The 54480-nt window shown below is 63.4% G+C and carries 62 protein-coding genes and 2 tRNA genes (2 of these 64 running past the window's edge); 36 read left to right on the plus strand and 28 right to left on the minus strand.

Going from position 1 to position 54480, the window contains the following annotated elements; all coding sequences use genetic code 11:
• Positions 1-401: the final stretch of an ATP-dependent nuclease gene (locus ATE67_RS09905; protein WP_058816548.1), read on the plus strand. It extends 1582 nt beyond the left edge of the window; the window shows 401 of its 1983 coding nt (coding positions 1583-1983); its start codon lies beyond the left edge, outside the window; the stop codon is at positions 399-401.
• A 2-nt stretch (positions 402-403) separates the two neighbouring features.
• Positions 404-2308: a UvrD-helicase domain-containing protein gene (locus tag ATE67_RS09910; RefSeq protein ID WP_058816549.1), complete on the plus strand. Its 1905-nt coding sequence runs from the start codon at positions 404-406 to the stop codon at positions 2306-2308.
• An 80-nt stretch (positions 2309-2388) separates the two neighbouring features.
• Here ATE67_RS09910 and ATE67_RS09915 read toward each other — a convergent pair whose 3' ends face one another.
• Entirely contained in the window at positions 2389-2712 is a 324-nt protein-coding gene (locus ATE67_RS09915) for a helix-turn-helix domain-containing protein (protein ID WP_058816550.1), read from the minus strand.
• 14 nt (positions 2713-2726) lie between these two features.
• Between ATE67_RS09915 and ATE67_RS09920 the strand changes: the two genes are divergently transcribed.
• From ATE67_RS09920 to ATE67_RS21380, 5 genes are all read left to right on the plus strand, one after another.
• Positions 2727-3584, plus strand: a complete 858-nt coding sequence (locus ATE67_RS09920; RefSeq protein ID WP_058816551.1) for an 8-oxoguanine DNA glycosylase — start codon at positions 2727-2729, stop codon at positions 3582-3584.
• A gap of 113 nt (positions 3585-3697) precedes the next feature.
• Positions 3698-4081 carry a hypothetical protein gene (locus ATE67_RS09925; protein WP_058816552.1) on the plus strand — a complete coding sequence of 128 codons (384 nt, stop codon included), beginning with the start codon at positions 3698-3700 and terminating at the stop codon, positions 4079-4081.
• The gene (locus tag ATE67_RS09930) at positions 4078-5268 is read left to right on the plus strand and encodes a PfkB family carbohydrate kinase (protein WP_058816553.1); all 1191 of its coding nucleotides are present in this window, start codon (positions 4078-4080) and stop codon (positions 5266-5268) included. The genes ATE67_RS09925 and ATE67_RS09930 overlap by 4 nt, the downstream gene beginning before the upstream one ends.
• Positions 5265-5858: a 7-cyano-7-deazaguanine synthase gene (locus ATE67_RS09935; protein WP_058816554.1), complete on the plus strand. Its 594-nt coding sequence runs from the start codon at positions 5265-5267 to the stop codon at positions 5856-5858. The genes ATE67_RS09930 and ATE67_RS09935 overlap by 4 nt, the downstream gene beginning before the upstream one ends.
• Positions 5842-6528, plus strand: coding sequence for a hypothetical protein (locus ATE67_RS21380; RefSeq protein ID WP_156416971.1), 687 nt, complete (start codon positions 5842-5844; stop codon positions 6526-6528). The genes ATE67_RS09935 and ATE67_RS21380 overlap by 17 nt, the downstream gene beginning before the upstream one ends.
• A gap of 266 nt (positions 6529-6794) precedes the next feature.
• Here ATE67_RS21380 and ATE67_RS09950 read toward each other — a convergent pair.
• The 4 genes from ATE67_RS09950 to ATE67_RS09965 all read right to left on the minus strand — a co-directional run bounded on the left by ATE67_RS09950 (position 6795) and on the right by ATE67_RS09965 (position 10727).
• Positions 6795-6879: transfer RNA gene (locus tag ATE67_RS09950), tRNA-Leu, on the minus strand.
• Positions 6880-6940: 61 nt separating this feature from the next.
• Entirely contained in the window at positions 6941-8227 is a 1287-nt protein-coding gene (locus ATE67_RS09955) for a site-specific integrase (protein WP_058816557.1), read from the minus strand.
• Between the two features lie 197 nt (positions 8228-8424).
• Positions 8425-9879 (minus strand): coniferyl aldehyde dehydrogenase, encoded by a 1455-nt coding sequence (locus ATE67_RS09960; RefSeq protein WP_058816558.1) that lies wholly within the window; start codon positions 9877-9879, stop codon positions 8425-8427.
• A 119-nt stretch (positions 9880-9998) separates the two neighbouring features.
• Positions 9999-10727 (minus strand): toll/interleukin-1 receptor domain-containing protein, encoded by a 729-nt coding sequence (locus tag ATE67_RS09965; RefSeq protein ID WP_197411918.1) that lies wholly within the window; start codon positions 10725-10727, stop codon positions 9999-10001.
• Positions 10728-11043: 316 nt separating this feature from the next.
• Here ATE67_RS09965 and ATE67_RS09970 point away from each other — a divergent pair, with 316 nt between their 5' ends.
• The 3 genes from ATE67_RS09970 to ATE67_RS09980 all read left to right on the plus strand — a co-directional run bounded on the left by ATE67_RS09970 (position 11044) and on the right by ATE67_RS09980 (position 13404).
• Positions 11044-12231: an acetyl-CoA C-acyltransferase gene (locus tag ATE67_RS09970; RefSeq protein WP_058816560.1), complete on the plus strand. Its 1188-nt coding sequence runs from the start codon at positions 11044-11046 to the stop codon at positions 12229-12231.
• Positions 12232-12423: 192 nt separating this feature from the next.
• Positions 12424-12891 carry a hypothetical protein gene (locus ATE67_RS09975; protein WP_058816561.1) on the plus strand — a complete coding sequence of 156 codons (468 nt, stop codon included), beginning with the start codon at positions 12424-12426 and terminating at the stop codon, positions 12889-12891.
• A gap of 117 nt (positions 12892-13008) precedes the next feature.
• Positions 13009-13404, plus strand: a complete 396-nt coding sequence (locus tag ATE67_RS09980) for a hypothetical protein (protein WP_058816562.1) — start codon at positions 13009-13011, stop codon at positions 13402-13404.
• 22 nt (positions 13405-13426) lie between these two features.
• On the opposite strand, the gene ATE67_RS09985 is transcribed toward ATE67_RS09980, so the two are convergent.
• The gene (locus ATE67_RS09985; protein ID WP_058816563.1) at positions 13427-13885 is read right to left on the minus strand and encodes an SH3 domain-containing protein; all 459 of its coding nucleotides are present in this window, start codon (positions 13883-13885) and stop codon (positions 13427-13429) included.
• 126 nt (positions 13886-14011) lie between these two features.
• Here ATE67_RS09985 and ATE67_RS09990 point away from each other — a divergent pair, with 126 nt between their 5' ends.
• The gene (locus ATE67_RS09990) at positions 14012-15010 is read left to right on the plus strand and encodes a 2-hydroxyacid dehydrogenase (protein ID WP_058816564.1); all 999 of its coding nucleotides are present in this window, start codon (positions 14012-14014) and stop codon (positions 15008-15010) included.
• 88 nt (positions 15011-15098) lie between these two features.
• Here the strand turns inward: ATE67_RS09990 and ATE67_RS09995 are convergent, their stop codons facing one another.
• The 3 genes from ATE67_RS09995 to ATE67_RS10005 all read right to left on the minus strand — a co-directional run bounded on the left by ATE67_RS09995 (position 15099) and on the right by ATE67_RS10005 (position 18639).
• Complete coding sequence (locus ATE67_RS09995) at positions 15099-16502, minus strand: NAD(P)H-dependent flavin oxidoreductase (protein WP_058816565.1); 1404 nt, start codon at positions 16500-16502, stop codon at positions 15099-15101.
• Positions 16503-16600: 98 nt separating this feature from the next.
• The gene (locus ATE67_RS10000; RefSeq protein WP_058816566.1) at positions 16601-17746 is read right to left on the minus strand and encodes a glycosyltransferase; all 1146 of its coding nucleotides are present in this window, start codon (positions 17744-17746) and stop codon (positions 16601-16603) included.
• The gene (locus ATE67_RS10005; RefSeq protein ID WP_197411929.1) at positions 17743-18639 is read right to left on the minus strand and encodes an alpha/beta fold hydrolase; all 897 of its coding nucleotides are present in this window, start codon (positions 18637-18639) and stop codon (positions 17743-17745) included. Before ATE67_RS10005 ends, ATE67_RS10000 begins: the two co-directional genes overlap by 4 nt.
• Positions 18640-18768: 129 nt before the next feature.
• Between ATE67_RS10005 and astD the strand changes: the two genes are divergently transcribed.
• The 7 genes from astD to ATE67_RS10040 all read left to right on the plus strand — a co-directional run bounded on the left by astD (position 18769) and on the right by ATE67_RS10040 (position 24683).
• Positions 18769-20214 (plus strand): succinylglutamate-semialdehyde dehydrogenase, encoded by a 1446-nt coding sequence (astD, locus tag ATE67_RS10010; protein ID WP_058816568.1) that lies wholly within the window; start codon positions 18769-18771, stop codon positions 20212-20214.
• A 179-nt stretch (positions 20215-20393) separates the two neighbouring features.
• The gene (gene cobA / locus ATE67_RS10015; RefSeq protein WP_058816569.1) at positions 20394-21191 is read left to right on the plus strand and encodes a uroporphyrinogen-III C-methyltransferase; all 798 of its coding nucleotides are present in this window, start codon (positions 20394-20396) and stop codon (positions 21189-21191) included.
• Positions 21188-21484 carry a DUF2849 domain-containing protein gene (locus tag ATE67_RS10020; RefSeq protein WP_058816570.1) on the plus strand — a complete coding sequence of 99 codons (297 nt, stop codon included), beginning with the start codon at positions 21188-21190 and terminating at the stop codon, positions 21482-21484. The genes cobA and ATE67_RS10020 overlap by 4 nt, the downstream gene beginning before the upstream one ends.
• Position 21485: 1 nt before the next feature.
• The gene (locus ATE67_RS10025; RefSeq protein ID WP_058816571.1) at positions 21486-23117 is read left to right on the plus strand and encodes a nitrite/sulfite reductase; all 1632 of its coding nucleotides are present in this window, start codon (positions 21486-21488) and stop codon (positions 23115-23117) included.
• Complete coding sequence (locus tag ATE67_RS10030; RefSeq protein ID WP_058816572.1) at positions 23110-23523, plus strand: DUF934 domain-containing protein; 414 nt, start codon at positions 23110-23112, stop codon at positions 23521-23523. The genes ATE67_RS10025 and ATE67_RS10030 overlap by 8 nt, the downstream gene beginning before the upstream one ends.
• Positions 23516-24316 (plus strand): phosphoadenylyl-sulfate reductase, encoded by an 801-nt coding sequence (locus ATE67_RS10035; protein ID WP_058816573.1) that lies wholly within the window; start codon positions 23516-23518, stop codon positions 24314-24316. The genes ATE67_RS10030 and ATE67_RS10035 overlap by 8 nt, the downstream gene beginning before the upstream one ends.
• Before the next feature lie 103 nt (positions 24317-24419).
• Positions 24420-24683 (plus strand): GIY-YIG nuclease family protein, encoded by a 264-nt coding sequence (locus ATE67_RS10040; RefSeq protein WP_231728109.1) that lies wholly within the window; start codon positions 24420-24422, stop codon positions 24681-24683.
• A 93-nt stretch (positions 24684-24776) separates the two neighbouring features.
• On the opposite strand, the gene ATE67_RS10045 is transcribed toward ATE67_RS10040, so the two are convergent.
• Complete coding sequence (locus ATE67_RS10045) at positions 24777-26288, minus strand: replicative DNA helicase (protein ID WP_058816743.1); 1512 nt, start codon at positions 26286-26288, stop codon at positions 24777-24779.
• Positions 26289-26418: 130 nt separating this feature from the next.
• Here ATE67_RS10045 and ATE67_RS10050 point away from each other — a divergent pair, with 130 nt between their 5' ends.
• The 9 genes from ATE67_RS10050 to ATE67_RS10085 all read left to right on the plus strand — a co-directional run bounded on the left by ATE67_RS10050 (position 26419) and on the right by ATE67_RS10085 (position 33239).
• Complete coding sequence (locus ATE67_RS10050; RefSeq protein WP_058816575.1) at positions 26419-26916, plus strand: UPF0262 family protein; 498 nt, start codon at positions 26419-26421, stop codon at positions 26914-26916.
• A gap of 2 nt (positions 26917-26918) precedes the next feature.
• Positions 26919-27668, plus strand: a complete 750-nt coding sequence (locus tag ATE67_RS10055) for a glycoside hydrolase family 25 protein (protein WP_058816576.1) — start codon at positions 26919-26921, stop codon at positions 27666-27668.
• Positions 27665-28114, plus strand: a complete 450-nt coding sequence (locus tag ATE67_RS10060; RefSeq protein WP_058816577.1) for a cytidine deaminase — start codon at positions 27665-27667, stop codon at positions 28112-28114. The genes ATE67_RS10055 and ATE67_RS10060 overlap by 4 nt, the downstream gene beginning before the upstream one ends.
• A gap of 39 nt (positions 28115-28153) precedes the next feature.
• The gene (dcd, locus tag ATE67_RS10065; protein WP_058816578.1) at positions 28154-28708 is read left to right on the plus strand and encodes a dCTP deaminase; all 555 of its coding nucleotides are present in this window, start codon (positions 28154-28156) and stop codon (positions 28706-28708) included.
• 83 nt (positions 28709-28791) lie between these two features.
• Positions 28792-29436 (plus strand): glycoside hydrolase family 5 protein, encoded by a 645-nt coding sequence (locus tag ATE67_RS22000; protein WP_197411919.1) that lies wholly within the window; start codon positions 28792-28794, stop codon positions 29434-29436.
• Positions 29337-30512 carry a cellulase family glycosylhydrolase gene (locus ATE67_RS21675; protein ID WP_269433450.1) on the plus strand — a complete coding sequence of 392 codons (1176 nt, stop codon included), beginning with the start codon at positions 29337-29339 and terminating at the stop codon, positions 30510-30512. The genes ATE67_RS22000 and ATE67_RS21675 overlap by 100 nt, the downstream gene beginning before the upstream one ends.
• Before the next feature lie 83 nt (positions 30513-30595).
• Entirely contained in the window at positions 30596-31084 is a 489-nt protein-coding gene (locus ATE67_RS10075) for a DoxX family protein (RefSeq protein WP_058816579.1), read from the plus strand.
• 72 nt (positions 31085-31156) lie between these two features.
• Complete coding sequence (locus ATE67_RS10080) at positions 31157-32323, plus strand: saccharopine dehydrogenase family protein (RefSeq protein WP_058816580.1); 1167 nt, start codon at positions 31157-31159, stop codon at positions 32321-32323.
• 112 nt (positions 32324-32435) lie between these two features.
• The gene (locus ATE67_RS10085) at positions 32436-33239 is read left to right on the plus strand and encodes an acyl-CoA thioesterase (protein WP_058816744.1); all 804 of its coding nucleotides are present in this window, start codon (positions 32436-32438) and stop codon (positions 33237-33239) included.
• Here ATE67_RS10085 and ATE67_RS10090 read toward each other — a convergent pair.
• The 3 genes from ATE67_RS10090 to ATE67_RS10100 form a co-directional block, all read right to left on the minus strand.
• Positions 33230-34585: an ATP-binding protein gene (locus ATE67_RS10090; RefSeq protein WP_058816581.1), complete on the minus strand. Its 1356-nt coding sequence runs from the start codon at positions 34583-34585 to the stop codon at positions 33230-33232. The two genes, ATE67_RS10085 and ATE67_RS10090, sit on opposite strands and share 10 nt — an antisense overlap.
• Positions 34582-35310, minus strand: coding sequence for a response regulator (locus tag ATE67_RS10095; protein ID WP_058816582.1), 729 nt, complete (start codon positions 35308-35310; stop codon positions 34582-34584). The genes ATE67_RS10090 and ATE67_RS10095 overlap by 4 nt, the downstream gene beginning before the upstream one ends.
• 136 nt (positions 35311-35446) lie before the next feature.
• A complete protein-coding gene (locus ATE67_RS10100; protein WP_058816583.1) occupies positions 35447-36055 on the minus strand; it encodes a hypothetical protein in 609 nt (202 codons plus the stop codon).
• A 446-nt stretch (positions 36056-36501) separates the two neighbouring features.
• Here ATE67_RS10100 and ATE67_RS10105 point away from each other — a divergent pair, with 446 nt between their 5' ends.
• The 4 genes from ATE67_RS10105 (at position 36502) to ATE67_RS10120 (ending at position 38892) form a co-directional block, all read left to right on the plus strand.
• A complete protein-coding gene (locus tag ATE67_RS10105; protein ID WP_231728110.1) occupies positions 36502-37689 on the plus strand; it encodes a bifunctional alpha/beta hydrolase/OsmC family protein in 1188 nt (395 codons plus the stop codon).
• A gap of 162 nt (positions 37690-37851) precedes the next feature.
• A complete protein-coding gene (locus tag ATE67_RS10110; protein WP_058816585.1) occupies positions 37852-38304 on the plus strand; it encodes a hypothetical protein in 453 nt (150 codons plus the stop codon).
• 23 nt (positions 38305-38327) lie between these two features.
• A complete protein-coding gene (locus tag ATE67_RS10115; protein ID WP_156416972.1) occupies positions 38328-38591 on the plus strand; it encodes a hypothetical protein in 264 nt (87 codons plus the stop codon).
• Complete coding sequence (locus tag ATE67_RS10120) at positions 38584-38892, plus strand: hypothetical protein (protein ID WP_156416973.1); 309 nt, start codon at positions 38584-38586, stop codon at positions 38890-38892. Before ATE67_RS10115 ends, ATE67_RS10120 begins: the two co-directional genes overlap by 8 nt.
• On the opposite strand, the gene ATE67_RS10125 is transcribed toward ATE67_RS10120, so the two are convergent.
• The 8 genes from ATE67_RS10125 to ATE67_RS10160 all read right to left on the minus strand — a co-directional run bounded on the left by ATE67_RS10125 (position 38876) and on the right by ATE67_RS10160 (position 44309).
• Positions 38876-39265 carry a hypothetical protein gene (locus ATE67_RS10125; protein ID WP_058816588.1) on the minus strand — a complete coding sequence of 130 codons (390 nt, stop codon included), beginning with the start codon at positions 39263-39265 and terminating at the stop codon, positions 38876-38878. The two genes, ATE67_RS10120 and ATE67_RS10125, sit on opposite strands and share 17 nt — an antisense overlap.
• A gap of 64 nt (positions 39266-39329) precedes the next feature.
• Positions 39330-39614, minus strand: coding sequence for a hypothetical protein (locus ATE67_RS10130; protein ID WP_058816589.1), 285 nt, complete (start codon positions 39612-39614; stop codon positions 39330-39332).
• A 20-nt stretch (positions 39615-39634) separates the two neighbouring features.
• Positions 39635-41932, minus strand: a complete 2298-nt coding sequence (locus tag ATE67_RS10135; RefSeq protein ID WP_058816590.1) for a phage tail tape measure C-terminal domain-containing protein — start codon at positions 41930-41932, stop codon at positions 39635-39637.
• Positions 41907-42494 carry a DUF2213 domain-containing protein gene (locus ATE67_RS10140; RefSeq protein ID WP_156416974.1) on the minus strand — a complete coding sequence of 196 codons (588 nt, stop codon included), beginning with the start codon at positions 42492-42494 and terminating at the stop codon, positions 41907-41909. Before ATE67_RS10140 ends, ATE67_RS10135 begins: the two co-directional genes overlap by 26 nt.
• Before the next feature lie 11 nt (positions 42495-42505).
• Positions 42506-42799 (minus strand): hypothetical protein, encoded by a 294-nt coding sequence (locus ATE67_RS10145; RefSeq protein WP_058816592.1) that lies wholly within the window; start codon positions 42797-42799, stop codon positions 42506-42508.
• 199 nt (positions 42800-42998) lie between these two features.
• Complete coding sequence (locus ATE67_RS21385) at positions 42999-43445, minus strand: hypothetical protein (RefSeq protein WP_156416975.1); 447 nt, start codon at positions 43443-43445, stop codon at positions 42999-43001.
• Positions 43446-43587: 142 nt separating this feature from the next.
• Positions 43588-43911: a hypothetical protein gene (locus tag ATE67_RS10155; protein WP_058816594.1), complete on the minus strand. Its 324-nt coding sequence runs from the start codon at positions 43909-43911 to the stop codon at positions 43588-43590.
• Positions 43908-44309 (minus strand): hypothetical protein, encoded by a 402-nt coding sequence (locus tag ATE67_RS10160; RefSeq protein ID WP_058816595.1) that lies wholly within the window; start codon positions 44307-44309, stop codon positions 43908-43910. Before ATE67_RS10160 ends, ATE67_RS10155 begins: the two co-directional genes overlap by 4 nt.
• 92 nt (positions 44310-44401) lie before the next feature.
• Here ATE67_RS10160 and ATE67_RS21390 point away from each other — a divergent pair, with 92 nt between their 5' ends.
• Together ATE67_RS21390 and ATE67_RS10165 are read left to right on the plus strand one after the other, a co-directional pair.
• Entirely contained in the window at positions 44402-44644 is a 243-nt protein-coding gene (locus ATE67_RS21390; RefSeq protein WP_156416976.1) for a hypothetical protein, read from the plus strand.
• Positions 44645-44814: 170 nt separating this feature from the next.
• A complete protein-coding gene (locus ATE67_RS10165) occupies positions 44815-45633 on the plus strand; it encodes a DUF3800 domain-containing protein (protein ID WP_058816596.1) in 819 nt (272 codons plus the stop codon).
• A gap of 100 nt (positions 45634-45733) precedes the next feature.
• Here the strand turns inward: ATE67_RS10165 and ATE67_RS10170 are convergent, their stop codons facing one another.
• A complete protein-coding gene (locus ATE67_RS10170; protein ID WP_058816597.1) occupies positions 45734-46978 on the minus strand; it encodes a tyrosine-type recombinase/integrase in 1245 nt (414 codons plus the stop codon).
• Positions 46979-47165: 187 nt separating this feature from the next.
• A tRNA-Gly gene (locus ATE67_RS10175) sits at positions 47166-47239 on the minus strand.
• 100 nt (positions 47240-47339) lie between these two features.
• Here ATE67_RS10175 and dinB point away from each other — a divergent pair.
• Positions 47340-48470: a DNA polymerase IV gene (gene dinB / locus ATE67_RS10180; protein ID WP_058816598.1), complete on the plus strand. Its 1131-nt coding sequence runs from the start codon at positions 47340-47342 to the stop codon at positions 48468-48470.
• On the opposite strand, the gene ATE67_RS10185 is transcribed toward dinB, so the two are convergent.
• Positions 48463-48921, minus strand: a complete 459-nt coding sequence (locus ATE67_RS10185; protein WP_058816599.1) for a hypothetical protein — start codon at positions 48919-48921, stop codon at positions 48463-48465. The genes dinB and ATE67_RS10185 overlap by 8 nt on opposite strands.
• 56 nt (positions 48922-48977) lie before the next feature.
• On the minus strand, positions 48978-50585 hold the full coding sequence (locus tag ATE67_RS10190; protein ID WP_058816600.1) for a peptide chain release factor 3: 1608 nt from the start codon (positions 50583-50585) through the stop codon (positions 48978-48980).
• Positions 50586-50662: 77 nt separating this feature from the next.
• Between ATE67_RS10190 and ATE67_RS10195 the strand changes: the two genes are divergently transcribed.
• Both ATE67_RS10195 and ATE67_RS10200 read left to right on the plus strand, forming a co-directional pair.
• Positions 50663-51301, plus strand: a complete 639-nt coding sequence (locus ATE67_RS10195; protein ID WP_156416977.1) for a hypothetical protein — start codon at positions 50663-50665, stop codon at positions 51299-51301.
• Positions 51302-51726: 425 nt separating this feature from the next.
• On the plus strand, positions 51727-52530 hold the full coding sequence (locus ATE67_RS10200; protein WP_058816602.1) for an enoyl-CoA hydratase-related protein: 804 nt from the start codon (positions 51727-51729) through the stop codon (positions 52528-52530).
• Between the two features lie 89 nt (positions 52531-52619).
• Here the strand turns inward: ATE67_RS10200 and ATE67_RS10205 are convergent, their stop codons facing one another.
• The 3 genes in view from ATE67_RS10205 to ATE67_RS10215 are tightly spaced (at most 35 nt apart) and all read right to left on the minus strand, a layout consistent with a single transcriptional unit that may run on beyond the window.
• The gene (locus tag ATE67_RS10205; protein ID WP_058816603.1) at positions 52620-53222 is read right to left on the minus strand and encodes an HD domain-containing protein; all 603 of its coding nucleotides are present in this window, start codon (positions 53220-53222) and stop codon (positions 52620-52622) included.
• A 35-nt stretch (positions 53223-53257) separates the two neighbouring features.
• Complete coding sequence (locus ATE67_RS10210) at positions 53258-53974, minus strand: hypothetical protein (RefSeq protein ID WP_058816604.1); 717 nt, start codon at positions 53972-53974, stop codon at positions 53258-53260.
• A protein-coding gene (locus ATE67_RS10215; RefSeq protein WP_058816605.1) for a hypothetical protein crosses the window boundary here: on the minus strand, positions 53958-54480 show its 3' portion. 35 nt of this gene lie beyond the right edge of the window; 523 of the gene's 558 nt are visible here — the last part of the coding sequence; the start codon falls outside the window, past its right edge — the gene reads right to left on this strand; its stop codon occupies positions 53958-53960. The genes ATE67_RS10210 and ATE67_RS10215 overlap by 17 nt, the downstream gene beginning before the upstream one ends.

The following is a 54480-nucleotide window of genomic DNA, read 5'->3' on the forward strand; positions in this document are numbered from 1 at the left end:
ATACCGAAGACCGCAAAATCCTTAAAGGATGGGTCGACTGCCTGAAGCCGCATGGCGTGTACTTTTCCGCGCCGCTTGATCTCGATTTGGCTATGCTCAAGGCATTCCCGGACGCCTTTGAAGCCACCGTCCCTGCCGGCGGTGGGCCGAAGTTGGCAGCCGACAAAGCGGCCGAAGCTGTTCTTGGCACGGCGGGACCGGGATTGGCCCTCTATACCGGCGCGTTCAAGGACTACCCCGATCTTCTGCCGGCTTACCGCTATCATTTCCTGACGCGGAGCAAGCCGGCGACGCATCTGGCGGCACTCACCCACATCAAGACCAAGGCGTTGCGCGACGGCATGCCCACGATTCTCAGCGACGTCTTGCAGCACGTCGCCAAGAATCTTCGGAGAGACTAGCCGTGGCGGTATTGGCGCGGCGTGTGCGCGCCGATCAATGGGCACCGATCGGAGTCGACGCGCTCGAATCCAATGCGATGGCGGTCGTGAAATCTACCGACAATCGCTCGGTGATCGCCGGCCCGGGCGCGGGCAAGACGGAACTTCTCGCACAGCGCGCTGCTTTCTTGCTGCAAACCGGGACATCGCCGCCGCCGCGCCGCATTCTGGCGATCAGCTTCAAGCGCGATGCGGCGACCAATCTGGCCGCGCGTGTCGGCAAGCGATGCCACCGCAGCCACGCCGGTCGTCTGGATTCCATGACGTTCGATGCGTTTGCAAAGGGGCTAGTTGATCGGTTCGGCCAAGCGCTGCCCGAGCGCTGGCGGCCCCGACCGGACTATGAAATCATGTTTCCGACCGAAGCACTGTATCGTGGCTTCCTCTCCCAGGACGTCGGTGCCCCACCGCCAATCATCGGCTCCTATGCCGATCTTCAGGCCATTGCGTCCAAGACGTTCGAGCGCTCGATGTTGCTGGGTAAACCGATTCCCGAAGACGGCTGGCCGATACCGGCGGTAGGGCAATGGGCCGCCGACCGGTTCTGGCAATCCTCGTTGCACGAGGGAATGAAGACCCGACTGTCGTTTCCGATGATCGGGCGGCTCGCCGAACTCCTGCTGCGCGTCAATCCGATGGCCCGCGACGCGCTGAGACTGACCTACTCGCATCTATTCATGGACGAATTTCAAGACACGACGCAGGTTCAATACGATCTTGTCCGCACGATCTTCAAGGACACCGGCACGGTGATCACGGCCGTCGGCGACAACAAGCAGCAGATCATGCGCTGGGCGATGGCGATGGACGACCCGTTTGCGGCGTTCGACGCGGACTTCGGCGCGCAATGCACACCGCTCTATAACAATTACCGCTCATCACCTGAACTGGTGCGAATTCAGCACATTCTCGCGCAGGCGCTGGACGCGCATGCCGTCGAGCCGGTCTCGAAGACGACCGGAACGATCTCGGGCGAAAGCTGCGCCATCTGGGATTTCTCGACGCCCGAGGTCGAAGCCAGCCGTCTCGCGGCCTTTGTTACAAGCGAGATGAAAACGCACGGGCTCGGCCCGCGCGATTTTGCGATTTTGGTGCGGCAGAAGGCAGCCGAATATGCAGCCGTTCTGGAGCCTGCATTTGAAGCGGCCAAGATACCGCTACGCAATGAAGATGGGGCCGTTGGCGCGGTGAAGTTGCAGGAACTGCTGACAGAGGAAGCGTCGCAACTGGCCGTCCAGCTTTTGCGGTTGTCGACGACCAAGCGGGCCGGGCGGTATTGGTCGGCAGGTCTGAATGCACTTGCTGCGCTACAGGGAATTTCCATCGAGGATGAGGCTGGGCACGCAAGGCTTGCGCGCGACCTCGATACCTTCGCACTAAAGATTGCCGCTACCTATCCGGCGCCACCAGCTTCAACGTCGGAAAGCCTTACGATCGCAAAAAAGTTGATCGACTTCATCGGGCGGGAAAGGCTCGTTGCTGTCCATCCAGCCTACGCACAGGGCGGCTGGCTGGAAAAAGTGATTGAGGCAATCGCGTTACACCTGGCGTCATCCGGAAAGGATGCAGCCGATTGGGGCGAAGCACTCGACGTATATGAGGGCATTGATGCCATCCCGTTGATGACAATCCACAAGAGCAAGGGGCTGGAATACCATAGCGTCATGTTCGTCGGGCTTGACGACGGCGCATGGTGGAGCTTTGCCGGCGACCAGATCGAGGCGACTGCCGGCTTTTTCGTGGGTTTCACCCGCGCAAAGCAGCGGGTAGCGTTCACATATTGCTCAAAACGTGGGCGACGGACGAAGATCGCCACACTCTATGGCCTTCTTGAAAAGGCCGGTGTGCAGATCGTGCAGGTCGCGTAGCGCAATTTCCAAAACCACCTGGGCGAGGTGGACTCACGCCCGATCATTTCCATGCTTGCATAATGAAGCTGCAATCGAGTTCATCTCGATCGCGTTCGGGCAACGCGGCGCTTGGTAGGTGCCCGGCCTTGGGCCGCGAGCAACGTAGCCAGCCTTTTGCTCTGGCGCTCGATTGATCGGGTCAATTCGAGCATTTCGCGGTCCCCGCTCTTCGCAGGCGTCTCAAACGCTTGGTCTTTCGTCCATTGCGCCATGCGCTGCGCAAGGTCGTCCGGCAGAGCGGCGGCTCTGCCAACGACCTTACTATAATGGGGCTGCGTAATCCCGAGCGGGCGAGCGACAGCCAATTGCGTCAACCCAAGGCGCAGCCGGACATCTTCGATATCGTCGAGAATTTTACTCATTGCCAGTCCGCAACATGCATATTATGAATGCATATATGCATGTCTCAAGAGCGTCAACGCAGACGATCACCGCCCTGAAGGCGGGCAAGATCGTCACGTGCACGATGCCGGGCGTGGATGAGCGCCTGAGCGAAGGCCGGCTGCGTTGGGGTTCCGCGGAAATGCCTATGACCCCAGCCTACTGGGCCGCCCAATCGTGGATGTGGGCGCTGGAAGAGCCGGAGCATTTCCGTCTCGGGCGCAGCCTGGCCGAGGAATTGATTGCATGCATATTGGGCGGATACGGCATACCGGCAGAGGTGGGCCTCGCGGCATATGATCGACTTAGACCTAAGCTGAGCGACCCTGTCGCGTTAACTGACGAAGGGCGGGTACACGAGCTCCTGAGCGAACCGCTGGCGGTTGGGAACCGGCAGGTGCGCTATCGTTTTGCGCGGCAGAAGGCGGGATATGTTGCGGCAGCTTGTCGCGAACTTCCCGACATCGATGACGCCCTCCCCGATCGCTTGTTGCGCGATCGATTGATGGGGCTGCGCGGCTTTGGTCCGAAGACAGCATCGTGGGTCGTGCGCAATTGGCGGGCAAGTGATGAAGTTGCGATCCTAGACATCCATATCCTCCGAGCAGGCGTCGACCTGGGAATTTTCCGTGCAGACTGGCGAGTCGAGCGCCATTACGACCTGTTGGAAAGAGCCTATCTGGACTTCGCCGAAGCACTCGGCGTGAAGGCGTCTATTCTTGACTCGGTTATGTGGATGACGATGCGGCAGTTGCCCCGGGCGCGGTCGATACGTGCTCATCAGGCTCGACAAACCGGCCCAAAGCCGCGCAGGCTATCGGCACAGGCAGACCGTCTCGCCATCGCAGGATAAGTAGCTGAGCAACGCCCACGCAACCAGATTGCTTTCTTTGCTAATCTTGGTGAAATCGCGCTGAGTTGCGGCTATTAGCTGTTGCCCATCAATATAACGGAGTTGTGGCAGCTATGTCGGGAAGTGGCGGCGATCGGGACGACTATCGAACATCTACAGCGATCGGATCGACGGGTGCGCCCAAGGGCGGCGGCGGAGGAGCTGGCGGCGGCGGCGGCGATGATCCTTGCGCCATCGTTCAGACAGCGCCGATCAATAGTCCCAATCCTGCCGCCGTCGCGGGCTTGTCAGTCGGCGACCGTCTCGATGTCGCCCTGACGGGAACCGCCCCGCGCCATATTCTAAGGGTTCAAACCCTGGCAGGCGTGACGGTCGGTTCGCTGACGCACCGGGGACATCTCGCGCTGATCAACTGCATCGTGGCGGGCAACGCCTACCAGGCCGAGGTGATCCAAATGACCGGCGGTGCGGTCGTCGTCCGCATCGAGAGGGTATGACCACCGTTGTTGGCGGCGTTTACGCCGAACGATGCTTGGAACCTTTTTGGGATGACGTTTACGGTTCCGCTGGCCGAGCCGCGGCGGCGATGAGCGCCGCAGTGATCGATGTAAAACTGGTGACCTATAGGAGTCCCGATATCGCCGATGGGCTCGACAACCTCGCCGCAGTCTATGGCCTGAGCATTTCGGGTAACGATGCACCACAAGGTGTCACCTTCGATTACATGCATTCGCTCGCCGATCCGCGGATTACACCGCGGCCCGACGCCATATTCAAGCAGAGTGATCTGACAGTCACCGATGATGTTGTGCTTCGCTTCGGGATGCTCGAGGGCACGGCACGGGTGAAGGCGCGGCGAGCAGTATACGATCCGCAGTCTGCATTCGACCCACGTCCATTCCAAGAGAATGGCTCGGCTGCGGATGAGGTCGCGTTGATCCTCAACAGGCTTGAAGGACGTAAGCTGACGGGTGAAGTCGAGCCCCATCAAATAATCGACGCTCTGATCGGTTCGCAGAACGCAGCAGTCGTGGTTCTCAAGCTCGGCGGTCAAGGTGCCATGGTCGCCACCAAGAGTGCCCGCACGGTGATACCGGCCTACAGAAGCGAAACGGTCTGGAAGATCGGCTCGGGCGACGTCTTCTCAGCCGCGTTCACGTTGTTTTGGGGGATTGAAGGACGGCAGCCGGATGAAGCGGCGAACCTCGCTTCTCGGGCGGTCGCCCAATATTCTGGAACCCGCGCGCTGCCAATTCCAAATGCGGCTGAGCTGCTGGCGCTGGACGCCAAGCCGGTGAGCCCAGGCAATGGCCGCGTTTACATCGCCGCGCCCTTCTTCAACCTCGGCGAACTCTGGATGGTCGAGGAAGTCCGCAAGCGGCTGTTGGACATGGGGGTTGCCGTGTTCTCACCGCTTCACGATGTCGGGCGCGGGTCGGCCAGCGAAGTTGCCCGCAAAGACCTGGAGGGGTTGGACGCTTGCGACGCTGTCCTTGCCGTTCTGAACGGTGGTGACACCGGCACAATTTTCGAGATCGGCTACGCCATTGCACGCTCAAAGCCGGTGGTCGCGTTGGCGCAAAATGTAAGGCCGGAAGATCTGAAAATGCCGGAGGGCACGGGCTGCCACATAGCCGGAGACTTCGTCACCGCGATCTATCAGGCGGTCTGGTCACTGCCATGAGGGCGTTGCTTCTGTCGGGCGGTATGGACTCGATCGCGCTCGCCTATTGGCAGCGGCCGGAATTGGCTTTCACGATCGACTACGGACAAGCGCCCGCTTCCGCAGAGATTGCAGCAGCACGACAGGTTTGTGACGAGCTGGGCATTGACCATCATGTCGTCCGGGCGGACTGCTCCTCGCTCGGTTCCGGCGACATGGCGAACAAGACTCCTCTCGATATTGCGCCGGTGCCCGAATGGTGGCCCTTCAGAAATCAATTGCTACTGACGTTGGCGGGAATGCGGGCGGTTTCGCTTGGTGTGCGGACCTTAATGGTCGGATCCGTTGCATCGGACGGCGTACATACCGATGGCCGCAAGGAGTTCTATACGGCGATCGACGCACTGATGGGGCTGCAAGAAGGGACTATGCGGGTTGAAGCACCAGCACTCGGCATGACAACAGCCGAGCTGGTCGAACGGTCAGGCGTTCCTCGTTCACTGCTGGCCTGGGCTCATTCATGTCATATCGGCCCCCTCGCTTGCGGTGCATGCCGCGGTTGCGTGAAACACTACGAAGTCACGATGCAGGTCTATGGCGATCCATACTGATCAAGAGCCTATGCCGCGGTTAGAACCTGCGCCCGTAGCGCGGCGTGTCCCCGATTGGCCGATGGTCTCGAATTGGCCGCGCCAGGTGCGCGCTCCCGCTCACGACTTTCTTTCGACGCTTCATGCGCGGCGCTCCCGCACCGGCGGAAGTGTAGAGGAGGAAGACCTCGCTTCGTTGCTGCGCCACTCTACGCTGCTGCGGCAACGCCGCTTCGACGGAAGATTTGGAGCTTGGGAAAGTCGGTCTGCTCCGGCGGCGGGAGGTCTTCACGCCCTTCATCTGCTTTGCCTGCCGTTCGACAAACACGACGCCTGCGGACTCTATGACGCCGAAGCGCACGGTCTGCGGGCACCCAATTCCCTCGAAGACGCTCGTGCGCTCAACAGGCAAAGCGTCGCAAAGATCGCGGACGCCGGAAAGGGGACAACCCTGCAAATCGTCGCTGATCGGTACCGATACGAAGGTTGCTATGACCATTGCGATAGCTTGATGTGGAGAGACGCGGGCGCGCTGACCGCCGTCGTGTCGTTGGTCGCGACGCTTCTGGGCCTAGTTTCGGTGCCGCTCGGGAGGCATGGCGATGACATCGTCCTTGCCACACAGCTTGGCGCCGGCTTTGTCGGAGTCGGCGGGATTCATATCTGCTCTAAGCCAACTCGGCAGGTTTAGTCCTAAACGAAGAGTGGTCGCTCGAATATCCAGCGCTTAAACCCCAAAAAGTTGCCCTGGGCCTGCTGAAATAGGATCAGTGGCCGCTTCGCGGCGTCTTTTGCGGCGATGGCCGAATCCAGTCCGGGATTCCAATGGCCAGCATGACAATGCCGTTCGATCGTCATTTCGCCGACGCGGGGCGCGGCCCGTATGGGCCGCTCTGCCCCGCTTGGGCATGATCCCGCCACCGTGCGGCGGCGTAACCGGATCATGCCAAAGGGGGCTGGTGCGGGTGGTCGGGCTCGAACCGACACTCCTTGCGGAACGGGATTTTGAATCCCGCGCGTCTACCAGTTTCACCACACCCGCGCAGGGCCTCGCCTATAGCGCCACGATCAAATTGCGCAACGGAGAATCCAAACAAAGCATCCTATTTCGTTGACTTCACGACCTTCTTTCCGGCCGAATCCGTTCCGAGCCGCGCCTTGCGAACATTGACGGCGGATGCGTCGATGTTGTTCTTCAAATGCCGCCCGTAATATTTCTCGATCATCTCGACGCTGGTGCGACAGTTCTTGGCAACTTGGTAGATGTCCGCCCCTTCGAGCAAGCGAAGGCAGATGTAGGTATGCCGCAGACTGTAACAGGTGCGGATATGACCATCGCGGTCGAATTTCAGGTTCAGCTCGTCGAGGACGGTGTTCATCAATTCGCGCGGCGATTTGCCGAACACTCGGTCGGTCGGCTTCAAGCCCTTGCGCTTGCGAATCCGCTCGAACGGCAGGATCGCACCAGGCATCGACTTGCAGAAGCCGACGCCGCGCTTGCCGCGCACCTCGATCTCCAGGATGCGCTCGCCGGTCGATTCGTCTTTCACGATCTTGACGTCGCGCAGCTCGAGCCGGGCTGACTCGTCGGGACGAAGGCCGGTGTTGCCCATGAACAGAACATAGTCGTGAAAATTCTCGCAGACCTCGCGCCAGCGCGGCTTGGGCGGGTTCTTCGCCCGCTCGCGCGTCGCCTCGTAGAGCAGCTTGTATTCCTCGGGCGAGAACCAGGCGCGATGCTCCAGCTTGCCGGACGTCTTGTAGGGCGCGGACATATCCGGGATCGCCGCGATCCAGCCCTTGCGATTGGCGGTCTTTAAGATCTGACGCAACGTGACGATCTCGTGATGCAAGGTCGCGCGGGCCGGTTTTTTCACCTTGCCGGTCTTGGCATCGACCCGCGATGTCTGGCGGTGCGCGCGATATTCCTGAACCTTGCCCGCCGTGATGTCCTCAAGCGCGGTATCGCCGAAGAACGGCAGGAGGTGAACGCGAATGATGTCGGACTTCGATTTCACATAGCCGGCGTTGCGCTCGCCCATTGTGATGACTTCGAACTCGCTGGTGAAGGCCGCTGCCGCATCCTCGAAGCTGGGGCCGGTTGGCCTTGGCCGACGGCGGCCATCGACAACAGGGCCGAGTTCGGCAACGACAGGCTGGACGGAGCTGTTGATCAGGGGGACGCCGCCGCGACGGCGCTGACGATCCTCGACGCACCGTTCCATATACCAGTCGCGGGCAAAATCCTTGGCGGCGGCAAGGCTCTCCTCCTTGGTCGTCTGCCGGTGATTGCGGCTGCCGAGGTAGGTCGCGCATTGCCAGAAGCGGCTGCCCTCGCGCTTATAAACGTGCAGCGCGCCATCCATCAAAACATGGCTCTCTACGGGCATGTGTAAAACTCCAAAGTGTGTAAGACTTGTGTAAGTCTTTTTCGGAGTCTCGACCTTGCTCAAACCATTGGTTTTGCGTGGTTTTTGGCTTAGAAAAATAGGTAGAAGGCGATTTTGAGTCGAGCGCGTCTACCAATTTCACCACAGGGGCATCCGGGCGGTGGCCCCGATAAGGCCCCCTTCCCTGGTTTGCCAAGCTATTTCTTCAGCTCTTTTGCAAGCGTCTTTGCCGTCGCTTTGCCATAGGGCGGCTTGAATCCCGCCAGACCCGCCACATCCAGCTTCGGCTGACGATAGACCGCGCGCGCATGACTGAAGGTCTTGAAGCCATCCAATCCATGATAATTGCCCATTCCCGAGGGACCCACCCCGCCGAAGGGCAGGTCCTCCATCGCGTTGTGGAACAGCACGTCGTTGACCGTAACACCGCCCGAGATCGTCCGCGTCAGCACCCGCTCCTCCTCGCTCTTGTCCTGCCCGAAATAGTAAAGGCCGAGCGGGCGGTCATGCTCGTTCACATAGTCGATCGCCTGGTCGATCGTCTTGTACGTCTTCACGGGAAGGATCGGGCCGAAAATTTCCTCCTGCATCACCTTCATGTCATCGGTCGGGTTGCGCACGATGTGGAGCGGCATCTTGTGGCCGTTAGCGCTCGCGAAATCCTCACCGGCGGGATTGACTTCGATCACCTCGGCGCCCTTTTCGCGCGCGTCGGCGAGGTAGCCCTGCAGGCGGTCATAGTTCCGGCCGTTCACCACCGATGTATAGTCGTCGTTCGCCAGCAGCGTCGGATAGAGCGCGGTCGCGCCCTTGGTGACGCTGTCGATCACCTCGCCCTCCTGGTCCTCGGCGACGAGCAGATAGTCGGGGGCGAGGCAGATTTGTCCCGCGTTCATCATCTTGCCGAGCGCGACGCGCTGGCCGACCAGATCCTTGTTCGCGCTGCGCCCGATGAAGGTCGGAGACTTGCCGCCGAGTTCGAGCGTCACGGGCACGAGGTTATCCGCGGCGGCGCGCATGATGTGCCGCCCGACGCCCGTCGCTCCGGTGAAGATCAGATGGTCGAACGCAAGCTTCGAGAAGGAGATCCCAACCTCGGCGTCGCCGGTGAACACCGCCATCTCGGTCTCGTCGAAATAGTCGGGAACGAGCCGCGCCATCAGCGCCGAGACATGCTCGGTAAACTCGCTCGGTTTGATCATCGCCCGGTTGCCCGCAGCGAGGATACCCGCCATCGGCACGAAGACCATGCCGACGGGGAAGTTCCACGGGGCAACGACGCCGACGACGCCTTTGGGCTGATAGACGACCTCGGCCTTCGCGCCGAGCAGGCCGAGCGGGAAGGTCGGCTTCCTTTTCTCGCCCTTCGACCAGGCCGCCAGATGCTTCTTCGCATGCTTCAAGGCGCTGACCGAGGGCATGATGTCGGTCATCAGCGTCTGCTCGCGGCTGCGGTGGCCGAAATCCTCGCTCACCGCTTTCGCGAACTCCTCGGCATGATCGACGAGCATCGCGACCGCGCGGTCGATGCGGTCGGTGCGGACGGCGAGGCTTTCGGGCATGGCCGCGGTGAAGCTTGCTCTCTGCGCCGCGAGCACTGCGTGCATACGCGCGGTTTCGCCGGCAATATCCGGCTTGATCGCGGTGGCCATGACCCGTCTCCCCTATAGTTTGCAGGCGATGTTTGATCACGCCGCGCGTCGAGTTGCAAGATGAAACCGGCTAGTTGCCCCTCGTGACATCGCTCAAAGACATCGTCCCGTCAGTATGACTAAGCGGAGGCTTTTGCTTCTAACAGCCGAGCTTCCGTTCGCGGGTCTGCAGCGAGGAGTTTGTCGATCTCCTCTGCTATCTCTTCAGCGGAGCGGTCACGATGCGGCAGCGCCTGATGTTTGCCTATAAAGCCGGTGGGATCTTCGCCCATCTTAAACGAAATGACCATGGCGCCTCTTCCCAAAGCATACCCGATTTCTTGTTGCGTCCATATTGATGCGGAAAATCCGGGTGTGCGGACCGCGACAAGGGCATCCATAGTTTGGAGTGCGCGCTCAATCTCGTCCTGCCAAGATAGCGTGGGCTGGATATCTTCGTGGGCCACGAAGCCCGAGATACCGTAGCGGGCAAGCGCCTGCTTGAGCTTAGTCGCTCGCGCTTTGTGTTTGCTAATATGCGAGATAAAGAGGCGAAAATCTTTCGTCCCTTCCCAGTTCTTGGGAAGGCCGATTGGAGCAACAATGGGTGTGTGTGGGATAATGTCCAGTTCGCTAGCGACCTGCAATAAGACCGCCTCGGTTACACACGACAGAACAGCTTTGGCGTAGACCCGTTTGCTGTTGGTGTTGGTGCTGTCCACATTGATCGTGGATATGTCGAGCGCCGCAAAGAACGCATCGATGTCGGCATACGTGTATCGGCTCTGAAGTTCGCTGCCGACCTTCTCTAGCAAATCCATTCGTTCTGAAGCTCTCATGCCAACCTGATACTGTGCGACCAACTTCATGTGAAGGCGCTTGGTAGTTACGGTAACGCCTTACTTAACACTACCCGTGAACCGCGGTTGCAGAGACCGCTTTCCTAATAATTCCCGCTATGCTTCAAGATCGAGGATGAACCACAACCCTCCCGCTCCGGCCCGCGACTCCGCCGTCTATCGCCGCGGGCGGATAGGCCCATGGGTTCGCCATAGGGCTGGACTTTACTGAACTTTGACACCGCGCCGCGGGGTTTGGCGGCCTTTGGCTTTCCTCCCCCTTTCGCAGTTGCAGCATTTGGGCTAATCGGGCGACCGATCCAGTTTCCCCACGGAGTCTCTCGATATGACCGCCACCGATCCCGTCGTCTTCCTTTCCTATGCCCGCACGCCGATGGGCGGCATGCAGGGAGCCCTTTCGGACGCGAGCGCGACCGATCTTGGTGCGACCGCGGTCAAGGCGGCGGTCGAACGCGCGGGCGTGTCGGGCGACGATATCGAGCGCATCTATATGGGCTGCGTGCTGCCCGCCGGGCTCGGTCAAGCGCCCGCGCGTCAGGCCGCGATCAAGGCGGGCTTGCCAAAATCGGTGCAGGCGACGACCGTGAACAAGGTGTGTGGCTCGGGTATGCAGACCGTGATCATGGGCGCCGAAGCGCTCGCCGCGGGCAGCGTGGATGTCGTTGTCGCGGGCGGCATGGAATCGATGACCAACGCGCCGTACCTGCTCAAGAAGCACCGTTCGGGCGCGCGCATCGGGCACGACACCGCTTATGACCATATGTTCCTCGACGGCCTCGAAGACGCCTATGAGGCTGGCCGCGCGATGGGCACCTTTGCGCAGGATACGGCCGACGCCTACCAGCTCAGCCGCCAGGCGCAGGACGAATATACCCTCGAATCGCTGAGCCGCGCCAAGGCCGCGATCGCCGACGGCGCCTTTGCTGCGGAAATCGCACCGGTGACGATCGCCGGCCGCAAGGGTGATGTCATCGTCGACACCGACGAAGCGCCCGGCAAGGCGATGCCCGACAAGATCCCGACGCTGAAGCCCGCCTTCGCCAAGGACGGCACGATCACCGCCGCGACCAGCAGCTCGATCTCCGACGGCGCCGCCGCGGTGGTGCTGACGCGCCAGTCGGTAGCCGACGCCAAGGGCGCGAAGCCGGTCGCGCGCCTCGTCGCGCATGCTGCGCACGCGCAGGAGCCGAAGGATTTCACCGTCGCTCCCGTGGGCGCGATCAACAAATTGCTCGCCAAAACCGGCTGGTCGATCGGCGACGTCGACCTGTTCGAGGTCAACGAAGCCTTTGCGTGCGTAGCGATGTTTGCGATGCACGACCTCGGCATCCCGCGCGAAAAGATCAACGTCCATGGCGGCGCGACCGCGCTCGGCCATCCGATCGGCGCCAGCGGCACGCGTATCATCACGACGCTGATCGCCGCGCTCCAGCGCCATGGCAAGACCCGCGGCATTGCGAGCCTGTGCATCGGCGGCGGCGAGGCAACGGCGGTGGCGGTCGAACTCGTCTGACACAATGTTCAAAACGTTCCACGGCGCCGTCGCAAGACGGCGCCGTTTCGTCGTTTTGACCGCGACAAATTGCGACACTAATGACCTGAAAATAAACGACCCATTCGGGAACAATTCAAATCGACTCGCGTAGACCAATCCTCGTCATCGGGCAGATCCTCTCCCCCTGACCGATTGAAAAGGAATGGCACAATGAAGAAGATGCAATTTCTCACCGCCGGCCTGATCGCCGCGATGATGGTTCCAGCGGCCGCGCAGGCACAGACTCGCGATATTCGCGAAGACCGCCGCGATGTCCGCGAGGAACGTCGTGAACTTCGCGATGCCCAGCGCTATGGTGACCGCAAGGACGTCCGCGAGGAACGCCGGGAGTATAATGATGCGCGCCGTGACCTTCGCGAAAGCCAGCGCGACTGGCGCCGCGACACGCGCTATTCGAATTATCGCGCCCCGTTCCGATATCAGCAATTCAGTGTCGGCGCGACGCTGCGCCCGAACTATTATGCGCCCAGCTATCGCCCGACATGGGATAGCCGTTGGGGCGTACCGCGGGCTGGCCGCAACCTGACCTACGTCCGTCACTATAACGACCTGCTGCTCGTCAACGAGCGCAACGGCCGGGTGGTGAAGGTCTATCGTAACCACTTCCGCTGGCGCTAAGCCAGGGGGATGGTGAAGGGCCGGGCGGAAACGCCCGGCCCTTTTTCGTGCGCCTTTTCCTTTGCCGCCCCTCCTCGATCGGCGTAACTTTGCCTTTCTTTGATGGGGAGGGAAGTCATGAAAAAGCTTGCGTTGATTGCGGCCTTGTCGCTGCTGGCGGCCTGTTCGCAAAAGGCTGAAGAGAAAAAGGAAGTTGCGGCCGAGCCCGCCGCGGAGGCAGCCCCGGCGCCAGCCGCCGACTCGGGCACTCAGCCGGGCACTTACGACGTCAAAATGGCCGATGGCACGATGGCGACGACCACGATCAACGCCGACGGCACCTATGTCGACACCGATCCCAAGGGCAAAGAGGTTAAAGGCCTTTACGCCAGCCACGATGGCAAGGATTGCTTTGATCCCGAGGGTGATGCGCCGGGCATGTGCTGGGCGGTGGGCAAAGCCGGTGCCGACGGCAGTTTCACTGCCACGGCTGACGACGGCACTGTTGTGACGGTCACCCCGAAGAAGAAATAATTCCGCCGGCGCTGGGGCGACGTCAGTCGCCCCAGATATGGTCGGTCTGGATCCAACCCTTGCGACCCTTGACGTCGAACAGGCACCAGCCGTCCTTGCAGTCGGTGATGCGGCCGACGACGCCCGGCTGGGCGCGATAGGCGACAGCGGATGACAGGCTGGGCTCTTCGCGCATCGGCTGGATGCCGCCGGTGACGATCGCGGTGCGCGTGCGGCTGAGGAGCCGCGCCGCCATCCAGCCCGTCGTCCCGTCGGGATCCTCGATCTTGCGCCAGGTTTCGAAGCGCGCGACGACCTTTACCGGCAGATCCTTGCGGCGATATTCCCATGTCACGGGCACGTCGGGCGACGGCCCTTTACGCATGCGGGCTTCATCGACGTTGATCGACGCCCAATAGGGCAGCTCGACGTCGGATTGCGCGACGGCCGGTCCCATGGCGGCCATCAGCGCTATCCCCAATAGAATCTGGCGGCTGGTCATCGCTCTGCCTTGTCAAACTCGCACCGGCTTTACAACCGCTCGCCGCGCAAAAGGCTGCGTTCGTCCCCAGCCTTTTCGGCGCCCGCCCCCTTGACCCTTCGCCGTGGGCGCGCTCTATCGGCGGCCATGCCCGATTCATCCCGCCCGAAGCGCCCGCGCGTCATCGTCACCCGCCAGTTGATGCCGCATGTCGAGGCGCGCATGGCCGAACTGTTCGACGTGGCGCTGTCGGCGCAGGATCATGCCTTTACCAAGGACGAACTGAAGGCCGCAGTCGCTGATTGCGACGTCTTCGTGCCGACGGTGACCGACGAGATCGACGCGGAGGTCCTTGCGGCGGCGGGCGACCGGCTGAAGCTGATCGCCAATTTCGGCGCCGGGGTCGATCATATCGACCTCGCCGCCGCACGCGCGAAGGGCATCATGGTGTCGAACACGCCGGGCGTCTTCACCGAAGACACCGCCGACATGACGATGGCGCTGATCCTCAGCGTCCCGCGTCGCCTCGCGGAAGGCGAAAAGCTGATGCGGTCGGGCCAATGGGCAGGCTGGGCGCCGAGCGCGATGCTCGGCCACCGCGTCGGCGGCAAGCTGCTCGGCATCATCGGCATGGGGCGCATTGGGCTGGCGGTCGCACGCCGCGCGCGGGCGTTCGGTCTGTCAATCCACTACCACAACCGCCGCCGCCTGCCCGAAGCGATCGAGGAGGAGCTGGGCGCTAGCTATCACGCGAGCGTCGACACGCTGCTGCGCATCAGCGACATCGTCTCGATCCACTGCCCGCATACGGCGGAAACGCACGAAATGGTCAACGCCGCGCGGATCGGGGCGATGAAGCCGACCGCCTATCTGATCAACACCGCGCGCGGCGAAATCGTCGACGAAAAGGCGCTGATCGCGGCGCTGCAGACCGGCCGCATCGCGGGCGCAGGCCTCGACGTATATACGCACGAGCCCGCGGTCGACCCCGTGCTGCTCGCGCTCGACAATGTCGTGCTGCTCCCGCACCTCGGCTCGGCGACGATCGAGGGGCGCGAAGCCTCGGGCGAGAAGGTCATCGCCAACATCCGCGCTTGGTGCGACGGGCACAGGCCGCCCGATCAGGTGCTGGAGGGGTGGGCCTGACCAATCCGTCGCCCCCGCGAAGGCGGGGGCCGTTGTCGGTATAGCGCCAAGCTGCCAGCGGCCCCCGCCTTCGCGGGGGCGACGCTGTTCAATCCCCCGTCAGAATCCGATCCACCAGCTGCTTCACCGTCGGGGTGAAGTTGTTCGAATAAAAGGGATCGGTCTTGAAGTTGAACGCTGCGTGGCCCGCGAACATCAGATTCTGTTCGACGTCGCCGCCGTGCGCGATGTCCTGCAGCGTCTTCTGGATGCAGAAGCTGCGCGGATCGGCGAGGTAGCCGGTCGAATAATCGTCATGGTCTTTCCATGCCGAAAAGCCGCAGTGCGACAGGCAGCCCATGCAGTCGGCCTGATCCTTGCGGATCACGGCCTTGTCGGTGTCGGTGACGAAGACGACGGTGTTGTCGGGCGTCTTGAGCGCTTCGGTATAGCCTTCGGCCACCCAGTCGCGCGCGCGGTCGCGGTCGTGCGGGGTGACCCAGAAATTCTTGCCCTTCACGCCGACGTCGAGCTGGACCACATGATCGCCCGCTTCCTGCTTCGAATAGGGAATCTGGCGTTCCGAGCGCGCTTCGAGGTCGCGGAGAAACGGGTTGCGCACCGCGCTCGAATAAAAACCCGTCGGCGAGAAGCGGTGAAGCAGCACGTCGCCCTCGTCGAGGGTCCGGAGGCGGTCTTTCCACTCCTGCGGAATCGGGCTTTCCTCGGTCAGCAGCGGACGCGTGCCGTACTGGAAGACAATCTGGCCGAGCTCGGGATTGTCGATCCAATGCTCCCAGTCGCGCAGATACCAGACGCCGCCCGCCATCACGATCGGCACATCGTCCGAGATACCCTCAGCGCGCATCGTGTCGCGCAGCGCCTTGACGCGCGGATAGGGGTCTTCGGGCTTCAGCGGATCTTCAGCGTTCGACAGACCGTTGTGGCCGCCAGCGAGCCAGGGATCTTCATAGACCACCGCGCCCATCAGGTCGGCGACCTTCGAATAGGCGCGCTTCCACAGCGCGCGAAAAGCACGCGCCGACGAGATGATCGGCAGATAATTGACGTTGTGGCGCGCCGCGATCTCACTAAGCTTATACGGCATGCCGGCGCCGCACGTGACGCCAGTGACAAGGCCTTTGGTGCGTTCGAGCACGCCCTCCAGCACCTGCTGAGCGCCACCCATTTCCCAAAGCACGTTGATGTTGATCGCGCCCTTGCCGCTCGCGACGTCATAGGCGCGCTTGACCTGCTCGACCGCGCCGTCGATCGCGTACTGGATCAGCTCCTCGTGGCGTTCCTTGCGCGTCAGCGCGCGGTATATTTGCGGAATGATCTTGCCATCGGCGTCGTAGCTGTCGGCGTTGACCGCCGACACGGTGCCGATCCCGCCCGCCGCGGCCCAAGCGCCGCTCGACATATGGTTGGTCGCCGACACGCCCTTGCCGCCCTCGACCAGCGGCCACACTTCCCGGCCGCCGTAAACGATGGGCTTCAAACCTTTGAACACGTTAAACCTCTTTCTCTCCAGCCGCGGCTCTTTGCCAGCAGGCCCCCGTTTGCCGCTTCCGTAAGCGGAAGCATGCCGTGAAAGTCAATGGCCGCGCGCTATTCCCCGCAGAAGAGGCGGCGACCCTTAAGCGCGCGACCATAGAGATTTTCGTAAGCGGCGACCATGGTTGATTCGTCGAAGCGGGCAGCGGCCACTTCGCGGTTTGCGTGGCCGATGCGGGCGCGGAGTTCGGCGTCTTCGGCCAGCGACGCCAAGGCCTTGCGGAACGCCGCGTCGTCGCTGGCGATGAAGGGACAGTTCCGCCCCGACACCATCGCGGCGACGTCGCCGACGTCGGGGCTGACGACCGGGAGACCAGCCGCCATCGCCTCGATCACAGCGATCGGCGCCTGCTCGCTTTGCGATGACAGCGCGAGCAGATCAAAGTGGCCGATCCACTTGTGCGGCTGGGCCATGAAGCCGGGCATGACGAGCCGGTCGGCGATGCCGCAAGCCGCGGCTTCGGCCGTGATCGCCTCACGCTCGGGCCCCTCCCCCACGATCACCAGCCGGACGTTGGGCGGCAACGTCGCGACCGCGCGCACCAGCCGCGGCATATCCTTGACCTTGCGGAGCCCTGCGACGGTCCCGACGACGACCTCGCCCTCGCGCCGCTCGAAGCCGGGGATCGGAACCGCCGGCCCCTTTGCATAGGAAGCGACGTCGATACCGTTGCGGATCAGCTGAACGCGCCGCCGCTTGCCCCATTCGTCGGCGGCGATCCGTTCGAGCAAAGTCGACGGCACCACCAGCGCCTCGGTCGTAGGCAGCGCGAGGCGGCGAAAGCTGCTCCGCTTCCAGTTACGCCGAACGCTCTCATCCTCGTTGAAGCCATCTTCATGATGGATCATCGGCGGCAGGTTCCGGAAGGGCGAGAACAGGCGATGCGCCATCACCCCGTCCATCGAACCCCAATTATAACTGAGCACAAGGTCGAAGCGGCGCATGTAGCGCGCCAGCGCGCGATAGCGCCCTAGGCCCGGCTTGCCGTGGAGCGGCGGCGCGTCGGCGGGAAAGCGCACGTCGATGCCCCGATCGATCGCATCGCGTGCGCCCGTCGCCTGGGGCACCGCCGATATAATGACGTGCCGCGCTCGCGGCCCCATGAGATTCATCAGGCGGACAGCGCGCGCTTCTTTGCCGCCCAGCGAAAAGCTGGAATGAAGGTGCAGGATACGCACGGGAGTGCGGGCGCCGGTCACGCGGCGGGCAGCTCCGCGATCCAGGCGCCGATCGCCGTGCGCGCCTTGGCCTCGTCCATCGTCGGCGCATGGCCGACGCCGGGAATCTCGACTAGCCGGGCGTTTGGCAGCGCTTTCGCCATTTTCTTGCCCGCCGCCCCCGACAGGATGTCGGACAGCGCCCCCCGCAACACCAGCACCGGCACGTCGCCGAGCGCCCGGTAGGCGGGCCACAGATCGACGCCTGCATCGCCGCCGTTCGGCACCCGCAGCGGCGCCGCGATCTGCTTGTCGTAATCGGTGACGATCCGCCCCTCCTGCGTCAGGCGGTGCGTGCGCTTGGTGATGCGCAGCCAGTCGTGGATGTCGTAGCCGGGATAGACGGCGGCATTAAGGTCGGCATAGGCGCGCGCTGCGTGGATCCAGGTGGGCTGGCTGCCCCCAGCGCCGATATAGTCGCGAATGCGTTCGAGCCCCGCCGCTTCCAGCTCCGGCCCGACGTCATTGAGCACAGCACCGACGATGCGACCCGGTTGGGTCGCGGCGAGCAGCATCGAGACGAGCCCGCCGAGCGAGGTGCCTACGGTCGCAAAGCGCTTGATCTTCATCTCGTCCAACAACGCGACGATGTCCTGCACATAGGTCAGCGGGACATAGGTCATCGGGTCCTTGGCATAAGCGCTTTCGCCGCGTCCGCGAAATTCTGCGACGATCACCCGGCGCTTTGCCGCCATGACGGGCGCCAATCCCTCGAAATCCCGCGCGTTGCGCGCAAGACCGGGCATGCAGAGGATCGGCGGCAGGGCGTCGCCGCCCTTTGGACCAGCATAGATGCGCGCATGCAGGCGGACGCCATCGTGCGACCACCAATAATGGTCGTCCCAATCGCGCTTGATATCCTGCCTCGCCGAAATCGCGCGTCCCCTTCATTACGGCCCCCGCCCGTCTATCGCCAACCTGCGCGCGCGGTGCAAGACATGCTTCGCCGAAATGGGGTGGAGCGGTTGCCGCCATCGGCTTTCGCCGATATGAGGCGGAAGACCATGAGCGACGAGCTGATTTCCTTCGAACCCGCGACCGGCAACGAGCTGTGGCGCGGCCGGGTGAGCGACGTCGATCAGGAGGTCGAGGTGGCGCGGCGCGCCTGGCCCGAATGGGCCGCGAAAGCTGTCACCTTCCGCTCCGAGACGCTCCGTCGCTTCGCCGACCGGGTGAAGGCCGAGAGCGAAACACTCGCCGACCTCATCGCGCGGGAGACCGGCAAGCCGCTTTGGGAAGCGCGTACCGAGGTCGAATCGGTTGCCAACAAGGTCGATATTTCGATCAAATCCTATGGCGAGCGCACACCCAACCGGCGGATCGAAGGCGCGATGGGCCTTCGCAACGCCGTGCGCCACAAGCCGCACGGCGCGCTGGCCGTGCTGGGTCCCTATAATTTCCCGGCCCACCTGCCGAACGGCCATATCGTCCCCGCATTGCTCGCTGGCAATTCGGTGGTGTTCAAGCCGTCCGAAAAGACGCCGGCGGTTGGCGCTAAGCTGGTCGAACTGTTCCACAGCGCAGGCGTTCCGCAAGAGGTGCTGCGCCTGGTCATCGGCGGGCCCGAAGTGGGCAAGGCGTTGGCCGCGCACGATGGCCTCGACGGGCTGCTCTTCACCGGCTCGGCGCGCACGGGGCTCGCGCTCAATCGGCAATTCGCCGACAAGCCCGGCAAAATCCTCGCGCTAGAGATGGGCGGTAACAATCCGATCGTCGTGTGGGACACGGCCGACATCGCGACCGCTGCGATCCTGGTCGTTCAGTCGGCGTTTCTTAGCGCCGGGCAACGGTGCAGCAATGCGCGCCGCCTGATCGTCAAGGATGCGATGGCCGACGCGTTGATCGAAGAGGTCAGAACCCTTGCGAGTAGGCTGATCGTCGACCATCCGCATGCCGACCCCGCGCCCTATATGGGGCCGGTAATCGACAATGAGGCGGCCGATCATCTGACCGAGAGCTTCCTGATCCTGATGTCGAACGGCGGCCAGGTGATCCGTCATATGTCGCGGCCGGTAACGGGGCGGCCTTTCCTGACCCCCGGCATCATAGATGTGACGTCGATGCCCGAACGTCCCGACATTGAGCTGTTCGGGCCGCTGTTGCAGGTCGTCCGTGTCGAAACCTTCGAGGCGGCGATCGCCGAGGCGAACAACACCAGCTTTGGCCTGTCGGCCTCGCTGATTGGGGCTACACCGAAGCTTTACGACCAGTTCTGGGCAAATGCCCGCGCGGGCGTTATCAACTGGAACCGGCCGACCAATGGCGCCTCCTCAGCTGCGCCCTTCGGCGGTATCGGCCTGTCGGGCAACCACCGCCCCAGCGCCTTCTATGCCGCCGATTATTGCGCTTACCCCGTGGCAAGCGCCGAGAGCGACGCGATCCGCGCCTCGATCGGGGTGGGGTTGCGCGATCCCGAGGGATCGCAGCTGATCACGAAAAAGTATCTGTAATTTTCGGCATTGCGAGGAGCCGAAGGCGACGCGCCAGTCCAGAGTCGCCTAAACCGCTCTGGATCGCGTCGCTCCGCTCGCGATGAAGAGCGAGAAGAAATCAGCGCCCAAATTTACCTTCATCAGCGTCAATAAAGCCTGCTTTGCCATTCGCGGCATGCGGGGCCACCTATGCTCCGATGGAAAAGTCCCTCCCCTCCGCGGGCAAATTATGGCTCGTCGGTGCCGGTCCCGGCGATCCCGACCTACTGACGGTGCGCGCCGCGCGGTTGCTGTCGATGGCCGACCTCGTCGTTCACGACGGGCTGGTCGGTGACGGCGTGCTCGCGCTGATTCCGGACGGCGTCGAACGCATCTCGGTCGCCAAGCAGCGCAGTCGTCACACGATGAGGCAGGAGTTGATCAACGAGCTCCTCGTCCGCGAAACGCTCGCGGGCAAGCAGGTTGTGCGGCTGAAGGGCGGCGATCCGTTCATTTTCGGCCGCGGCGGCGAGGAACTCGAGGCTGCACGCGAAGCGGGTGTCGCGTGCGAAGTCGTGCCAGGCATCACAGCGGCAGCGGGCTGCGCCGCGCAGGCGGGCCTTCCGCTGACCCACCGCGAAGATGCGAGCGCTGTCAGCTTCGTCGCCGGCCAGTGCAAGGATCTGAGCGATCAGGACTGGTCGGGCCTCGCAGGGCATGGCCGCACTTTGGTGATCTACATGGGCCTCGCGACGGCCGGCGCGATCACCGATAAGCTGATTGCCGACGGCGTTTCGCCCGATCTGCCGGTCGCGGTCGTCGAGCGCGGCACGACTGCGGACTCGCGCGTCCTTCGCACGCTGCTTACCGACCTCGGCGACCTCGTCGCGCGCGAGCAGGTCGCCAGCCCCGCGCTGATCATCGTCGGCAAGGTCGCGGCGCGCGCCGATGCGCTCGACTGCCTCGGCGCGCCGGGCGCAGCCAAAAACATGCAAAAAATTGGGGACTTCACATGAAACTGCTCACGGGCAACGACCTGAAGACAGGATTTGTCACTTGGTGGACCGGCGCCGACTGGTCGCTGCACATCGAGGATGCGGCCGACGTCGGCGAACATGGCGAGGCAATCCTGGCCGTCGAGGAAGCCGCGCGGCGGGTCAACGCGCCCTATATCATCGCGGGCGAGCAGACGGCCGACGGCCCGCGCCCCGCGCATATCAAGGACCGCATCCGCGCGTTGGGTCCGACCGTGCGCCCCGACCTGACACTGAAACCCGCCGATCCTGCGGCCGGCGACTGGGTGATCTGACATGTATAAATATGACGAATATGACCATGCGATGGTCGCCGCCCGCGTTGCCGAGTTCAGCGATCAGGTGAAGCGCCGCCTCGCCGGCGAAATCACTGAGGACCAGTTCAAGCCGCTGCGGTTGATGAACGGCCTCTATCTCCAGCTTCACGCCTATATGCTGCGCGTGGCGGTGCCCTATGGCACGCTCGACAGCCGCCAGATGCGCATGCTCGCGCATATCGCGCGCAAATATGACCGCGATTACGGCCATTTCACCACGCGCCAGAACATCCAGTATAACTGGATCAAGCTGGAGGATGCGCCCGCGATCCTCGAGGATCTGGCATCGGTCGAGATGCATGCAATCCAGACGAGCGGCAATTGCATCCGCAACATCAGCTCGGACCAGTGGGCCGGCGCCGCCGCGGACGAGATTACCGATCCGCGCCCTTGGGCCGAACTGCTCCGCCAATGGTCGAGTTTCCACCCCGAATTCAGCTATTTGCCGCGCAAGTTCAAGATCGCCGTCATCGCCGCTAACGAAGACCGCGCCGCGATGCGCCTGCACGACATCGGCATCCAGATCGTCGAGAAGGACGGAGAGCATGGCGCCGCTTTCTACGTCGGTGGCGGTATGGGCCGCACCCCGATGATCGCGCCGCTGATCAAGGATTTCGTGCCGCTGGGCGACATGTTGAGCTACGCCGAGGCGTGCCTGCGCGTCTACAACCGCTATGGCCGCCGCGACAATATCTACAAGGCGCGGATCAAGATCCTGATCCACGAACTCGGCGCGGACGAATACCGCCGCCAGGTCGAGGAAGAATTCGCGCATGTGAAGTCGCTGGGCATCGACCCGCCCAAGGCCGAGTTCGACCGCATCGCCGAGCAGTTCGCACCGCCTGCGCTCGACGCATCGGCGCCCGACGCCATCGACCGCAGCGATCCCGATTTCGCGGTCTGGGTCGACCAGAATGTCGCCGCGCACAAGGTGCCGGGCCATGCCATCGTCAACATCAGCCTGAAACCCATCGGCGGCATTCCCGGCGACGCCAGCTCGGCGCAGATCGACCTGATGGCCGACTTGGCCGAAAAATACAGCCACGACGAACTCCGCGTCACCCATGCGCAGAACATCGTGCTGCCGCATGTTCGCAAGGCCGACCTTTACGCCGTCTGGCAGGCGCTCGACGGTGCGGGGCTCGCGACGCCAAACCTCGACCTGATCAGCGATATCATCGCCTGCCCGGGGCTCGATTATTGCAGCCTTGCCAATGCGCGCTCGATCCCGGTCGCGCAGAAGATTGCGACGCGCTTCTCGGACCTTGGCCGCCAGAAGGAACTGGGTGAGCTGAAGCTCAAGATTTCGGGCTGCATCAACGCCTGCGGGCATCACCATGCCGGCCACATCGGCATCCTCGGCGTCGACCGCAAGGGCACGGAGAATTACCAGCTGCTGCTTGGCGGGTCGGGCGCGGAGGACGTGTCGCTCGGTACGATCACCGGCCCCGGCTTCGACGAAGACGGCGTCGTCGACGCGATCGAACGCGTCACCGACAAATATCTAGCCGAGCGCAGCGAAGGCGAGCGTTTCGTCGACACCTTCCGCCGCGTCGGCATGGCCCCCTTCAAGGAGGCGATCTATGGTTGAATATCTGCAAACGGGCGGCGAAGAACCCGCGGTCACCCTCGACGCCTTTCTTGAGCAGTCGAACGCGACCGCGGTGCGGCTTGAACCCGATGAGGATGCGCGCGCGCTGATCCCCTTTCTCGACCGGCTCGCGCTGATCGAGGTGGCGTTCCCGAAGTTCCGCGACGGCCGCGGCTATTCGTCGGCGCGCATCCTGCGCGAGGCGGGCTACACCGGCGAGCTGCGCGCGCAGGGCGACGTGCTCGTCGATCAGATCGCCTATATGAAGCGGTGCGGCTTCGACAGCTTCGCGCCCGAAAAGCCCCTCAATCCCGACGATGTCGAGGCGGCGCTGACCCGCTGGCCCGCACATTATCAGGGCGCCGCCGACGGCGCGGTGCCGATATGGAAGTTAAGGCATGGCTGACGTGAAAACCTCTCCCCCTGAAGCCGCCGACCGCACCCGCGACCGGATCGACGTCGCGCCGCGCTTCACGCAGGCCGATGTCATTCGCCTCAACAACCTCTTCCGAGGCCAGGACGCCGCCGAGGTGGTCGCGAGCGTGATCGGCGCAGGGCTGCTCGGCGAAACCGCGATCGTCTCCAGCTTCGGCGCCGAAAGCGCGGTGCTGCTCCATCTGGTCAGCCGCGTTGCGCCCGACATGCCCGTGCTCTTCCTCGACACCGGCAAGCATTTTCCCGAGACGCTCGCCTATCGCGACGAACTCGCCGCGAAGCTCGGCCTCAACATCGTCAACCTGACCCCCGATGCCGAAGAACTGGCAAGCAAGGACGCGACCGAGCTGCGCTGGTCTTACGACCCCGACGGCTGCTGCGAAATCCGCAAGGTGAAGCCGCTCGAAAAGGCGCTGACCGACTTCGACACCTCGATCACCGGCCGCAAGGGCTTTCAGTCCTCGACCCGCACCGGCCTGCCGCGCTTCGAACTCGACGGCAGCACCGGCCGCCTGAAGTTCAACCCGCTCGCCAACTGGAGCCGCGACGACCTCGACGCCTATTTCGACGCGCACGACCTGCCGCGCCATCCGTTGGAATCGCAAGGCTATCCCTCGATCGGCTGCTCGCCCTGCACGTCGAAGGTCCAGCCGGGCGAAGACCCCCGCTCGGGCCGCTGGCGCGGCTGGGACAAGACCGAATGCGGCATCCACGAGGCGGTCACCCCGATCGACGATAATCCCGCGAACGACCCGGCGTTCTGAGAAACGCCTCCCGAACCCTCTTTCGTCATCCCAGCGAAAGCTGGGATCGCTGGCAATCTTGCGCTAAGCCGTAGGCATGAACCGGGGCGGGTATGTTTACATCATGACCAACAAGTCGCGCGGTGTGTTATACATCGGCGTCACGAGCCAGATCGAAGCCCGGACCTTTCAGCATCGCAACGGAACGGGTTCCGCCTTTTGCAAGAAATATGGGTTGGACAAGCTCGTGCTTGTCGAGACCTTTCCGACGATCGAGGAAGCCATCGCGCGCGAGAAGGCCATGAAGGCCTGGAAACGCCAGTGGAAGATCGAGTTGGTCGAGGCATCCAATCCGAGCTGGGAAGATTTGACGGCACACATTTTATAGCCATCGTCACAGCGAATGCTGGGACCGCTATCGTTCATCAATCTCGCTAGCGATCCCAGCTTTCGCTGGGATGACGAGATAGCTTAGGCGCCCTCACTCATAATCGGCGTAGGCCATACTCTCGTCGGCCAGATCGCTGAACTTCGTCGTCTTCGCCTCGAAGTGCATGCGAATCTTGCCCGTCGAGCCGTGGCGTGATTTGGCGACGATCACCTCGGCGAGGCCGAAGACGCGCTCCATCTCGGCCGCCCACTCTTCGTGCTGCGCGTGGATCTTCACATCGTCACCCTCGACCGGGCGCTTGGGTTCGCGCGCGGCGACATAATAGTCCTCACGGAACACGAACAGCACCATGTCGGCGTCCTGTTCGATCGAGCCCGATTCACGAAGGTCGGAGAGCTGCGGGCGCTTGTCCTCGCGGCTTTCGACCTGACGGCTGAGCTGCGACAGTGCCATCACGGGGACGTTAAGTTCCTTCGCCAATGTCTTCAAACCGCGGGAGATTTCGGAAATTTCCTGAACGCGATTGTCGCCGCTCTTCGACGAGCCCTGCAGCAGTTGCAGATAGTCGACGATGATGAAGCCGATGCCGTGGCGGCGCTGCAGGCGGCGCGCGCGGGTACGCAGGCTCGCGATCGTCAGGCCCGGCGTATCGTCGATGAACAGCGGCAGGGTCTGGAGCGCCTGCGCGGCGCGGCTGAGCTGCTGAAACTGCTCCTTGCTGATCTTGCCCATACGCAGCGCCTCGCCCGACACTCCCGACTGTTCGGCGAGGACGCGCGTCGCGAGCTGATCGGCGGACATTTCGAGGCTGAAGAAGGCAACCTTCGCGCCCATATTCTTTTCAGGCGGGATGCCGTCTTCCTCGTCGCGGCGGAAGCGTTCGGCGGCGTTATAGGCGATGTTGGTCGCGAGCGAGGTCTTGCCCATGCCGGGACGACCCGCGAGGATCATCAAGTCCGAATTGTGCATACCGCCGATCTTGGCGTTCATGCTGCCGATGCCCGTGGTGATACCCGACAGGTGTCCGCCCGAATTGAGCGCGCGCTCGGCCGCCTGCAACGCGGTCAGGCTGGCGGCGCTGAAGCTCTTGACCGATCCCATCTCGGCCTCGCCGCCCGCAACGCGATAGAGCGCGGTTTCGGCTTCCTCGATCTGCGCCTGCGGATCGACGCTCTCGCTCGTGTCGAGCGCGCTGTCGACGAGGGTGCGGCCGACACCGACGAGTTCGCGGAGCAATGCGAGGTCGTAGATTTGCCGGGCAAAATCGCGCGCGCCGATCAGCCCCGCGCCGCTGCCGGTGAGCTGCGCCAGATAACCGACCCCACCGACCGCCTTCATCGCCTCGTCGGCCTCGAAGAATGGCTTTAGGGTGACCGGCGTCGCAATGCTGTTGCGCTCGATCAACGCCATCGTCTGCTGGAAGATGCGGCCGTGGAGCGGCTCGAAGAAATGCGCGGCATTCAATTGAACGGGCAGATCCTCGACGACTCGGTTGTCGATCAGGATCGCGCCCAAAAACGCGGCCTCGGCCTCGATATTACGGGGTAATTGGCGTTCTTCCCCGGCAGGGGCCGGGGTCGGAAAGAGTGCGAGTTCAGCCATGGCGATCTTCATGCGTCGAAGCCGGACGTGGCGCAATCGACGATGTCGCCCGGCATATCATAACTGTGGAATGCTGTGAATAAGTCGCCCTCTTGCCCTTCGCGGCGCGGCAAGTAGAAGCCGTAGCAGCATGACCGACGCCGATCCTTCCAAACAGCGCATCATCTCAATCGACCTCGACGAAGGGTCCATTGTCTGGCGCAATCCCGACGTCGAACAGGAACGGCGCGTCGCTATCTTCGACCTGCTCGAGGAGAACAAGTTTGTGCCGCAGCGCGGCCACCCCGATAGCTATGCGGGGCCTTATCGCCTGAAACTTCGCGTCGAAGAGGGCCGACTGGTCTTTGAAATCAGCCGCGAGGACGGCTCACCCCTCGAAGCAATCATTCTTGGCCTCGGCCGTTTCCGCCGCCCGATCCGCGATTATTTCGCGATCTGCGATTCCTATTATCAGGCGATCAAGACCTCGACCGCACAGCAGATCGAGACGGTCGACATGGCGCGCCGCGGGCTCCACAATGAAGCCGCCGAAATGCTGATGGACCGGCTGGACGGCAAGATCGCGGTCGATTTCGACACCGCGCGAAGGCTGTTCACGCTGATCTGCGTGCTCCACATCAAGGGCTGACGATGGCGGCGGGGCTGGCCAATCGAGCGGGCAACGCGCTTCGCGACTGGCGAAGCGCGGCGATGCGCCTCCTCCGCCGCATCCTTGGCTGGTTGCTCGTCCTTGTCTTGCTCGCGGGACTGGCGATGTGGTGGGCGGCGCGCTGGACGCCGACGCGCGATGCCTTTCCGATCCAGGGCGTGACAATCAGCGCCGACAACGGCGAGGTGCATTGGGGATCGATCAAGGCGGCAGGCGCAGATTTCGCTTACGTCGCCGCAACCGATGGGGCGGGCGGGGTTGACCCCCGGTTCGCGAAGAATCTTTCCGCCGCGCGCGCGATGGGCGTGCAGGTCGGCGCGATGCATCGGTACAGCCTGTGCCAGCTTGCGACCGATCAGGCCGCGAATTTCATCCGCCACGTCCCGCGCCGCGCCGACGCGCTGCCCGCCGTCGTCTGGCTCGACTATGACGACCGCTGCCCCGATCGGCCGACACGCGCACTGCTGCTGTCCGAACTCGCCACCTTTCTGGCGCAGATCGAGGCGCATACCGGCAAGCGCAGCCTCATCGCTCCCGGCCCCGCTTTCGAGGCCGATTACAAGGTGACGCAGGGGATCGCGCGAACGACATGGCTGCGCCGCGATTTTTTCGAGCCCGATTATGGCGCGCACCCCTGGGCGATGTGGCAGGCGAATGACTATATCCGTTTGAACGGCGCCGACGGGACGGTCGGCTGGAACGTACTGCGCCCGCAAGGAGACATGCCATGAGCGATACCCGCGACGCCCTGATCGCCGCCGCGCGCGATGCCGCGAGCCGGGCCTATGCACCCTATTCGGGCTTCCATGTCGGGGCGGCGCTGTTGCTGAAGAACGGCGACGTCGTGACCGGCGCCAATGTCGAGAATGCCAGCTACGGGCTCACGCTTTGCGCCGAAACGGCGGCGGTGGCGAAGATCGCCAACGAAGGCTGGATCGGCGAACTCGCCGAGGTAGCCATCGTCGGCGGACGGCCCGATGGCGACGACCTGATCGGCAGCGCCCCGGTCAACCCGTGCGGACGTTGTCGCCAGATCCTCAACGAGGCGGCCGAGCGGTCGAAGACCGACATCCTGATTCATTGTGCATCGGGTGACGGCATGTCGGTGCACAGCTACCGGCTCAGCGAGCTACTCCCCGCGGCCTTCGGGCCTAAGGATCTCGACCTCATCGACTGACCGCTTGCGCAAGGCCGACAGGACCGACAAGACAATCGCATGAGCATTCTTTCCGACAAATGGATTCGCGAAGCTGCCCGGACGCAGGGCATGATCGAGCCCTTCGTGGAGGCGCAGCGCCGCGACGGCTGCATCAGCTACGGCCTCTCCTCCTATGGCTATGACGCCCGCGTCGCGCCCGAGTTCAAGATCTTCACCAATGTCGACAGCACGATCGTCGATCCCAAGGCGTTCGATCCGAAGAATTTCGTCGATCGCGAAACCGACGTCTGCATCATCCCGCCGAACAGCTTCGCGCTCGCCCGCACGGTCGAATATTTCCGTATCCCGCGCGACGTGCTCGTCATCTGCCTCGGCAAGTCGACCTATGCGCGCTGCGGCATCATCGTGAACGTCACTCCGCTGGAGCCCGGCTGGGAAGGCCATGTGACGCTCGAGTTCTCGAACACCACTCCCCTGCCCGCCAAAATCTACGCTAATGAAGGCGCGTGCCAGTTCCTGTTCCTGCAGGGCAATGAGCCATGCGAGACGAGCTACGCCGACCGCGCGGGCAAATATATGGGACAGAAGGGCGTCACCCTCCCCAAGCTCTAGATACCGCGGCATATGGCAACGCGCTTGCCCTCGCCGCGAAAATTGATAACGTTCCCAAAAAATCAAAAATTGGGGATGAGGTCATGAAATTCGTTCCGCTTGCACTGGCTGGCGCAGCTCTGCTTTCTTCCGCCCCGGCGCATGCCGAAGGCTGGTTGAAAGTCGACGGCACGCAGATCGTCGACGAAAGCGGCAAGCCCGTCATCCTTCGCGGTATGGGCCTCGGCGGCTGGATGCTGCAGGAGGGCTATATGCTGAAGCTCGGCGAGGTGGAGCAGCAGCACAAAATCCGCGCGAAGCTCGTCGAACTGGTCGGCGAGGAGCGCACCGCCGCATTCTACCGCGCCTGGCTCGACAACCACACAACCAAGGCCGACATCGACCAGATGGCGAAGTGGGGCTTCAATTCGGTGCGCCTGCCGATTCACTTCGACCAGCTCACCCTGCCCGTCGACAAGGAACCGAGCCCGGGCCAAGACACTTGGCTGGAGGAAGGTTTCCGGCGCATCGACCGCCTGCTCGCATGGAGCAAGGCGAACCGCATCTACCTGATCCTCGACCTCCACGCCGCGCCAGGCGGCCAGGGCAACGACCTCGCCATTTCCGACCGCGACCCCACGAAGCCTCGCTGTGGGAGAGCGAGGAGAATCAGCGCAAGACGGTCGCGCTTTGGAAGAAGCTCGCGGCGCGCTACAAGGACGAGCCGTGGATCGGCGCCTATGACATGATCAACGAGCCCAACTGGAGCTTCGCGACCCCCGGCAAAGGCAATGGCTGCGACGAGACCCAGAACAAGGGCGTATGGGATCTGCAACAGCGCATCACCGCCGCGATCCGCGCGGTCGACACCAGGCATATCGTCATCATCGAGGGCAATTGCTGGGGCAATAATTACAAAGGCCTGCCGTCCGCGTGGGACGCCAATCTGGCGATCAGCTTCCACAAATATTGGAACCGTAACGACGAAGCGAGCATCGCCGATATCACCGCCCTGCGCCAAAGCTACAACCGCCCGATCTGGCTCGGCGAGTCGGGCGAGAACAGCAACGTCTGGTATCGCGACGCGATCGCGCTGGTCGAAGGCGCAGGCATCGGCTGGAATTTCTGGCCCTTGAAGAAGATCGGGTTCAACCAGCCGCTCGAAATCGATCCCGGCCCCGGCTGGGCGAAGATCGTCGACTGGGCGACCGACAAGGGACCGAAGCCCGATGCCGACGAGGCATATGCGGCGATGATGACCCTCGCGCGCAACAGCCGCTTCGACCGCAATATTCCGAAACCCGACGTCATCGACGCCATGTTTCGCCAGCCGCACGACGCCATTTACCGGCCGTTCGTACAGCGGACGCTCGACAACGCGCCGCTCGTCATCCGAGCCGCCGACTATGACCTCGGCCCCGCCGGGGTCGCCTATCAGGACAACGTCGACGCCAATTATCATGTCGCGACTGGCGGCGAGCGGACGCCGTGGAATAATGGCACGACCTACCGCAACGACGGCGTCGACATTGCGCGCGACACCGACGGCAGGCCCTATGTCACCGATTTCGTGACCGGGGAGTTTCTGCGCTACAGCGCCAACGTAGCGAAGGCCGGCCGCTGGACCGTCACCGTACGCGTGCGATCGGCCGAGGGCGGCCGCATCGGGATCGACGAACTCGGGGTCGCCGTTCCGGCCGGCACCGCGTGGCAATCGATCAAGCTTGCCGACGTCGACTTGCCCGCCGGTCCTGGTTCGGCGATATTGCGCGCGATCGAGTGCAGCGACTGTGCAATCGAGAGTCTGACCTTCACGCCGCGCTAACGCCGAATGCGGACAGCGGGAACCCATCGCCGCCCCGCGCGTCCTCTTTGCACAGCGGACGGGGCGCGACTGGAGGATTCCCTATGTCCATGATCGCCGTCTTCATCGGCCGCCTGTTCATCGCCCTGATCTTCATCGTATCGGGGATCAACAAGCTGATCCACGTCAACGATACGACCGCACTGATCAACGCCGCCGAACTGCCGGGCTGGCTGGCCGTGCCGACGGGACTGTTCGAACTGGTCGCCGGCATCTGCATCGCGCTCGGCATTCACACTCGGCTCTTCTCGATCCTGCTCGCAGGCTTCGTGCTGGTGACGATACTTTTCTTCCACCGCGATTTTACCAATCCCGAGCAGGCGATGGCGGCGATGAAGAATCTGGCGATCGCGGGCGGGCTGCTTTGCCTCTTCGGCTATGGCAACACACGTTGGAGCTACGATGCGCTGCGCCGCAAGCGCCGCGACGAGATTGCCGCGCATGAGGCGGAGCTGCGCGCCGCACGCGCCGAGGGCCGCGCCGAAGCCGTCGACGCGCCGGTGGTCGTCAAGCGCCCTTGGTGGCGCCGCTGACGCTTCGCGCTTGGCATCGCCCGCGGTCTGCGCTAGCCTCCACTTAACGTTTACGTAAAGGGAGGGTTTGCCATGGCGTCCCGCGATCTCGACATCATCGTCTACGGCGCGACGGGCTTTACCGGTCGCCTCGTCGCCGAATATTTCGCGCACCATTACAAGGGCCGCAAGGACGCGCCGAAATGGGCGATGGCGGGGCGCAGCCTCGCCAAGCTGGCCGATGTCCGGGACCTGATCGGCGCCGACGAGGAGACGCCGCTGATCCTCGCCGACGCGAGCGATCCCGCCAGCCTAGACGCGATGGCGGCGAGCACGAAGGTCGTGCTGACAACGGTTGGCCCTTACCAGCTTTATGGCAGCGAGCTCGTCGCCGCCTGTGTCCGCGCGGGCACCGCCTATGCCGACCTCTGCGGCGAGCCCGGCTGGATGCGCGAGATGATCGACGCGCATGAGGCGGCGGCCAAGGCATCGGGCGCGCGCATCACCTTCAGCTGTGGATTCGACTCGATCCCCTTCGACCTCGGCGTCGCCTTCCTCCAGGCCGAGGCGGTCAAGCGCCACGGCAAGCCTGCTCCGCGCGTCAAGGGCCGCGTCCGCAAGATGGCGGGCGGCGCGTCGGGCGGCACGATTGCCAGCCTGACCGAGACGCTGAAAGCCATCGCGAAGAAACCATCGCTCGCGCTGCTGCTCAAGTCGAGCTTTGCGCTGACCCCGGGCTTCGAGGGGCCGTCGCAACCGACCGGGCTGATCCCCGAATATGACAGCGCGACCGGAACTTGGACCGCGCCGTTCGTGATGGCGCCGATCAACACCAAAAATGTCCATCGCACCAACCTCCTGCTCGGCCATCCGTGGGGCGAGGACCTCATCTATGATGAGATGGTGATGACGACGATCGGCGAAGCCGGAAAGGCGATGGCCGAAGCGATCGCGAAGGCGAACCCCTTCGACCCCAGCATCAAACCCGGTGAAGGTCCGAGCAAGGAAGAACGCGAAAACGGCTTCTACGATGTTCTCTTCATCGGCGAATATCCGGACGGCACCACCGTGCGCGCCAGCGTTCAGGGCGACCGTGACCCCGGCTACGGCTCGACGTCGAAGATGCTCGCCGAGACGGGGATGGCGCTGCTCGAAAACAAAGGCAAAGGCGGCGTGTGGACACCGGGAGCGCTGCTCGGCGATGCGCTGGTCGAGCGGCTGACCGCCAACGCCGGCCTGACGTTCCAGATCGAAGAATAACCACTTCCGTTCGTGCTGAGCTTGTCGAAGCACCGTCCTTTCCTTCCCGCGGAAAAAGAACGGCCCTTCGACAGGCTCAGGGCGAGCGGGGTTTGAAAATGAAATGGCAGAAATGACCTCCACCTCTCCCAGCGCGCTCGACGCGCTTCTCTCCACGCTGCGCGTCGACGGCGATGCCGCGACCGCGCATATCGATGACGGCTGGATGCAGGGCCGCACCGCCTATGGCGGGATCAGCTCGGCGGTCGCACTGGCCGGCACGATGGCGCTCCACCCCACCGAGACGCCGCTGCGCTACGCGCAGATCAGCTTCGTCGGCCCGGTCGGCGGCGATTGCACCGTCAACACGCGGGTGCTGCGCCAGTCGAAATCCTCGCTGTTCATCGACGCCGGCGTGTCGAGCGACCAGGGCTTCGGGACCTCGGCGGTCTTTGCCTTTTCCGGCGAGCGGGCGAGCCATCTCGATCACAACCGCCTGACGATGCCCGAAGCGCCTGATCCGGAGACGCTGCAGCCGGTGCCCGAGCACAGGGCGCGTCCGTCCTTCACGCGCCATTTCGACATGCGTCCGACCACGGGCCCCCGCTTCAATTGGAAGAGCGAGGTCGGCGAATATCTGACCTGGGTCCGCTTCGTCGAGCAGCCCGAATGCCATCCGGCGATCCAGCTGCTTGCGCTCGGTGATGCGTTGCCGCCGGCCGCGATGGCGCTGTTCAGCGAGTTCGGCCCGATCAGCTCGATGAACTGGACGGTGAACATGCTCGGCGGCACGCCGACGACCGACGGCGGCTGGTGGCTTCTGTCAGCCAAGACCGGCTATGCCCGCGGCGGGCTGTCGGTGCAGGACATGATGCTGTGGAACCGCGCCGGCGAGCCGGTACTGAGCGGCAGCCAAGCGATCGCGATCTACGCCTGAAGCGGCAATCTGATCACGGCGTCAAGACCGCCCCCGGCCCGGTTGGCGAGCGTCAGCATGCCGCCCTCGCCGTTCGCAATCTCGCGCGCGATCGACAGTCCTAAGCCGGCGCCACCGGTCGCGCGATTGCGCGATTGCTCGCCGCGGGCGAAGGGTTCGATCAGCGTGCGAATCTGATCGTCGGTGAGACCCGGGCCGTCGTCCGAAACAACGATCCGCGCCTCGCGATCCGACGGCTCTAGGGCGACCGACAGCCGTGCGCGGACGCCGTAGGCCAGCGCATTGTCGATCAGATTGCGGAGCGCGCGGCGGAGCAGCATCGGACGCGCGAGAACGGCGGCCTCCGCGGTTTCCCCGATGCGGACATCCTTGCCCTGCTCGCGGTAATCCCCCGCAAGCTCGCCGACGAGCGCGCTCAGATCGATCCGTTCCTGAACCTCGGTCCCCGCGCCCGACCGCGCGAGCGCCAATATGTCGGCAAGCATCGCGGTCATTTCATCGATGCTCGCGATCATCTTTTCGCGCAGCTTGTCGTCGGCCACCCCCTCGACGCGCACCCGCAGGCTGGCAAGCGGCGTGCGGAGGTCATGGCCGACGGCGCCGAGCATCCGATCCTTGTCCGAGAGCATCGTCGCGATCCGCGTGCGATAGGCGTTGAACGCCGCGATCAAGTCACGGACGTCGGACGGTCCCTCTTCGGGCAGCGGGGTCGTGTCGCGCAGCGCCGGGTTCGCCCGCGCGGCGCGCGTCAGATCGCGCAGCGGCCCTGCAGCCCGATAGGCGATCACCATGATCGGCACCAGGATCAGGAGGTACAGCGTCAGCGTCTGCCAGACGAGGAAGCCTTTGAGGCGACTGCCACCGGCGGCTATACGCGTCCGCACCGCAAAATAGCGGTCGTCGACCTTGGCGACGACGATCACGGCGCGATCGGGCAAAGCCGGGCGCCGGAGCCGTTGGCGCGGTGGCAGCGCCCATGCATCGACCGTCTCGGCACGAATATTGGTTTCGCTCAGCAGGTCGCCTACATAGGCGGACAGATCGGGCAGCCGAACCGCGCCGGCAGGAAGCGGTGGGCGCGTGGCCGTGATGCTCATCTTCTCGGCACGTTGGCGGGCCAGATGTCGCTCCTCCTCGTTCCGCGGCGGCCGAAAGTCACCGCGGCGGTCACGCTCGATCGCGTCGATGATCCGCGCGACCGCCATCCCGCCGCCGTGCGCCAGCGTCTGCTGGCGCTGACCGCGGACGAGCATCGCGAAGTTGATCGCCTGCGCGACGAACAACATCACTGCGACCGCAAAGACCAGCTGGCCGACAAGACTTTTGGGCCAAAGACGGATTTTCACGCCGACGGGCCCATGCGCCTGACCTCGCAAGCGAGCGTATACCCCCCACCCCAGACGGTCTTGACGATCTGCGGATGTGCGGGGTCGTCCTCGATCTTCTTGCGGAGGCGGCTGACAAGATTGTCGATCGCCCGATCGAAGATGTCGGCCTCGCGCCCGCGAACCAGGTCGAGCAGCCGGTCGCGGCTCATGACCTGCCGCGGATGGCGAAGAAGCGCCTGCAGCAGATGATATTCGCCGGAGGACAGCGCGACCTCCTGCCCTTGCGTGTCGACGAGGACGCGCTCGACCTCGCGCAGCACCCAAGGGCCGAAGGCATAGCTTGCCCCCGCACTGTCGAGCGCGACCCCGCCCGCCTGTGTCCTGCGCAGCACGGTGCGAATGCGCGCGACCAGTTCGCGCGGATTAAAAGGTTTGACGACATAGTCGTCGGCCCCGATTTCCAGTCCGATGATCCGTTCGGTATCCTCCGCGCGCGCGGTCAGCAGGATCACGGGAATGCCGCTGGTCTCGCGGAGGTGGCGGGTCAGCGACAGGCCATCTTCGCCGGGCATCATGATGTCGCTGACGACCAGGTCGACCGACTGCGCGCGCAGCACCGACCGCGCCTCGGCCGCGCTCGCTGCGTCGGTCACGGCGAAGCCCTGCGCCGCCAGATATTCGGACAGCGGCTCACGGATGGAGGGTTCGTCGTCGATCAGCAAAATGCGCGGCGTGTCGGTCATGATGTGTCCGTAAAAATCACTAGTTCGCCCGCCGGTCGAATGGGACCGGCGGGCGATGCTGGCAGGGGCGGACGGCAAAGGCAATGCCGGGAGGGGGAAGGATAGCCTGCCTTTCGCCACCGCCCCGCGCCATGTCTTATTCGCTGGCGGGAGCCGGCGGCGGCGCGGCGCGTTTCGCGCGCCATTCCCCGGCCTTTGCCTTCCACGCGTCGCGCTGCGCCTGACGTTCGGCGGCGGTCACCTGGCCGTCCTTGTTTGCGTCGGCCGCATCGAAGCGTGCAAGCGCCGCGGTCTGAAACTCCGCTTGGCTGATCGCCTTGTCGCCGTCGATGTCTGCACGGCCTGCCATCAGGCCATGATGGCCTCCACGCTTGCCGTAATGGCCGCGCATTCCCCGCTTGCCTTCACCGGCGTCGGCGCGCCTCTCGCCGCGCTTCGCCGCGCGATCGCTGGCGGCCTGATCCCATTCGGCCTTGCTGATGTTGCCATCCTTGTCGGCGTCGAAGCGCTCGAAGGCCTTCGCGTGCATTTCGCTGCGCTTGACGGCGCGATCGGCCGCGTCGAGCTTTCCGTCCTTGTTGGCGTCCAGCTTGGCGAATCTCTCGGCGGCGTGCGCCTGCACTTCGGTGCGGGTCAGCGTGCCATTGCCGTCGGCGTCGCCCTTGGAGCCGGCGCCGGGGGCGGCAAGAACAGGCACGGCGATCAACGCTGCGCCCAGGGTCAGGAAAGTGAGCTTCTTCTTCACGTAACGAACTCCTCATGGGGAACCGGGGGTTCCGATGAGGCTGTTCTATGCCCTGTTTGTCCCAATCCGTTGCCGGATGGACGAAAATTTGTCTCAAAATGTCGCAAAATCGCCTGGCCGTTCATATCGGCGCAAGCCGCAGGCCCCCTGAGCCAGATAAGCCCCGTCGCATTTCTGCGGCGGGGCTCCCTAGCTTCCGTCCGAGGACAGGAAGCAAATTCTACCGTCTCTTTCGATCGAGCAGGTAATTGAAGCGACCGGCGGCAGATATGGTTCCAGGTTCCGCGCACAATTTTTTGATCCGCCAGCATTCGCGTTGGACAAGCGGCCGTGATCGCGGGACGATCCACCGGGCGTCGCCAGAGTCGATGCGCGCCAGGAGGGGGCTTATGGTCACGCAGCCGTTTCAGTTTACAGGGTCCACCGGACAAACTTTGTCGGGACGCATGGAAATGCCCGGCGGCCGCGTGCGCGGCTGGGCAATCTTCGCGCATTGCTTCACCTGCGGGAAGGACAATCGCGCCGCGGTGCGCATCGCGCGCCTGCTCGCACGGCACGGGATCGGCGTGCTCCGCTTCGACTTTGCCGGGCTCGGCGAGAGCGAAGGCGATTTCGCCGACAGCCGCTTCTCGTTCGATGTTCAGGATCTGCGAGCCGCGGCCGAGGCGCTGGAACAGCAAGGCAGGACGGCATCGCTGCTGATCGGTCATAGCCTCGGCGGTGCGGCGGCGATCGCGGCGGCGGCCACCCTGCCCTCGATCCGCGCGGTCGCCACGGTCAATTCGCCCTTCGACGTCTCGCATACGCTGCATCAGTTCGATCCGGCCTCGCTCGCGGTCATCGATGCCGAGGGCGCGGCAGACGTGTTGCTCGCCGGCCGGCGATTTCGCGTTGGCCGCGGGCTGATCGACGATCTGCGCGAGCAGGACCAGGGCGCGCGGATCGCGGCGCTGCGCCGACCGCTTCTGGTCATGCACGCGCCGCTCGACGACACCGTCGGGATCGAGAATGCGACCAAAATCTATGTCGCGGCGCGTCATCCCAAGAGCTTCGTATCGCTCGACGACGCCGATCATCTGCTCAGCCGTCCGCAGGATGTCGAGCGCGTCGGATCGATGATCGCCGCCTGGGCCGCGCCCTACCTCACCGCGCCGGCATCCGCACCCGAGCCCTCGGTCGATGCCGAGGCGGAGGAAACGCGCGACGGCAAGTTCCAGGTCGCGATCACGTCCGGCGACCATGTCTTCCTCGCCGACGAACCCGTCAGCGTCGGCGGTCTCGGTTCGGGGCCAAGTCCGTTCGATCTGCTGTCGGCGGCGCTTGCGGCCTGCACGACGATGACGCTCCGCCTCTATGCCGACAACAAGAACTGGCCGGTTTCGCGTATCCGCACCGCGGTCGGACACCAGAAGGAGGCCGGCCATCCCCAGCCCGACCTGTTCAATGTCCGCATCGCGGTGGAAGGCGCGCTCGACGACGAACAGCGTGCGCGCATCCTGGAGATCGCCGAACGCTGCCCCGTTCACCGCACGCTCGAACGCGGCGCACGCTTCAGTACCGTCGCGGGCGATCCGCCGGCCCCGTGCGAACGGCCCGAGGCGCATATGGACGCCATGGACCGGGCGGTGGAATGACGATGTTCGGGGAAAGAGCTTGGAGCGGGTAGCGGGAATCTCAAAGTCTCAATAATCGCCTTTTGTGCGATCATTGAAGGGCAGCAGCGATAATCAGGCCCCGCGATATGCCCCCATAATTTCCCTCTAGCGCGTCGACTGGCGCCGCCATACCCTCGCGCCATGCAGGCCGACCCAAAGACGCCAACAGAGCCGATCGCCCGCCATTTGGCAGCGATCACCCGCGAAGCGGCGGGCCGGGCCTATGAAGCTGATGCCGCAACTGCCGGAAAGATCACGACTTGGCTAATAACTGTCCTGACCACACTTCACGCTGGCGGGTTTTTGGCCGCGATCGATAACGCGGACAAGATTGCGAACCCCTTTGAGGTAAAGCTGGCGCTATTGGCTGGACTCATAAGCACCATTTCGGGAGGCGCGGTCGGGATGGTGCACTACAATTACTTAGCTGAGAGATGGCGCTTAGAGATGCACATGGAGATCGAGGGCAGTAAGGAAATTGGGACAGCCGCTCAAGCCGCTCAGAAGCTCGCTGACGTCGCCGATCGACTAGCCGTCAGCCTGCTCGCCGTCTCCGTGATTTGTCTCGGCATAGCAGGCGCCCACGCGTTCTAGTCATGCCCTACGAGCGTCAACCCTTGGATGAGATCGAAAGCGACCCGCAGCGACCAGCGCGCGCTGCCATCTATCACCTCGCGCTCGCAATGGTCCGATCGGGCGGGCTTGCGCCAGAGGAATTGGTGGCGGCGGCATCCAGATTGGAGCGCGAAGGCCGGGAAAGTGACGAACCCGAGCTTGAGGACTGGTCGGACATCGCGCATTTGATGCGCCTGGCTGCGCTCGACATCGAAGGCGACGATCGCCCGTCGCTTGGCGTGATCGACGGGGGCAAGGATGGCTAAGAAACCGACCCTGCTTGAACGAATGCAATCGGCGAGCATCGCTCAATGGCTCGATAGCGAGGCTGGCCGGTTGACGACTTCACTCGATGATATTTTGAACCCGAGCCGTGCCTATCTAAAAAAGCATTCAGACGAAGAGCTCGCCGAGCTGATCGTCGCCAAGCCGAACACCCGTGAGGCGGAATTGTGCCGCAGCATCATGCGCGAGCGCGAGGCTTGGAGAACGCCGGCTAAGTGGGCGCTATATATTGCCCTTGCGTCGCTGGCGATCGGAACGTCCGCGTTCATTCGGACCCTTTAGAAGAAGCCACCGCAGCGACGATCGCGCCGACGCCCATGGACAGCACACCCATCGCAGCGAGGAATAGGCTCACCGCGAGCGCAACACCCTTCTGGAACATGAGATCGAGATTCACGACGTCCGAATCGTAGGACGAAACCGATATCTCCATGAAGAATGACAGCGCAAAGCCGATTACGCCGATCCCGACGAGCGCCATGCCCCAGCCGTTCCAGTTGTCGCCCGGCGATGACGTGCCGCCCATGTCCGGCGTCCAGTCGACGGCTTCACCTCCGATACCGGCGACGCTGGCGAAGCTGTAGCCGCACTGGCACTTTGTCGCATCGGCGGCTGCATCGGTTCCGCACATCGGGCATGATTTCGTTTCGGCCATAGTCTCTCCCCTTTCGCATGGGGCTATCGCAGCGCAAGGATCCGCGCAATGCGAAGCAGATCCGCTATAGAGGGATGCCGTTAGCTCGGCCGGCGATGACTTCATCGACCTTGCTGAGTGCCGCGGCGGACATATCATGGAAAAGCTCAGGAATGGTTCGCACGCCGTTGCTCGCATCGGTCGCCTGCAGGATTGCTTCTTCGAAGTGCTGCGCGATAGTCCAGGTATCACCTGGGTGCGGTCGCAGTTCAAAGATTGTCGGATCCAGAACCTGCAGCGCGGCACGAATAACCTGCAACTGCTCATTCCCCGTTAGCTGCGGCTGGTCGGGCTTCGGTTCGATATTCATGTTCACTCCTAACAATAACCTTACAGCCGCGGCGTCGAAAGCTGGTTCAAGGCCTTCTGTGCGCCCAAGTCGCTGACTTCTCCCGCTGTGGCGCGCACGACTTCAACCGCCACGCTGGCACTGCGCTGATCGATGCGCGCGTCGATGTCACCGGAGAGCGCGAGGCGCACCGTTGTGACCCCGCCACCTTGCACCGCGGGCTGGGTAGCGCGCTGGTTGATTTGGCCGAGCGGAATGACGGTCCCGCCCTGCGAGCCCATGCGCAGATATTCGGCCCCGCCCCGCTGTTCATTGACGCGCACTGTTTGGCCCGGTGCGACATAGCCGCCAGAGGCGCGGCCGAAAAAGCCTGCGACGCCTTTGGCAATTCCCGCGGCCGCGCTGGCCTCACTGCCTCCACCGCCACCGCCGCTCATGTTGAACGCGGATGCCAGCGAGTTCACGATCGTCTGTTGAATTGCGATCCGAATGAGATCCGCGATGATCGCCTTCGCGACCGACTTGAAGACGTCGCCGAGATTTTTCGAGTTCATGATCGCGTCGGTGAGCCCGTCGTTCAAGCTCTGCAGCCCGTTGACGGCAACCTTCTCGAATTCGTCGTCCATGTTGAGGCCGACCTTGCGGATATCGTCGAGATACTGCCCGAGCGGTCCCTTGCTGTCGCGATCGAAACCAGCCGTGTCGGCGGCCTGTTTGCGAGCAAGCGCGGCGCGTGCGGCGGCGGCATCCGCAACGTCGCCGCGAGCAATCGCCTCGTCGAGCAACTTGCGCTCGATATCCTGCTGAATTTCGAGCATCCGGCGCTCGATCTCGACGCGAGCCTTGCGCACGTCGGTAACGCCTGACTCGGCGCCGAGGGCCGCAAGCTCATCGCGCATCGCATCGGTCTGCTGCCGGGCGAGGCGTTCCTGCTCCTCGCGCGCAATGGCCTGCCCATAGAATGACTTCTGCTTTTCGACGATGATATCGCCGGTATCGTCCTCGGTGATGCGCTGGCCATACAGGGCGTCGAGGATCTTACGCTGCTCCGCCGCCTGATCCGCCGTCAAGGCCTTTGCCTTGACCTTCGCTTCGATATCGGATTCGCGCATGGCGCGTTCCTCGGCGAGAATTTGGCGTTGCAAATCAGCGCGCGCGGTTGCGTCGTCCGTCAGCCGCTCCTCCGCGCGCAGCCTTTCGATGCGAAGGTTTGCTTCCTCGTCAGCGGCGCGGGCGTCCTTTTCTGCCTGCGTCGGCCCTGATGGTCCTCCGGACGTGCGCGAGCGGACGGGCTTGGTAGGCGCCGTGCTGGCTTTCGGCGTCGAGCTTGGGTCAAGGTCAACGCCAGCATCATTCGCGGCGGCAATCACTTGAATCCGAACGCGCAGGCCAGCCTCGAGCCGCCGCTCGGCACCGAGCTTCTCTTCGGCCTGTCGAAGCTGCGGAGACCGACGCCCCTCGCGGACGGCGCCCGGGTTGGCTGCACGCGCAGCGCGGATGTATTCGACGAGATTGGCCTGTCGATTCTGCGACGCGCGGATATCGTCATTCAGGGTTTGAAGCTTGCCGCCCGCCGTACCCTGACTGAACTTGCGGGCCTCGATCAGAGCCTGCCTGTAGGAATCGGCGAGGCCATCGACCGATCCCTTTGCTCGATCGGCGGCAGCGGCCAATTCGTCGGTCTGGACGCCCGCGGCCTTGAGCTTGGCGATCATGCCGTCGAGTTCGGCCGCATTCTGGCTGTTCGCGTCGCGCAACTCGTCGATCGACTTGCTGGCGTTGTCGCTCTGGCCAACGAGATAGTACAGACCTGCGCCAACCGCGGCGATGGCGAGCACGACGCCGCCCGGGCCGCTGAGGACACCGGTAAGTCCGCCGAACGCAAAGGTCGCTGCCTCCGCAGCCGTCGCAGCGCCTCCCATTGCCGCGGTGAGCGCGAAGAATGCACGCGAGCCTGCTATGGCGTTCACGACAAGTGATGTGCCCATGAGGGCTGAGATCGTTGCGATCGCGGGGATGATGACGTCGAGATTATCGGCAAGCAGCGCCAACCCATCGGCTAGAGCCCCGGTTACACCATTGGCCGACGACGCTGATCCGACGTAGACAGTCAGGCGGGCAGCGTCTGCCCGATCGTCATCGCTCAAAGCAAAGTCGATACTTTCGCGATCGTGATGCTGAGCCGATCCTAGAAGCCGGTCGCGCTCAGCCGTGGCGTCCGCAATAAGCTGCTCAAGGTCGGTGATCCGAATTCCGTCATTCTGGCGGGCGCTGAGGATGCGCTCTGCGATAGTTTTGGCCATGATCGCCCCCTCAGCCGTAGTGGTGCGCGCGCGCATAGTCGCGGACGGCAGCGCCCGCATCGGGAGCGCTATCGCCAATGCGGCATTCGCTACCGGCGCGCCCCTTGGCCACCAAAGCAATGTGGTCGCCCCGAATGCGCGACATCGTTGCCTGATACTTGGTTCCGTCGGGTGCAATCCCGTCCCCCCAAGTGATCGTGCTCGAATAGCCGGCGCTGAGCTGATTCACCCCGCTGTCATAGGCCTTCACGGCAGACGCATCTGCGAGCATGAGCGGGATTTCGACAAAATCGCCGTCGCGCGCGACCTTGCCCTCGGTCCAGCCAGCCGCGACCTGTTTCCAGTTGTCGACGGTGACGCCGCCAGGCGGATGGTCGACCGTAATCGCCTTGTGCGCAAAGCTGGCCATCGCGGCTTCGTCAAAGACCTCGCTTTCGGGACGGTAAACCGTCACCGTCGCAAGATCGGACCGCCCCATTTCGTGCCCGGCATATTCGTAGCACCCGCTGCGCGCGAATTTGCAGACCGCGGCGATGCGGCCATCGGCGAGGCGGCGCACTTTTTCGAGCGGCGCGCGGTCATGGAAGGTCATTTGCATATCAGGGCTCCTCAGCGTTTCGGACGGGGCATAGGGATGGGATCGTGGCGCGGGAGGCGCCGGCCCTCGGCGAAGAGGGCATCGAACATGCCGTGGATGTAATCGGCGCTGCGATCGGTGACGTCGGAGCCCATGGCTTTGCAGGCAACGGCGCGGATCTCGGTCGGCGTCATTGCGAGCGAAACATCGAGATCCGTGCCGCACATCATCAAGGCGTGCGTGACGGCGACGACGCGGGCCTTTTCATCTTCGGTGATGGGGAGCGCTTCATCGGAGGGAAGGCTAACCTCGGGGTCGTTCGTCATTCTCGTCTCCATGAGCCCGGCAAATGCGAGGGCGGTGGTCGAGGTGGAGAATGACAGAGGGCCTCCGGGCCGCGTCATGTAAAAATTGCGGAACCGTGCGCACCGATGGGGCCGTTATCGGGGGCCTAATTTCTTAAAGGCCGCCTGTGATCCTCACAGAAAACCGATTGGCGAGATCTATTCGATTCCCTGTAAGGTCTCAGCGCGCGCTATGGAGGGGTCGGCGGCCGTGCTCGCGGATGTAGGCCGCCCGCGCTTCCCGCAACTCGGTGCGTCCGGTTTCGTCGATCCACCTCGCCACGACCCGCCAGTTGGTCGCATAGTGCTCCATGATCCCGTCCCAGCCCATGCGGATGTACGTCTGCCGAAAATCGGCAGGGCAAGTCCGATATGGGCGCTCCCGGCCTTCCCGGGTCATGGTTCGCGATCGATCATCTGGTGCATGCCCGCGCAGCCGATCGAGTGACGGGTGGCGATCATCCTCGCCGCCGCTGCAGTCCTGCTCGTCGCCGTTGGGCTCGAGGTCGGGATCGCCGTCCAGCTCGTCGAGCCGTTCGATCATTCGCGCCACCATGCGGGCGAGTAGCGGACGAGGCAGCGACGGGATGATATCGAGCGCCAGGTCGAGAGGCAGCCGAGCGGCCACCCCTCACTCCATGATATGCCCGAGCGCGCTCATCGCAGCACCCGTGTCGCGAGGTCGGCGACGGCAAGCATTACGACTGCCAGAGTCACCGCCGCGAAGATGATGGCGGCCTCGCAAGCGCGGGAAGGATCGCGAGGCGGGGTCATGATGCCACCGCCTCTAAGCGCCGGGCGTCGTCTATCACCAAGTCGAGCAGATCAGCGACGTCCTGATATTCATACATCTCTTCGGAACGAAATATTTCGATCTTCTCGGCGAGCTCGTGGATCGATGCCGCGGGGCATTTGACGACGGCCAGCCCGGTATCTGTCATAGCGCTTACCAGCGGCAAATACGCGGCCTCGTAGGCGCGCTGTTCGTGGTCCGGCGCTTCATTGTTGGGAGCGAAGTCCTTGCTGAAACGGGTAAAGGCTGCTTTTGCTATGCGAAAGGCCGAGGCCTTCATTGCGAATGGCGTGATGCTCATGCTTCACCTCCCATCGCGCGCAGCGATCGAATTGCTTGCAGGGCGACCCGCGTCGACCAGTCCAAATGTTCATCGAGACCATCGAAAGCGGAGATGTCGCGGCGAAATACTGCCAGCTCCCATTCCCATTGGGGGACGTCGTGTGAAACGATGCACCAGAGCTGGATTTCAACGCCGAGCAGAGTCTTGGCGGTGCTTTCGCCGATAAAGACCTCGTCGGCGTGAACCGCAGCCCACAGGCGTTCCTCTTTCGCCTCGTAGCCCGGTGTTTCTTCGCGCAATTCGCCGACGGCTTTGCGATTGGCAGCGAAGCGCTCCCAAGCGGCGAGGATTGCGGCGTCATTTTTCGTGGTTAAATCGGTGGCGCCATCAGGCGCACGGGTGCTATCGGCATCCATAGTCGTATTCCCTTCTACTCAGGGTTGCGATCAGAGCCGATGTGAGGGTGCCAGCCCTTGCATCGGTTCGCCGTTTCTGGCACACGTTAACTATGACGTCAAGCAATAATGGCACACAGAAACGCAAGCCCGGTCGTCCGGCGACCGGAGAAAGCCCGCGCGTTCCTGTTCGCATCGCTCCGGAAATGCTGGCAGCCGTCGATTATTTCGCAGGCCACGCGAGCTGTAGCAGGTCGGACATTCTGCGCGAGGCGCTGGACGACTGGGCGCTAAAGCATGATCGAGTTTTTCCCGACGACTGGCCACGCCCGATCGGAACGACGCGCTCCGAATAGATCCAAATCGGATGCAGTTTAGATTGTGACGGGCGCAAGTTCGTCCGAGCTTCGCGAGGCTGGTCGGCAGGGCGATTTGAGACGTCACGGCCTCGGGGCGGGAGCTTGAGACTACCCGCCCGCCAGTCCGCCGGTTGCCGAATCGGCGCACGAATGCGATGCCGCTGCGAATGTACAGACTCTATGTCGACGAGGTAGGCACAGACCACCTCACAAACCTCACCGACGATAAGGCGAGATACTTGAGCTTGACCGGTGTGGTCATGAAAATCTCAGATGCTCGCGATGTGCTTGAGCCGGCATTTAACTCGATCAAGGCGGACCTCTTTAAGCACGATCCGGACAGCCCTCTGATCTTTCATCGAAAAGAGATCATGGGCGGCAATGGGTTATTTCAGAAGGTGCGGGAGGATGCCGAATTTCGCAGCGCCTTTGATGCGCGGATACTACCTTGCTTTTCGGATACGCCGTACGTCGTGATCACGGCGCTAATCGACAAGAATTGGATGATCCGGCAAACGCATTGGTCGGAACGCCATCCCTATCATTGGTTGATGGAAATTCTGGTCGAGAAATATGTGCAGTTTCTCGAGCGTAAAACCTCGATCGGCGACATCATGCCGGAGAGCCGGCAGGGCAAAGACGCGCTGCTGCAGTCGGCATTCCTCGCCGTGCGAAAACGCGGAACTCAATTCGTCGATTCCGATAGAATCGCCTCCAAGCTACGCGGCGAAAAGCTGAAATTCAGAAAGAAATCCGACAACATCGCCGGTCTGCAGCTCTGCGACCTCGTTGCCCATCCCAGCCATATGTTTGTGAGGGATAAAATGGGCCACGATGTTAACCGCGGCCCTTTCTGTAAGCAGGTCTGTGATATCCTTTGGAACGCGAAGTATGATCGGTCGCCATATAACGGCAAGATCAAGGGATATGGCTATAAGCACCTGCCAGATACACAAAGGGCGGCCAACGCCGCCCCGATGGGTTAATGTACCATCTGTGTACCGACCGCCGTGGCATCGGATTGGTTTTTTCTTACGCGATCCGCGTCACTAAGTCAAAGGCCGCGCGGGCCATATAAAGTCTGCCTTATGTCCGAGGGGCGGATGAGTTTGCCCTCCCGCCCCCGATGGGAACCACGTCGCCACCCTTCCGCAGCTGATCGAGATAGTCCGACCACCATTGCGCCATCTCGACGCGCTCCGACCAATATTGGGACCGATCATAGGCCGCGCGCACTTTATCCGGCTCACCATGGGCCAGCGCCCGCTCAATTGCGTCAGGGTGCCATTTTTTCGATTCATTGAGCAGCGTCGACGCCATTGACCGAAAGCCGTGGGCGGTCATCTCGTCCGGACCGTAGCCAAGACGCCGCAGGGCCGCGTTGATAGTGTTTTCGGACAGCGGTCGCGCCCGCGTGCGTATGCCGGTGAAAACGTAGCCGCTGGGGCCGGTGATCTGGCGGGCTTCGCGCAATATGGCGATCGACTGGCGCGATAGCGGCACATGATGCGGCTTGCGCATCTTGGTCTTTTCGGGGCTGATCGACCAAAGCGCATTATCGAAGTCGATCTCCCGCCATTCCGCCGAACGAAGCTCGCCCGGGCGCACAAAGACATGCGGCGATAGCTGCAGCGCCAGCTTGGTCAGTGCCTGGCCCCCGAAGGAATCGATCGCGCGCATCAACTGGCCGACACCCTCCGGGTCCACGATCGCAGCGTAGTTCGTGACTTTTCTCTTCGCGAGGCCGCCGCGAATATCGCGCGTCGGGTCCGATGCCAGCCGCCCGGTCAAGATGGCGTGCCGGAATACGGCTCCGGCGAGCTGCATCGTCCGATGCGCACTTTCAACGTTCCCTGCATCCTGAATGCGCTTCACCGCGGCATAGACGTCGATCGCCTCGATGCTCGCGACCGGCATTGGCCATAAAGATCCGCGTAGCAGCGAAAGCAGATATTCCGACCGCTTTGAGGTCGCCGGCGCCCAGCTTCCATCTTTCTTTTGCTTCGCGGTGTACTCGTCCGCGATGGCCCCGAAGGTGTTGTCGGCCGCGATCTTGGAGCGAAGCTTGCTCTTGCGCTTCTCGGCCGACGGATCGACGCCGTTGGCGATCAGGCGACGGGCGTCGTCCCGGCGCTGCCGGGCATCGGCGAGCGATACGATCGGATATGACCCGAGCGCCAGTTTCTTCTCCCGACCATCGAATCGGTACTTGAGTCGCCACAGCTTCCCGCCGGTCGGTTCGACCTGAATATAAAGCCCATGCGCGTCGCTACGCTTGTAGGCCCTATCGCCCGGCTTCAGCGCGTCTATTTCCTTTACAGTCAGCGCCATGACGGTCTCCGATGCCCCCAGCGTGGGGGCCTTCTCTGCGGGCGAAATCGACATGCCCCCACCGCATGGCCCCAAAAGAGGCTAGATGCAATTTTAGGGCATTTGTCTGGATTTGCCATATTCGCCGCAGATAAGGCGGTTTCCGCGGCTGTGTAAATACAGCATTTAATGACATTTTAGGGGGCCTTGGAGCGGGTAGCGGGAATCGAACCCGCCTAGCTAGCTTGGAAGGCTAGAGCATTACCACTATGCTATACCCGCATCGCCAAGGCGGCGGCGATTGCCATTTTGCCGACGCGGCGTCAAGCGCGCCCTTGCACTCGCCGTTGAGAACATTTCAGCAACATGCTAGGCCAGTAGCGTGGAAGACGGCGAAGACCCGATATTTGAAGAAGCCGCGGACGCATCGGTCCGCAAGATCATCCATGTCGATATGGATGCCTTTTACGCGTCGGTCGAGCAGCGCGACGATCCCTCGCTGCGCGGCAAGCCGGTCGCGGTCGGCGGCTCCTCGCGGCGCGGCGTCGTCGCGGCGGCGAGCTATGAAGCGCGCAAGTTCGGGGTCCGGTCGGCGATGCCGAGCGTTACCGCCAAGCGCCAGTGCCCAGAGCTGATCTTCGTGCGGCCGCGGTTCGAGGTCTATCGCGACATCTCGCACCAGATCCGGGCCATCTTCCGCGACTATGCCGACGAGGTCGAGCCGCTGTCGCTCGACGAGGCCTATCTCGATGTGAGCCGCGACAAGGCCGGGCTCGGCAGCGCGACCGCGGCCGCGAGGCTGATCCGCCGCCGCATCCGCCAGGAGACGGGACTCACCGCGTCGGCGGGCGTCTCGTACAACAAGTTCATCGCCAAGCTCGCGTCGGACCAGAACAAGCCCGACGGCCTGACCATCGTCCGCCCCGGCGAGGGCGCCCGCTTCGTCCAGACGCTGTCGATCCGCCGCTTCCACGGCATCGGTCCGGTGACGGCCGCCAAGATGGAGGGGCTCGGCATTTTTTCGGGCGCCGATCTGGCGGCAAAGGATATGGCGTGGCTCGCCGAGCATTTCGGCAACAGCGCCGAATGGCTGCAAAACCTCGCCCAGGGTATCGACCATCGCCGCGTCAAATCGAATCGACCGCTGAAGTCGCTGGGCGGCGAGCGGACCTTCTTCAACGACCTGATCACCGATACCGAAATCCGCGAGGCGCTGGCGCATGTCTGCACCGTTGTCTGGGACCGCGCGGCCAAGAAAGGGGCGCGCGGGCGGACGGTGACACTGAAGCTGCGCTACGCCGATTTCCAGACGATCACGCGCGCAAGGACCGTCCCGCGCCCCATTCTCGACGGCGCCAGTCTGCTCGCGGCGGGCGATGCAATCCTTGGCCCGCTGCTGCCGACCCAACAGGGCATTCGCCTGCTCGGCATCACATTGAGCAAGTTCGAGGGCGAAGAGGATGAAGACGAAGGCGCGGCCGCGGCGCCCACCGATCTGCTCAGCCTTATTTGACCGCGAGCGCGGGCGCGAGTTTCTGGAGCGCCTGCTTCATCTTGGGCGACAGGGCAGCATAGTCGCACTTGATCAGCTGGTCGTCCATCACCTGAATGCCCTCGGGTCCCGGCGCGCCGGTGCGCAGGATAACGCGGGCCGGGCCGACCGGCTTCAGATGGAAATAGCCCGCGCCCTGAAAGTCGCCGAGCTGCATGTTGGTGAAGCCGCCGGGAACCGGGTTCGTGCGCCCGATCTTTTCCATCTCGGCGACCGGGCCCATGCTGGCGTTCGGACCATAATAATAGACCGCGCCCCAGCGCGCGCCGTCATAGGCGTAGCCGTTGGTCGCGGTGGCGCATTTGGCGGTCGCGGCGATCCAGAAGCCCTTGGCGATCGGCATCTTGATCGTCTGCGCCGCTGCCGGCACGCTGCCCGCGATCACCGCGAGCGCCAAAACCCATCCGCGCATCGATTTCCCCCACCATGATCGACCCGGCGTCATGGTGGCGGAGTTCGCCGATGCGATCAACCCGCGTCGGCGAACACGCGCTCTTTCGTGGCGGTAAAGCGGATGGCGGGGTGTCGCTGGGTGACATAGCCCACTTCCCACGCGTCCTTCGCCATGAACACCGGCGCGCCGTCGCGGTCGGTCGCGCTGGCGCCGCGATGATCCGCCTGAAACGCCTTTAGCGCGGCGGGATCGTCGCTCGCGATCCAGCGCGCCGTATCCCAAGGCGACGCCTCCAGCTTCGCCTCGACCTTATATTCGGCCTCGAGCCGGCTGATCAGCACTTCGAGTTGCAATTGGCCGACGACGCCGACGATCATGTTCGACCCGATCTCGGGGTAGAAGACCTGGATGATCCCCTCTTCGGCCATGTCGTCGAGCGCCTTGCGAAGCTGCTTGGTCTTCGTCGGATCGACCAGCGCAACGCGGCGCAGGATCTCGGGCGCAAAATTCGGCAGGCCGGTGATCGTGACATCGGTGCGCTCCGACAAGGTGTCGCCGACGCGCAACGTGCCATGGTTGGGGATGCCGATAATATCGCCCGGATAGGCTTCCTCGGCCATTTCGCGGTCCTGCGCGAGGAACAGCATCGGGCGGCTGATCGCGATCGCCTTGCCCGTCCCGCCCTGCATCAGCCGCATCCCGCGCTCGAACTTGCCCGAGCAGAGGCGCATGAAGGCGATGCGGTCGCGATGCGCGGGGTTCATGTTCGCCTGCACCTTGAACACGAAGCCGGTCACCGCCTCGTCGCCCGGCTGCACCGGCGCGGGCTCGGCGGGCTGCGGCTGCGGGCCCGGCGCATGGCTGGCGAGCGCGTTCAGCAGGTCGACGACGCCGAACTCCTTGAGCGCCGAGCCGAAATAGACCGGCGTCAGGTCGCCATTGCGATACGCGGCGGCGTCGAAAGGCGCGTAGCAGGCGGAGGCGAGCTCGGTCTCTTCCTTGAGGTGCGCGAGCCCGTCGGCGCTGAGCTCGGCCGCGAGCGCGGCATCGTCCAGCCCCGACACGCTAAAGCGGTCGCCCTCATACATGCGCGACGCGTCGCCGCCGGGCTTCATGATCGCCGGGTCGACGAGATCGTAAATGCCTTCGAACTGCCCGCCCATGCCCGCGGGCCAGTTCATCGGGCAGACGTCGAGCGCCAGGCGGTCGGCGACCTCGTCGAGCAGCTCGAACGGCGGCAGGCCCTCGCGGTCGACCTTGTTCACGAAGGTGATGATCGGCACCGAACGCAGGCGGCACACCTCGAACAGCTTCAGCGTCTGCGGCTCGATGCCCTTCGCGGCGTCGATCACCATCACCGCGCTGTCGACCGCGGTGAGCGTGCGGTAGGTATCCTCGCTGAAATCCTCGTGCCCCGGGGTGTCGAGCAGGTTGAAGACGAGCCCCGCATGTTCGAAGGTCATCACCGACGAGGTGACCGAAATCCCGCGCTGCTGTTCGATCTTCATCCAGTCGGAGCGGGCGCGCCGCGCCTGCCCGCGCGCCTTGACCTCGCCGGCCATATGGATGGCGCCGCCCGCAACGAGCAGCTTCTCGGTCAGCGTCGTCTTTCCCGCGTCCGGATGCGAGATGATGGCGAAGGTACGGCGTTCGGGATGTGCCTGGGAGATGTTCTGGGACATGGCGCGGGCGCCTAGCAGGTGGGGCGAGTTGTGGAAAGGGGCTGGCGTCGGCGCCGCTGTGGCCGCATGATCGGCGCATGCGCTCTTTCGTCCTTGCAGCTGCCATGATCACCGCGCCCGCCGCGGCGCAGGACTCCTCCTTCATCGGCGAATATCGTCTTGCCGAAGGGCCCGATGTCGGCGGCGGCCTGTTGATCCGGGACGACGGCCGTTTCCAATATATGCTCGCCGCGGGCGCGCTCGATGAACGCGCCGAGGGACGCTGGGAGATGCGTGGCGATAGGATCTGCCTGACGACCGAATCCAAGCCGGTGCCGCCCGCGTTTGAGAAAGGCCCGCTGATCGAGGTCGAAGGCGCCATCCCGACGCTACTGGTTACCTGGCCGAACGGCGAAGGCGTGCCGGGCGTCGATTTCACTATCGGCTTCGCCAGCGGCGATCCGGTCGACGACTACACTCAATATTATGGCTGGACGATGCCCGAGGACGACAAGCGCGTGCCGCGCTGGATCGAGGTCCGCGAGCCGATCTATGGCGTCACCGCGCCGCGCTATGAACTGACCGAAACCGATGGCGGCAAGCTGCGCGTGATCATCGTTCCCAACGATATGGGCATCGTCGATTTCGAGGGCGCCTGCGCAGAAAAAACCGAGCGCGGGCTGACCTTGCATCGCACCGAGGGCGATATGCGGTTTATACGCCTGGGCAGAGAGTAGCGGCGGCTTTGGGGTGGGGAGCTGCCGTTCAATTCTCCTCATGCTGAACTTGTTTCAGCATCCATGGGCTGAGCTCGAATGAAATGCCGCGCTGAAGGAAACGGCAGACCATGGATCCTGAAACAAGTTCAGGATGACGAAGCTATAGGTCGTTAGCGGTCACCCCCCTTTTCCGTTCGTGTCGAGCGCAGTCGAGACACCCATCAACCTCGCGCCACGCCGAGGGGCATCTCGACTTCCGGCGCAGCCGGAAGTTTATCCTGAGCGCCTGGCAAGGCAGTCGAAGGGCTCGATGCCAACGGCGGTAGGTTAGGCCGCAACCAGTCGCTATCTGCCTCCCGCCTTCCCTCTTGCACTCGCCCTCCAAATGAGTCACAACTTTACGTGAACGTAAAGGTAAAGCGCCTGCGAGAGGATAATTCCCCATGACCCTTCCGACCTTCGACACGATCAAGCTCGAAATCGCCGACCATGTCGCGACGATTACGCTCAACCGCCCCGACCGGCTCAATTCGATGCCGCCGGCGATGGCCGACGACATTCGCGAGGCGCTCGACCATCTGCCGGGCCTCGGCGCGCGGGCGTTGCTGATTACCGGCGAAGGCCGCGGCTTCTGTTCGGGTGCCGACCTTGCGGGCGACCGATCGGCGGGCGGCGCGGTCAGCGGCGGGGCACGCAGCCGTAACGCGCTGCGCGGCCATTATAATCCAATGCTGCTTTCCCTATCCAATCTCGACATCCCCGTTGTCGTCGCGGTCAACGGCCCTGCAGCAGGCGTTGGGTGCAGCTTTGCCTTGTCGGGCGATTTTACGATTGCGGGCAAGAGCGCCTATTTCCTCCAGGCCTTCGTCAACATCGGCCTCGTCCCCGACGGCGGATCGTCGTGGCTGCTGCCGCGCCTGGTCGGCGTGCCGCGCGCGCTCCAGATGATGATGCTGGGCGAGAAGATTTCGGCCGATCAGGCGGCCGATTGGGGCATGATCTACAAAAGCGTCGAGGACGCCGACCTTTTGGCCGAAGCCACGGCGCTGGCGACGCGCCTCGCCAACGGCCCAACGATCGCGCTCGGCACGATGCGCAAGGTCCTGCGCGACGGGCTGACCCAGGATTTCGCGACGACGCTCGATGCCGAAGCGAAGGGCCAGTTCATCGCGGGCGGCACCGCCGATGCGATGGAGGGCATCATGGCGTTCCAGCAGAAGCGCAAAACCGAGTTCAAGGGGAAGTAGCACCTCGTCGCCCCCGCGAAGGCGGGGGCCGCTGGAGGGTCAGCGCAACGCCGATAGCGGCCCCCGCCTTCGCGGGGGCGACCAACTGGTTACTCCGCCGCTTCCGCGACCATGATCTTCTTGTAGATGCTCGTTTTCGGATACGAGCAGATCCGCATCACCATCGGTTCGAAGAATTCCAGCGGCTCGCTGTCGTATTCGGGGTCGAACGCCGGCGCGTCATATTTTTCGCAGAATTCGGCGCAGGCGGCGTAATAGGAACTATCCTTGAACTGGTCGCGCATGTCGCGGTCGAGGCCGAGATAGTGAAAGAAATAATGGCCCTGAAAGATGCCATGATGCTGCACGATCCAGAGATTCTCCTCTGACAGGAAGGGCTTGAGGATCGCGGCGGCGACATCGGGATGGTTGAACGCACCCAGCGTGTCGCCGATATCGTGGAGCAGCGCCATCACGACATATTCCTCGTCACGGCCATCCCTGTGCGCGCGCGTCGCGGTCTGCAGGCAATGTTCGAGCCGGTCGACGGGAAAGCCGCCATAATCGCCGCCGAGCAATTTCAGATGATCGAGGATGCGCTTGCCATTTTGCGGCGCGAATTCTTTTTGTTCGCGCGCGATAATGTCCCAATCTTGCTGCGTCCCGTCGATCATCGAACGGAAGGTCGCATGGTCATGCGTCATATCGGTCATGGCAGCCTCTCTCCTCTTACGAAGATCAGCCTACCCTATTCGTTGTTATTTGCAACGTTATAGGTTTTGACCTCGGCCTGCGTCAGGCAGCGGCGCGTCGATTTGTCCTCGGCGTTCGCCAAGGCCTTTTGCCGATACATCACCTCGGTCAACAACTTGCGCGACACGCCCATGCGGATCAGGAAGTCATTGTCCTCGCTCGCCAGCAACGCGGCGTCCTGTTCGATGTCGCCGATCAGTTCCTTGGTTGCTTCGGTCCCCATCGCGACGCTCATGTCGATCGACTGGCGGTCGCCCGTGCGTGTGAACATATGGACGATGAACAGCCCGCCGGGATCGATCACGCGCGGCTGGCCGCCCATGAAGATGAAATTGCAGGCGCTGAAACAGGCCCAGCCGGCCGGGATGCGTGTCGTCAGCCCGAAGTTCGACCGGATGATCCGCCCCGCCGCATTGCCCGCGCGCGCGTCGCCGCCGGGCGAGCGCAGCCACACTTCGGCAACGTCGGGATTGGCCTCGAGCGCCTTCTTGAGCCGATCCGGCGCACCCGAATCGATCCGTCCCTCGGCGAGCAGCACTTTGGTATTGCCCTTCTTCACCGGTGTGAAGATCATGGTGGTGTTCGCCGACCAGTCGGGATTGAGCGGACAGGTCGGATTCGCGGGGTCCGTCTGGACCTTCGCGGCACCGGTCAGGCAGGCGAGCGCCGCACCCGCAACTGCGATACGGACGAGTTTACGCGGCAAGGACATAGCGCGACTGGCCCGGCCCACGGCACATCTTCTTGGAAACGCGCGTTTCCTCGCCCTCGACGATGACGATGTCGGTAACATTCATGCAGCTCGAGCCGTCGGCGAGCTGGTTCTTCGACGCGACGGTCGATGACCCGCTGACATTCTCGCGCGTTTCGCTCGTCCAGTTGGCGGTCGATCCGATCTCGCCCTCGCGCGTGATCTCTTCGGTCGCGGCGGCCGCCTGCACCTGCTCGGCGGGATCGAGCTTGCAGGCGATGGCGTTGGTTAGCGTCCCGCTGACCTCGGCGATCGGCACATAGCTGTAAACGCCTGCCCGGCTCGCCGCGCTGCCGATCGCCTCGTCCAGCACGCCGCCGATGATCTTGCGGCCTGCGCCGCTTCCCTTTTTGCCCTTGGGGCAGCCGCCATTATCGTCTTCGCTGGGCTTGGGCGTCGGGGTCGTCACCTTGCGCAAAATGCTGCCGAACTGCGCCTGCGCCGGCGAAACCGCCAGCATGCAGGCC

It is taken from the genome of Sphingopyxis sp. H050, from assembly GCF_001468265.1.
Classification (GTDB): Bacteria; Pseudomonadota; Alphaproteobacteria; order Sphingomonadales; family Sphingomonadaceae; genus Sphingopyxis.

Coding starts and splice junctions, on each gene's coding strand:
- ATE67_RS09915 (WP_058816550.1), bottom strand. CDS start 2,712: ATGAGTAAAATTCTCGACGATATCGAAGATGTCCGGCTGCGCCTTGGG.
- ATE67_RS10125 (WP_058816588.1), bottom strand. CDS start 39,265: ATGGCCGAAACGAAATCATGCCCGATGTGCGGAACCGATGCAGCCGCC.
- ATE67_RS21390 (WP_156416976.1), top strand. CDS start 44,402: ATGACGTCAAGCAATAATGGCACACAGAAACGCAAGCCCGGTCGTCCG.
- ATE67_RS10155 (WP_058816594.1), bottom strand. CDS start 43,911: ATGAGCATCACGCCATTCGCAATGAAGGCCTCGGCCTTTCGCATAGCA.
- ATE67_RS09975 (WP_058816561.1), top strand. CDS start 12,424: ATGAAGAAGATGCAATTTCTCACCGCCGGCCTGATCGCCGCGATGATG.
- ATE67_RS09985 (WP_058816563.1), bottom strand. CDS start 13,885: ATGACCAGCCGCCAGATTCTATTGGGGATAGCGCTGATGGCCGCCATG.
- ATE67_RS10095 (WP_058816582.1), bottom strand. CDS start 35,310: ATGACCGACACGCCGCGCATTTTGCTGATCGACGACGAACCCTCCATC.
- ATE67_RS09970 (WP_058816560.1), top strand. CDS start 11,044: ATGACCGCCACCGATCCCGTCGTCTTCCTTTCCTATGCCCGCACGCCG.
- ATE67_RS10025 (WP_058816571.1), top strand. CDS start 21,486: ATGTATAAATATGACGAATATGACCATGCGATGGTCGCCGCCCGCGTT.
- ATE67_RS10145 (WP_058816592.1), bottom strand. CDS start 42,799: ATGACGAACGACCCCGAGGTTAGCCTTCCCTCCGATGAAGCGCTCCCC.
- ATE67_RS09980 (WP_058816562.1), top strand. CDS start 13,009: ATGAAAAAGCTTGCGTTGATTGCGGCCTTGTCGCTGCTGGCGGCCTGT.
- ATE67_RS10105 (WP_231728110.1), top strand. CDS start 36,502: ATGGAAATGCCCGGCGGCCGCGTGCGCGGCTGGGCAATCTTCGCGCAT.
- ATE67_RS10170 (WP_058816597.1), bottom strand. CDS start 46,978: ATGGCGCTGACTGTAAAGGAAATAGACGCGCTGAAGCCGGGCGATAGG.
- ATE67_RS10075 (WP_058816579.1), top strand. CDS start 30,596: ATGTCCATGATCGCCGTCTTCATCGGCCGCCTGTTCATCGCCCTGATC.
- ATE67_RS21380 (WP_156416971.1), top strand. CDS start 5,842: ATGGCGATCCATACTGATCAAGAGCCTATGCCGCGGTTAGAACCTGCG.
- ATE67_RS09960 (WP_058816558.1), bottom strand. CDS start 9,879: ATGGCCACCGCGATCAAGCCGGATATTGCCGGCGAAACCGCGCGTATG.
- ATE67_RS10210 (WP_058816604.1), bottom strand. CDS start 53,974: ATGTCCTTGCCGCGTAAACTCGTCCGTATCGCAGTTGCGGGTGCGGCG.
- ATE67_RS10140 (WP_156416974.1), bottom strand. CDS start 42,494: ATGCAAATGACCTTCCATGACCGCGCGCCGCTCGAAAAAGTGCGCCGC.
- ATE67_RS09935 (WP_058816554.1), top strand. CDS start 5,265: ATGAGGGCGTTGCTTCTGTCGGGCGGTATGGACTCGATCGCGCTCGCC.
- astD (WP_058816568.1), top strand. CDS start 18,769: ATGAGCGACGAGCTGATTTCCTTCGAACCCGCGACCGGCAACGAGCTG.
- ATE67_RS10020 (WP_058816570.1), top strand. CDS start 21,188: ATGAAACTGCTCACGGGCAACGACCTGAAGACAGGATTTGTCACTTGG.
- ATE67_RS09925 (WP_058816552.1), top strand. CDS start 3,698: ATGTCGGGAAGTGGCGGCGATCGGGACGACTATCGAACATCTACAGCG.
- ATE67_RS10120 (WP_156416973.1), top strand. CDS start 38,584: ATGGCTAAGAAACCGACCCTGCTTGAACGAATGCAATCGGCGAGCATC.
- ATE67_RS09965 (WP_197411918.1), bottom strand. CDS start 10,727: ATGAAGTTGGTCGCACAGTATCAGGTTGGCATGAGAGCTTCAGAACGA.
- ATE67_RS10055 (WP_058816576.1), top strand. CDS start 26,919: ATGGCGGCGGGGCTGGCCAATCGAGCGGGCAACGCGCTTCGCGACTGG.
- ATE67_RS10185 (WP_058816599.1), bottom strand. CDS start 48,921: ATGCGCGGATGGGTTTTGGCGCTCGCGGTGATCGCGGGCAGCGTGCCG.
- ATE67_RS10050 (WP_058816575.1), top strand. CDS start 26,419: ATGACCGACGCCGATCCTTCCAAACAGCGCATCATCTCAATCGACCTC.
- ATE67_RS10130 (WP_058816589.1), bottom strand. CDS start 39,614: ATGAATATCGAACCGAAGCCCGACCAGCCGCAGCTAACGGGGAATGAG.
- ATE67_RS09930 (WP_058816553.1), top strand. CDS start 4,078: ATGACCACCGTTGTTGGCGGCGTTTACGCCGAACGATGCTTGGAACCT.
- ATE67_RS10110 (WP_058816585.1), top strand. CDS start 37,852: ATGCAGGCCGACCCAAAGACGCCAACAGAGCCGATCGCCCGCCATTTG.
- ATE67_RS09955 (WP_058816557.1), bottom strand. CDS start 8,227: ATGCCCGTAGAGAGCCATGTTTTGATGGATGGCGCGCTGCACGTTTAT.
- ATE67_RS09920 (WP_058816551.1), top strand. CDS start 2,727: ATGCATATTATGAATGCATATATGCATGTCTCAAGAGCGTCAACGCAG.
- cobA (WP_058816569.1), top strand. CDS start 20,394: ATGGAAAAGTCCCTCCCCTCCGCGGGCAAATTATGGCTCGTCGGTGCC.
- ATE67_RS10135 (WP_058816590.1), bottom strand. CDS start 41,932: ATGCGCGCGCGCACCACTACGGCTGAGGGGGCGATCATGGCCAAAACT.
- ATE67_RS10205 (WP_058816603.1), bottom strand. CDS start 53,222: ATGACCGATATGACGCATGACCATGCGACCTTCCGTTCGATGATCGAC.
- dcd (WP_058816578.1), top strand. CDS start 28,154: ATGAGCATTCTTTCCGACAAATGGATTCGCGAAGCTGCCCGGACGCAG.
- ATE67_RS10190 (WP_058816600.1), bottom strand. CDS start 50,585: ATGTCCCAGAACATCTCCCAGGCACATCCCGAACGCCGTACCTTCGCC.
- ATE67_RS10040 (WP_231728109.1), top strand. CDS start 24,420: ATGACCAACAAGTCGCGCGGTGTGTTATACATCGGCGTCACGAGCCAG.
- ATE67_RS10035 (WP_058816573.1), top strand. CDS start 23,516: ATGGCTGACGTGAAAACCTCTCCCCCTGAAGCCGCCGACCGCACCCGC.
- ATE67_RS22000 (WP_197411919.1), top strand. CDS start 28,792: ATGAAATTCGTTCCGCTTGCACTGGCTGGCGCAGCTCTGCTTTCTTCC.
- ATE67_RS10200 (WP_058816602.1), top strand. CDS start 51,727: ATGACCCTTCCGACCTTCGACACGATCAAGCTCGAAATCGCCGACCAT.
- ATE67_RS10045 (WP_058816743.1), bottom strand. CDS start 26,288: ATGGCTGAACTCGCACTCTTTCCGACCCCGGCCCCTGCCGGGGAAGAA.
- ATE67_RS10030 (WP_058816572.1), top strand. CDS start 23,110: ATGGTTGAATATCTGCAAACGGGCGGCGAAGAACCCGCGGTCACCCTC.
- ATE67_RS10080 (WP_058816580.1), top strand. CDS start 31,157: ATGGCGTCCCGCGATCTCGACATCATCGTCTACGGCGCGACGGGCTTT.
- ATE67_RS10060 (WP_058816577.1), top strand. CDS start 27,665: ATGAGCGATACCCGCGACGCCCTGATCGCCGCCGCGCGCGATGCCGCG.
- ATE67_RS10195 (WP_156416977.1), top strand. CDS start 50,663: ATGCGCTCTTTCGTCCTTGCAGCTGCCATGATCACCGCGCCCGCCGCG.
- ATE67_RS10085 (WP_058816744.1), top strand. CDS start 32,436: ATGACCTCCACCTCTCCCAGCGCGCTCGACGCGCTTCTCTCCACGCTG.
- ATE67_RS10160 (WP_058816595.1), bottom strand. CDS start 44,309: ATGGATGCCGATAGCACCCGTGCGCCTGATGGCGCCACCGATTTAACC.
- ATE67_RS10165 (WP_058816596.1), top strand. CDS start 44,815: ATGTACAGACTCTATGTCGACGAGGTAGGCACAGACCACCTCACAAAC.
- ATE67_RS09990 (WP_058816564.1), top strand. CDS start 14,012: ATGCCCGATTCATCCCGCCCGAAGCGCCCGCGCGTCATCGTCACCCGC.